48 protein-coding genes (2 of these 48 only partly in view) are annotated in these 57,385 nt (G+C 73.3%); 18 read left to right on the plus strand and 30 right to left on the minus strand.

Annotation, left to right across the window (positions count from 1 at the left end):
* From FYW99_RS14700 to FYW99_RS14730, 7 genes are all read right to left on the minus strand, one after another.
* On the minus strand, positions 1 to 405 hold the beginning of the coding sequence (locus FYW99_RS14700) for an FAD-dependent oxidoreductase (protein ID WP_150252591.1). It extends 996 nt beyond the left edge of the window; only the first 405 of its 1,401 coding nucleotides appear in the window; the start codon lies at positions 403 to 405; its stop codon lies off the left edge, out of view.
* 53 nt (positions 406 to 458) lie between these two features.
* A complete protein-coding gene (gene dxs, locus FYW99_RS14705) occupies positions 459 to 2,387 on the minus strand; it encodes a 1-deoxy-D-xylulose-5-phosphate synthase (RefSeq protein ID WP_150252592.1) in 1,929 nt (642 codons plus the stop codon).
* Between the two features lie 231 nt (positions 2,388 to 2,618).
* Positions 2,619 to 3,404 (minus strand): sulfite exporter TauE/SafE family protein, encoded by a 786-nt coding sequence (locus FYW99_RS14710; RefSeq protein ID WP_150252593.1) that lies wholly within the window; start codon positions 3,402 to 3,404, stop codon positions 2,619 to 2,621.
* Positions 3,405 to 3,603: 199 nt separating this feature from the next.
* Positions 3,604 to 4,884, minus strand: coding sequence for a sugar ABC transporter permease (locus FYW99_RS14715; protein WP_150252594.1), 1,281 nt, complete (start codon positions 4,882 to 4,884; stop codon positions 3,604 to 3,606).
* A complete protein-coding gene (locus tag FYW99_RS14720; protein WP_150252595.1) occupies positions 4,884 to 5,681 on the minus strand; it encodes an ATP-binding cassette domain-containing protein in 798 nt (265 codons plus the stop codon). The genes FYW99_RS14715 and FYW99_RS14720 overlap by 1 nt, the downstream gene beginning before the upstream one ends.
* Positions 5,682 to 5,768: 87 nt before the next feature.
* Positions 5,769 to 6,911, minus strand: a complete 1,143-nt coding sequence (locus FYW99_RS14725) for an ABC transporter substrate-binding protein (RefSeq protein WP_150252596.1) — start codon at positions 6,909 to 6,911, stop codon at positions 5,769 to 5,771.
* A gap of 414 nt (positions 6,912 to 7,325) precedes the next feature.
* Positions 7,326 to 8,501, minus strand: a complete 1,176-nt coding sequence (locus FYW99_RS14730; protein WP_150252597.1) for an ROK family transcriptional regulator — start codon at positions 8,499 to 8,501, stop codon at positions 7,326 to 7,328.
* Positions 8,502 to 8,610: 109 nt separating this feature from the next.
* Between FYW99_RS14730 and FYW99_RS14735 the strand changes: the two genes are divergently transcribed.
* Complete coding sequence (locus FYW99_RS14735) at positions 8,611 to 9,219, plus strand: uridine kinase family protein (protein ID WP_150252598.1); 609 nt, start codon at positions 8,611 to 8,613, stop codon at positions 9,217 to 9,219.
* Between the two features lie 16 nt (positions 9,220 to 9,235).
* On the opposite strand, the gene FYW99_RS14740 is transcribed toward FYW99_RS14735, so the two are convergent.
* The gene (locus tag FYW99_RS14740; protein ID WP_150252599.1) at positions 9,236 to 10,129 is read right to left on the minus strand and encodes an alpha/beta hydrolase; all 894 of its coding nucleotides are present in this window, start codon (positions 10,127 to 10,129) and stop codon (positions 9,236 to 9,238) included.
* Between the two features lie 164 nt (positions 10,130 to 10,293).
* Between FYW99_RS14740 and FYW99_RS14745 the strand changes: the two genes are divergently transcribed.
* Positions 10,294 to 10,950, plus strand: coding sequence for a TetR/AcrR family transcriptional regulator (locus FYW99_RS14745; RefSeq protein ID WP_150252600.1), 657 nt, complete (start codon positions 10,294 to 10,296; stop codon positions 10,948 to 10,950).
* Here FYW99_RS14745 and FYW99_RS14750 read toward each other — a convergent pair.
* The 4 genes from FYW99_RS14750 to FYW99_RS14765 form a co-directional block, all read right to left on the minus strand.
* Complete coding sequence (locus FYW99_RS14750; RefSeq protein ID WP_223839030.1) at positions 10,940 to 11,632, minus strand: potassium channel family protein; 693 nt, start codon at positions 11,630 to 11,632, stop codon at positions 10,940 to 10,942. The genes FYW99_RS14745 and FYW99_RS14750 overlap by 11 nt on opposite strands.
* 79 nt (positions 11,633 to 11,711) lie before the next feature.
* Positions 11,712 to 14,069 (minus strand): serine/threonine protein kinase, encoded by a 2,358-nt coding sequence (locus tag FYW99_RS14755; protein WP_150252601.1) that lies wholly within the window; start codon positions 14,067 to 14,069, stop codon positions 11,712 to 11,714.
* Positions 14,070 to 14,273: 204 nt separating this feature from the next.
* The gene (locus FYW99_RS14760) at positions 14,274 to 15,659 is read right to left on the minus strand and encodes a hypothetical protein (RefSeq protein WP_150252602.1); all 1,386 of its coding nucleotides are present in this window, start codon (positions 15,657 to 15,659) and stop codon (positions 14,274 to 14,276) included.
* Entirely contained in the window at positions 15,649 to 17,658 is a 2,010-nt protein-coding gene (locus tag FYW99_RS14765) for a hypothetical protein (protein ID WP_150252603.1), read from the minus strand. Before FYW99_RS14765 ends, FYW99_RS14760 begins: the two co-directional genes overlap by 11 nt.
* A 347-nt stretch (positions 17,659 to 18,005) precedes the next feature.
* Here FYW99_RS14765 and FYW99_RS14770 point away from each other — a divergent pair, with 347 nt between their 5' ends.
* Both FYW99_RS14770 and FYW99_RS14775 read left to right on the plus strand, forming a co-directional pair.
* Positions 18,006 to 18,257: a hypothetical protein gene (locus FYW99_RS14770; protein WP_150252604.1), complete on the plus strand. Its 252-nt coding sequence runs from the start codon at positions 18,006 to 18,008 to the stop codon at positions 18,255 to 18,257.
* Between the two features lie 501 nt (positions 18,258 to 18,758).
* Entirely contained in the window at positions 18,759 to 19,022 is a 264-nt protein-coding gene (locus FYW99_RS14775; protein WP_150252605.1) for a hypothetical protein, read from the plus strand.
* A 155-nt stretch (positions 19,023 to 19,177) separates the two neighbouring features.
* Here the strand turns inward: FYW99_RS14775 and FYW99_RS14780 are convergent, their stop codons facing one another.
* The 3 genes from FYW99_RS14780 to FYW99_RS14790 all read right to left on the minus strand — a co-directional run bounded on the left by FYW99_RS14780 (position 19,178) and on the right by FYW99_RS14790 (position 24,014).
* A complete protein-coding gene (locus FYW99_RS14780; RefSeq protein ID WP_061083624.1) occupies positions 19,178 to 19,609 on the minus strand; it encodes an SRPBCC family protein in 432 nt (143 codons plus the stop codon).
* A 212-nt stretch (positions 19,610 to 19,821) separates the two neighbouring features.
* Positions 19,822 to 22,545 carry an aconitate hydratase AcnA gene (gene acnA / locus FYW99_RS14785; protein WP_150252606.1) on the minus strand — a complete coding sequence of 908 codons (2,724 nt, stop codon included), beginning with the start codon at positions 22,543 to 22,545 and terminating at the stop codon, positions 19,822 to 19,824.
* 533 nt (positions 22,546 to 23,078) lie between these two features.
* On the minus strand, positions 23,079 to 24,014 hold the full coding sequence (locus FYW99_RS14790) for an LLM class F420-dependent oxidoreductase (protein ID WP_150252607.1): 936 nt from the start codon (positions 24,012 to 24,014) through the stop codon (positions 23,079 to 23,081).
* Between the two features lie 137 nt (positions 24,015 to 24,151).
* Here FYW99_RS14790 and FYW99_RS14795 point away from each other — a divergent pair, with 137 nt between their 5' ends.
* From FYW99_RS14795 to FYW99_RS14815, 5 genes are all read left to right on the plus strand, one after another.
* Entirely contained in the window at positions 24,152 to 24,739 is a 588-nt protein-coding gene (locus FYW99_RS14795; protein ID WP_150252608.1) for an RNA polymerase sigma factor, read from the plus strand.
* Positions 24,736 to 25,536: a zf-HC2 domain-containing protein gene (locus tag FYW99_RS14800; protein WP_150252609.1), complete on the plus strand. Its 801-nt coding sequence runs from the start codon at positions 24,736 to 24,738 to the stop codon at positions 25,534 to 25,536. Before FYW99_RS14795 ends, FYW99_RS14800 begins: the two co-directional genes overlap by 4 nt.
* Positions 25,533 to 26,423 carry an ABC transporter ATP-binding protein gene (locus tag FYW99_RS14805; protein ID WP_150252610.1) on the plus strand — a complete coding sequence of 297 codons (891 nt, stop codon included), beginning with the start codon at positions 25,533 to 25,535 and terminating at the stop codon, positions 26,421 to 26,423. Before FYW99_RS14800 ends, FYW99_RS14805 begins: the two co-directional genes overlap by 4 nt.
* Positions 26,420 to 28,036, plus strand: coding sequence for a hypothetical protein (locus tag FYW99_RS14810; RefSeq protein ID WP_150252611.1), 1,617 nt, complete (start codon positions 26,420 to 26,422; stop codon positions 28,034 to 28,036). The genes FYW99_RS14805 and FYW99_RS14810 overlap by 4 nt, the downstream gene beginning before the upstream one ends.
* A gap of 375 nt (positions 28,037 to 28,411) precedes the next feature.
* Positions 28,412 to 29,359, plus strand: a complete 948-nt coding sequence (locus FYW99_RS14815) for an EamA family transporter (protein WP_150252612.1) — start codon at positions 28,412 to 28,414, stop codon at positions 29,357 to 29,359.
* A gap of 109 nt (positions 29,360 to 29,468) precedes the next feature.
* Here FYW99_RS14815 and FYW99_RS14820 read toward each other — a convergent pair whose 3' ends face one another.
* Positions 29,469 to 30,755, minus strand: coding sequence for a class I SAM-dependent RNA methyltransferase (locus FYW99_RS14820; RefSeq protein ID WP_150252613.1), 1,287 nt, complete (start codon positions 30,753 to 30,755; stop codon positions 29,469 to 29,471).
* Between the two features lie 218 nt (positions 30,756 to 30,973).
* Between FYW99_RS14820 and FYW99_RS14825 the strand changes: the two genes are divergently transcribed.
* Together FYW99_RS14825 and FYW99_RS14830 are read left to right on the plus strand one after the other, a co-directional pair.
* Positions 30,974 to 31,642 (plus strand): potassium channel family protein, encoded by a 669-nt coding sequence (locus tag FYW99_RS14825; protein WP_150252700.1) that lies wholly within the window; start codon positions 30,974 to 30,976, stop codon positions 31,640 to 31,642.
* Positions 31,635 to 32,321 (plus strand): potassium channel family protein, encoded by a 687-nt coding sequence (locus FYW99_RS14830; protein WP_150252614.1) that lies wholly within the window; start codon positions 31,635 to 31,637, stop codon positions 32,319 to 32,321. Before FYW99_RS14825 ends, FYW99_RS14830 begins: the two co-directional genes overlap by 8 nt.
* Positions 32,322 to 32,440: 119 nt before the next feature.
* On the opposite strand, the gene FYW99_RS14835 is transcribed toward FYW99_RS14830, so the two are convergent.
* Positions 32,441 to 33,280, minus strand: a complete 840-nt coding sequence (locus FYW99_RS14835; RefSeq protein ID WP_150252615.1) for a DUF3159 domain-containing protein — start codon at positions 33,278 to 33,280, stop codon at positions 32,441 to 32,443.
* A 273-nt stretch (positions 33,281 to 33,553) separates the two neighbouring features.
* Here FYW99_RS14835 and FYW99_RS14840 point away from each other — a divergent pair, with 273 nt between their 5' ends.
* Complete coding sequence (locus FYW99_RS14840; RefSeq protein ID WP_150252616.1) at positions 33,554 to 34,657, plus strand: serpin family protein; 1,104 nt, start codon at positions 33,554 to 33,556, stop codon at positions 34,655 to 34,657.
* 43 nt (positions 34,658 to 34,700) lie between these two features.
* Here FYW99_RS14840 and FYW99_RS14845 read toward each other — a convergent pair whose 3' ends face one another.
* The 4 genes from FYW99_RS14845 to valS form a co-directional block, all read right to left on the minus strand.
* Entirely contained in the window at positions 34,701 to 35,441 is a 741-nt protein-coding gene (locus FYW99_RS14845; protein WP_150252617.1) for a PIG-L deacetylase family protein, read from the minus strand.
* A 78-nt stretch (positions 35,442 to 35,519) separates the two neighbouring features.
* Positions 35,520 to 36,392: a DUF3710 domain-containing protein gene (locus FYW99_RS14850; RefSeq protein ID WP_150252618.1), complete on the minus strand. Its 873-nt coding sequence runs from the start codon at positions 36,390 to 36,392 to the stop codon at positions 35,520 to 35,522.
* Positions 36,393 to 36,448: 56 nt separating this feature from the next.
* On the minus strand, positions 36,449 to 36,925 hold the full coding sequence (gene dut, locus FYW99_RS14855; RefSeq protein WP_061082615.1) for a dUTP diphosphatase: 477 nt from the start codon (positions 36,923 to 36,925) through the stop codon (positions 36,449 to 36,451).
* A gap of 283 nt (positions 36,926 to 37,208) precedes the next feature.
* Positions 37,209 to 39,785, minus strand: a complete 2,577-nt coding sequence (gene valS / locus FYW99_RS14860) for a valine--tRNA ligase (protein WP_150252619.1) — start codon at positions 39,783 to 39,785, stop codon at positions 37,209 to 37,211.
* A gap of 205 nt (positions 39,786 to 39,990) precedes the next feature.
* On the opposite strand from valS, the gene FYW99_RS14865 reads away from it, so the two are divergent.
* Positions 39,991 to 40,269, plus strand: coding sequence for a DUF4235 domain-containing protein (locus FYW99_RS14865; protein ID WP_061082613.1), 279 nt, complete (start codon positions 39,991 to 39,993; stop codon positions 40,267 to 40,269).
* A 189-nt stretch (positions 40,270 to 40,458) separates the two neighbouring features.
* Here FYW99_RS14865 and FYW99_RS14870 read toward each other — a convergent pair whose 3' ends face one another.
* The 3 genes from FYW99_RS14870 to FYW99_RS14880 all read right to left on the minus strand — a co-directional run bounded on the left by FYW99_RS14870 (position 40,459) and on the right by FYW99_RS14880 (position 43,116).
* Positions 40,459 to 40,755, minus strand: a complete 297-nt coding sequence (locus FYW99_RS14870) for a DUF4193 domain-containing protein (protein WP_013153901.1) — start codon at positions 40,753 to 40,755, stop codon at positions 40,459 to 40,461.
* Positions 40,756 to 41,215: 460 nt separating this feature from the next.
* Positions 41,216 to 42,466, minus strand: coding sequence for a sensor histidine kinase (locus FYW99_RS14875; RefSeq protein WP_150252620.1), 1,251 nt, complete (start codon positions 42,464 to 42,466; stop codon positions 41,216 to 41,218).
* Complete coding sequence (locus FYW99_RS14880; RefSeq protein WP_150252621.1) at positions 42,463 to 43,116, minus strand: response regulator transcription factor; 654 nt, start codon at positions 43,114 to 43,116, stop codon at positions 42,463 to 42,465. The genes FYW99_RS14875 and FYW99_RS14880 overlap by 4 nt, the downstream gene beginning before the upstream one ends.
* 716 nt (positions 43,117 to 43,832) lie before the next feature.
* Between FYW99_RS14880 and FYW99_RS31780 the strand changes: the two genes are divergently transcribed.
* Positions 43,833 to 43,997, plus strand: a complete 165-nt coding sequence (locus FYW99_RS31780; RefSeq protein ID WP_013153904.1) for a hypothetical protein — start codon at positions 43,833 to 43,835, stop codon at positions 43,995 to 43,997.
* Between the two features lie 71 nt (positions 43,998 to 44,068).
* On the opposite strand, the gene FYW99_RS14885 is transcribed toward FYW99_RS31780, so the two are convergent.
* From FYW99_RS14885 to FYW99_RS14895, 3 genes are all read right to left on the minus strand, one after another.
* Complete coding sequence (locus FYW99_RS14885) at positions 44,069 to 44,881, minus strand: inositol monophosphatase family protein (RefSeq protein WP_150252622.1); 813 nt, start codon at positions 44,879 to 44,881, stop codon at positions 44,069 to 44,071.
* A 97-nt stretch (positions 44,882 to 44,978) separates the two neighbouring features.
* Positions 44,979 to 47,015 carry a S9 family peptidase gene (locus FYW99_RS14890; protein ID WP_150252623.1) on the minus strand — a complete coding sequence of 679 codons (2,037 nt, stop codon included), beginning with the start codon at positions 47,013 to 47,015 and terminating at the stop codon, positions 44,979 to 44,981.
* A gap of 280 nt (positions 47,016 to 47,295) precedes the next feature.
* Positions 47,296 to 48,315, minus strand: coding sequence for a ferrochelatase (locus FYW99_RS14895; RefSeq protein ID WP_223839037.1), 1,020 nt, complete (start codon positions 48,313 to 48,315; stop codon positions 47,296 to 47,298).
* A 158-nt stretch (positions 48,316 to 48,473) separates the two neighbouring features.
* Between FYW99_RS14895 and FYW99_RS14900 the strand changes: the two genes are divergently transcribed.
* A complete protein-coding gene (locus FYW99_RS14900) occupies positions 48,474 to 49,760 on the plus strand; it encodes a D-arabinono-1,4-lactone oxidase (RefSeq protein WP_449289644.1) in 1,287 nt (428 codons plus the stop codon).
* Positions 49,761 to 49,910: 150 nt separating this feature from the next.
* Entirely contained in the window at positions 49,911 to 50,795 is an 885-nt protein-coding gene (sigJ, locus tag FYW99_RS14905; protein ID WP_150252625.1) for an RNA polymerase sigma factor SigJ, read from the plus strand.
* A gap of 24 nt (positions 50,796 to 50,819) precedes the next feature.
* On the opposite strand, the gene FYW99_RS14910 is transcribed toward sigJ, so the two are convergent.
* Entirely contained in the window at positions 50,820 to 51,818 is a 999-nt protein-coding gene (locus FYW99_RS14910) for a hypothetical protein (RefSeq protein WP_150252626.1), read from the minus strand.
* A 572-nt stretch (positions 51,819 to 52,390) separates the two neighbouring features.
* Between FYW99_RS14910 and sepH the strand changes: the two genes are divergently transcribed.
* A complete protein-coding gene (gene sepH / locus FYW99_RS14915; protein WP_150252627.1) occupies positions 52,391 to 53,878 on the plus strand; it encodes a septation protein SepH in 1,488 nt (495 codons plus the stop codon).
* Between the two features lie 49 nt (positions 53,879 to 53,927).
* Here sepH and FYW99_RS14920 read toward each other — a convergent pair whose 3' ends face one another.
* Both FYW99_RS14920 and FYW99_RS14925 read right to left on the minus strand, forming a co-directional pair.
* A complete protein-coding gene (locus FYW99_RS14920) occupies positions 53,928 to 55,829 on the minus strand; it encodes a PH domain-containing protein (RefSeq protein ID WP_150252628.1) in 1,902 nt (633 codons plus the stop codon).
* Positions 55,829 to 56,401, minus strand: coding sequence for a PH domain-containing protein (locus FYW99_RS14925; protein ID WP_394350361.1), 573 nt, complete (start codon positions 56,399 to 56,401; stop codon positions 55,829 to 55,831). The genes FYW99_RS14920 and FYW99_RS14925 overlap by 1 nt, the downstream gene beginning before the upstream one ends.
* Before the next feature lie 221 nt (positions 56,402 to 56,622).
* Between FYW99_RS14925 and FYW99_RS14930 the strand changes: the two genes are divergently transcribed.
* Positions 56,623 to 57,385: the 5' portion of an ATP-binding cassette domain-containing protein gene (locus tag FYW99_RS14930; RefSeq protein WP_150252630.1), read on the plus strand. It continues 212 nt past the right edge of the window; 763 of the gene's 975 nt are visible here — the first part of the coding sequence; the start codon lies at positions 56,623 to 56,625; its stop codon lies off the right edge, out of view.

Genomic DNA, 57,385 nt, shown 5'->3' on the forward strand with positions numbered 1-57,385 from the left:
GAAGTCGGTGGCGGCGACGCTGCCGGGCAGGTCCTCCCCCGGCACGTCCATGCGGCGGTCGACGCTGGCGCCGGTGGCGTAGACGACGGCGTGGTGGGTGCGGGCCAGGTCGGCGCGGGTGAGGTCGGCGCCGAACTCGACCCCGCCGACGAAGCGCACGTCGGGGTGCTCCAGAACCCTGCGCAGCGCCCGGGCCACACCCTTGATCTTGGTGTGGTCGGGGGCCACTCCGTAGCGCACCAGCCCGTAGGGCGTGGGCAGGCGGTCCATGACGTCGACCCGGACGGGCACGCGCCGCTGCCGGGTCAGGGCGTCGGCGGCGTAGACGCCCGCCGGGCCGGAGCCGATCACGGCCACCCGGAGCGGTGCGGCGGTGCTGTGCTGCTCAGGTTCGGAGGAGCTCATGTGCCCATTCTGGCAGCCCGGGGACGCCCCCGGGCTGCCTGGGACACATGTGCTCAGGCGGTCTCGTCGGCCAGTTCGTCGGCGGACTTGGCGCCGTCGGTGTGCCGGGAGACCGTCTCGGTGAGGCTGCGGGACAGCTCCTGGGGGGTCAGGCCCTGCTCGCGCAGGATGTCGTCGCGCTTGGCGTGGTCCAGGAACTCCTGCGCGATGCCGAACGTGCGCACCGGGACGTCGACGTCGTGGTCGCGCAGCAGACGGGCCACGGCGTCACCGACCGCGCCGGTGCGGCCGTTGTCCTCGATGACCGCGACGACGCTGTGCTCGGCGGCCTCGGCGACCAGGGCCTCGTCCAGCGGCTTGACCCACAGGGGGTCGACGACGGTGACGCCCAGACCCTGGGCGGCCATCCGGTCGGCGACCTCGCAGGCGACCTGGGCCATGGTGCCCACGCCCACGATGAGCAGGTCCTTGGAGTTGCCGCCGTCGGCGGCGCGGCGGAGCAGGTCCATGGAGCCGACCTTGCCCACGGCGTCCAGCTGCTCGGCGACCGCGCCCTTGGGGTAGCGCACGACGGTGGGCGCGTCCTCGACGGCGACGGCCTCGCGCACCAGGGTGCGCAGGCGCTCGGCGTCGCGGGGCGCGGCCAGGCGCAGGCCCGGGACCACCTGGAGGATGGACATGTCCCACATGCCGTTGTGGCTGGCGCCGTCGTTGCCGGTGATCCCGGCGCGGTCCAGGCAGAAGGTGACGCCCTGGCGGTGCAGGGCGGCGTCCATGAGCACCTGGTCGAAACAGCGGTTGAGGAAGGTGGCGTAGACGGCCACGACCGGGTGCAGGCCGTTCATGGCCATGCCGGTGGCCGAGGTGGCGGCGTGCTGCTCGGCGATGCCCACGTCGAAGGTGCGCTCGGGGTAGGCCTCGGCGAACCTGTTGAGGCCGGTGGGGTGGAGCATGGCGGCGGTGATGGCCACCACGTCGGGGCGCTCGGCGCCGATCTCCACCATGGTGTCGGCGAAGACCGAGGTCCACTTGACGACCTTGGGGCCGGGCTTGGCCTGGCCGGTGGCCACGTCGAAGGGACCGGGGGCGTGGAACTGGTCCTCGTCGTGGTTCTCGGCCGGGGCGTAGCCCTTGCCCTTCTGGGTGATGCAGTGGACGATCGCCGGTCCGCCGAAGTCGCGGGCGCGGCGCAGCGCCTTCTCCAGGGCCTGCTCGTCGTGGCCGTCGATGGGTCCGAGGTACTTCAGGCCCAGGTCCTCGAACATCATCTGCGGCTGGATGGCGTCCTTGAGGCCCTTCTTGATGCCGTGCAGCGCCTCGTAGAGGGGCTGGCCGACCACGGGCGTGCGGTTGAGGGTGGTCTTGGCCAGGTCCAGGGCCTGCTCGTAGCCGGGGGCCATGCGCAGGGAGGCGAGGTGGTCGGCCAGACCGCCCATGGTGGGCGAGTAGGAGCGGCCGTTGTCGTTGACCACGACGACCAGGCGCCGGTCCCGGCGCTCGGCGATGTTGTTGAGCGCCTCCCAGGCCATGCCGCCGGTGAGGGCGCCGTCGCCGATGACGGCGACCACGGTGCGGTCCGTGCGGCCCTGCACCTCGTTGGCCTTGGCCATGCCGTCGGCGTAGGACAGCGCGGTGGAGGCGTGGGAGTTCTCGACGAAGTCGTGCTCGGACTCGGCGCGGGAGGGGTACCCGGACAGGCCGCCCTCGGACTTGAGGTTGGTGAAGTCGTGGCGGCCGGTGAGGATCTTGTGCGCGTAGGCCTGGTGCCCGGTGTCGAAGATGAGGGGGTCCTTCGGGGAGTCGAAGACCCGGTGCAGCGCGATGGTCAGCTCGACGACGCCGAGGCTGGGGCCCAGGTGCCCGCCGGTCTGGGAGCAGGAGTCGACCAGGAAGTCCCGGATCTCCTGTGCCAGCGCAGGGAGCTGGTCGGCCGGAAGCCTCTTGAGCGCTTCCGGATTGTGTATCGACTCGAACAGTGCCACTGTCTCGTCAGTCCCCTCGTCCCGCGTGTCCGTTGAGTTTGCCGTTCCGGGCCCCTGACGTGGGCCGGGCTTGGCTACCGGCAGGTATGCATACCCGAGTTTATGGGCGTACGTCCACGGGTCCTACCCAACCCCGCGTGGGAACGGCCCCCGGCGCGCCCACGCCGTCCGGTTACCGGGTTTTCGCGTACATTACTCGGTCCCCGTAGCGGTATCGCCCCTGGCCGCACGTCATCCCAGCGCGGCCTGGGCGAGCAGGCCCAGCGCGGAGGCCGACACCACCGCCAACAGCGCCACGCGCAGCCATCCGGCGTCGACGCGGCGGCGCACCACGGTTCCGGCGAGGAAGCCCGCGACGACGAAGGGGATCGCGCAGGCCCCGACGGCGGCGGTCCGGGCGTCCATCTGGCCGCCCAGGACGAGAGCGGTCAGGGAGACCGCGCCGCCCAGGAGGAAGAACGCGGCCAGGGTGGCGCGGACCCGGGAGGGCTCCTCGTACTGGTAGAGCAGCGCCATGGGCGGGCCGCCGATCGAGGTGGCGGTGCCGGTGAGCCCGGAGAGGGTCCCCGCCGCAACGAGCGAGACCGGGGTGATGCGCACCCGCAGGGACCAGACCGAGAGGACGACGGCCACCAGCACCATCGCCCCGACCGCGCCGGCGAGGGCGCGGGGCTCCAGGGCGGCCACCACCCACACGCCCAGGACGGTCCCGGGCAGACGCGCGGGCAGCCCCCAGGCGATGCCGCGCCAGTCCACGTGCCGCCACTCCTGGAGGAGCGTGAGCCCGGGCAGGACGATCACGGCGACCAGGAGCGCCCCCGGCACGAGGGTGGGGTCCAGGAAGGACAGGACGGGCGCGGCGACCAGCCCGAGGCCGAGGCCGACGGTGCTCTGCACCGCGGCCCCGACGACGACGGCGACCACCGCGGCGACGACGAACGCCACCACGTCGGTGGGGGCCAGCAGGCCGTGGCCGCTGGGCGCGAGGAAGGAGGCGGTGGCGAGTTCTACGGGCACGACGTGCGACGCTACATCCCCACCGTCCCGACCGGGTTCAAGAGGTAGGAGGACGGGACGATCGCGCGGGAGGCGGGCGCGGCGGGCAGCGCGAGGGCCCGGCCCGGCGCCTGGGGCGCCGGACCGGGCGGGAGGGGGCGGGAACGGCGGGGAGTGGGCGCCGTCCGCCGCCCGGGGGTGGCTTGCGTCGCCGCGCCGGTCAGGCGCCTCCCCTGGCGTGGGTCTTGCGGCCCCGGCGGGAGACGGAGTCCAGGATGACCGCGACCAGCAGGACGGCGGCGGTGATCATGAACCGGACCGAGGTGTCCATCTGCAACAGCAGCAGGCCGGAGGTGATCGCGCCCAGGACCAGGCCGCCGAGCAGGGCGGAGTAGGCGTTGCCGCGCCCGCCGAAGAGGCTGGTGCCGCCGATGACCGCGGCGGCGATGGCCATCATCAGCTCCTCGCCACCACCGGTGGCCACGCTCGCCGCGAAGTTGCGCGAGGTCAGCATGATCCCGCCCAGGGCGGCCAGGACGGAGGCGATCCCGAACACCGAGATGCGGATCATGTCCACGTTGATGCCGGCGCGGCGCGCCGCCTCGGCGTTGCCGCCGACGGCGTAGACCATGCGGCCGTAGCGGGTCTTGCGCAGGACCAGGTCGAGCACGACCACGAAGCCCACGAAGATCAGGAAGGCCAGCGGCACGCCCTTGTACTGGTTGAGCACCCACACGGCGACGAGGATCGGCACGAACAGCAGGGCCGCCCGGAAGAGGATCTCGGTCCAGGGCTTGTAGGGCAGGTTCGCCTGGCGCCTGCGCCGCTCCGCAGCCGCCACGGAGACCACGTACAGGACGACGGCCAGGACGGCGAGCGCCCAGCCCACCACCGGGACGAAGAAGGTCTGCGTCAGCAGCGAGATCGGCCCGCTCGGGCTGGTGTTGATGGTGCCGTCGGCGCCCATCAGGTAGAGGTGCAGGCCCTGCCAGCCCAGCAGACCTGCGAGGGTGACCACGAAGGCCGGTACCCCGAGTTTGGCGAAGACGACACCGTGGATCAGGCCCACCACGAGGCCGACGACGAGGGCCGCACCGATCGCGATCCACTCCGAGACGCCCTGTTTGACGGCCAGCACGCCCAGGACCGCGGCTGCGAGTCCGGCGACCGAGCCGATGGACAGGTCGATCTCGCCCAGCAGCAGGACCATGATCACGCCGGTGGTCATCAGGCCGATGGCGGCGATCTGCACGGTGAGGTTGGACAGGTTCTGCGGCGACAGGAACCGGTCGTTGGCCGACTGGAAGACGACGGCGATGAGGATCAGGCCGATGACCACGGGGATCGGGCCCAGTTCGCCGCTGCGCAGGTTGCGGCGCAGGGCGTCGAGCCAGCCCTTGGGCGAGGCCGCCGTGGTCAGCAGGCGCGGGTCGCGCTTGGACTCGGCGGAGCCGCCCGCACCCGTGGCGGGTGCCTTGGAGACGGGGGTCTGCTGGGTCATCACTTGTCCTCCGTGGCCAGGGCCGAGGCGCCGGTGCGCTCGGAGCGGCGGCTGACCGGGTTGTCGGCGGCACCGGTGATGGCGGCCACGATCTCCTCGTAGCTGGTCTCCGCGACGGGGAAGTTCCCGGCGTTGCGGCCCAGGCGCAGGACCACGGCGCGGTCGGCCACCGCGCGCACGTCGGCCATGTTGTGGCTGATCAGCAGCACACCCAGGCCCTGGTCGCGCAGGCGCTCGATGAGGTCGAGGACCTGGGCGGTCTGGGCGACGCCCAAGGCGGCGGTGGGCTCGTCGAGCATCACCACGCGCGGCTTGCCCAGCAGGGAGCGGGCGATGGCGATGATCTGGCGCTGGCCTCCGGAGAGGGAGGCCACCGGAACGCGCAGGCTGGGGATCCGCACGGACAGCGAGTCCAGCAGCTCCATGGCCCGGCTCTCCATCTCGACCTCGTCGAGGGTGCCGGGGAAGTGCAGTTTCTCGTTGCCCAGGAAGAGGTTGCCGACGATGTCCAGGTTGTCGCACAGGGCGAGGTCCTGGTAGATGGTGGCGATCCCCAGGCGCTGGGCGTCGGAGGGGGCGTTGATGCTGACCGGCTTGCCGTCCCAGGTGATGACACCGCCGCTGTCGGCGGGGTGGGCTCCGGAGATGACCTTGACCAGCGTGGACTTGCCGGCGCCGTTGTCACCGAGCAGGGCGACGACCTCGCCCTCGCCGACGTGGAAGTCGACGTCGCTCAGGGCGCGGACCGCACCGAAGGTCTTGGAGATCCCGGACAGTTCCAGGACTGGTGTGCTCATGCGTTCGCTTCTCTTCTCTCGCCCTGGCCCGGGACGGCGGGCGGCGGGGCGCCCGCCCGTCCCGGGTCTGGGACGTCCGCACCGGCTCTACAGGGCTTCCTGGCAGAAGTCCGTGTCGGCGTAGTCGTCGGTGCAGATCTCCTCGATGCTGTAGATCCCGTCCGAGACGACCGTGTCGCCGACGTTCTCCGCGGTGACCGCGATCGGCTCCAGCAGGACGGCGGGGACGGTCTCGCCGCCTCCGTCCTCGACCTCGGTGAGCGTGTGCTCGCCCAGCTCGGGGTCCTCGCCGGTGGCCAGGCCGACGGCCATCGCGGCGGCGACCTGGGCCTCGGGTTGGATGGCCTTGTAGACGGTCATGTACTGCTCACCGGCGATGATGCGCTGGATACCCGCGAGCTCGGCGTCCTGGCCGGTCACCGGGGGCAGGTCCGCCACGTCCACGCCCGCGCTGCGCAGGGCGGAGATGACACCGGAGGCGATGCCGTCGTTGGCGGCGTAGACGCCGGTGATCTCGTCCAGGCCCAGGGAGGTGATGGCACCCTCCATCTGGGCGTTGGCCTCGTCCGGCGACCACTCCGGGGTGTCGAACTCCTGGCCGATCTCGATCTGCTCCTCGAAGACGCCCATGGCCCCGGCCTTGAAGCTGGCGGCGTTGGGGTCGGTGGGCGAGCCGTGCATGACGACGATCGAGCCGTCACCGGTGGTGCCCTCCTCCTCCAGGGCCTCCAGCAGCGACTCGGCCTGGACCTGGCCGACGCGGTTGTTGTCGAAGGACACGTACATGTCCGCGCCGCCCTCGGCGAGGCGGTCGTAGGCGATCACCGGTACGCCCTGAGACTTGGCCTCGTTGACCGTTCCGGCCGCGGCGGCGGCGTCCACCGGGTCCAGGACGAGCACGTCCACACCGTCGGTCAGCATGGCCTGGGCCTGGGTCTGCTGCTCGCTCACGGACTGGTCCGCGTTGGCGTAGGAGATCTCGCAGTTGGGGCACAGTTCGCCCATCGCCTCCTCGAAGAAGGGGCGGTCGAAGGCCTCGTAGCGGGCCGTGTGGAGGTCGGGCAGGAGCAGTCCGACGTGGAAGCCCTCCTCCACGGTGTGGGTCTCCTGCTCGGCCTCGCCGCCGGTGGTCGTGAGCGAGCCACAACCGGAGACGAGGAGGGCGAGAGCGGCTCCCGCGGCGGCGAAGCCGACGGCCGTGTGCCGCGGTGTGAAGCGTCGTGCGTTCAACGCTAGGTACCTCTCATGACGGGGGATGCGGACGGTGGAACTCGCGAGTGGTGGAGTGAAGTCAAACCCCGCCGCCACCTTGCCGTCAACTCCTGAACACATAACCGAAACATCACGGGCCTTGCGTTCAGGATGTGAATCTATGGAAAACCCAGGCCAGAGCGGCGTTCTGGACGTGTGAGCTCACGTGAAGGAGTTTCGGTTTTTACCGAACGACGGCCCGCTCCGGCACTGACCTCGGTGTTCGTCGCCCCGTCAGCCTACGTGCGAACCCCGTTCAGAGAAGGACCCGCCCCCCGTCCGACCTGCCGCGTTCCCGCAGCGGGGGCCTACGCGCCCCCGCTGCGGGAACGCGGTGCGACCGCGCGGCGCTTCCCCGTCACCGGTGGCACAAGAAATCAGGTTTCGGACTGTTCACTTCGCCTGCTGGGCGGCCATGCGCAGCGCCCCGTACAGCGAGGCGTCCCTGCCCAGCACGCTCGGCAGCAGTTCGAGCCGCTCCAGGGCGCTGCCCAGCGAACCCAGCTCCATCGACCGGCGCATCGGCTCCAACAGCAGGTCACCGGCCTCGGCCAGGTCACCGCCCACGACGACCCGGTCCGGGTTGAACAGGTTGGCCACGATCGCGGTGCCCTGGCCCAGCGCGGTGCCCGCCTCGGCGATGATGCGGCGGCTGCCGGGGTCGCCCTCCAGCGCCGCGGCCACCATGTCCGGGATCCGGGCGGGGCCGGGGCCGCGGGCCACGTCGGTGTTCTGCGGCAGCATGTCCAGCAGGTAGCTCGCGCCGACGAAGGTCTCCAGGCAGCCCCGGTTGCCGCACCGGCACACGTGTCCGCGCGGGTCCAGCGCGATGTGCCCGATCTCCCCGGCCGTGCCGCCCGCGCCGCGGAAGAGCTGGCCCGACATCATGATGCCCGCGCCCACGCCGTCGCTGATGACCAGGTGGACCACGTGCTCGGCACCCACGCCCGCGCCCCGGTGCTGTTCGGCCAGGACCGCGAGGTTGGCGTCGTTCTCGGCCAGCACCTCCAGGCCCAGCCGCTCGGTCAGCGCCTTGGCGGGACGGAAACCCGCCCAGCGGGTCAGGCAGGAGATGCCGCCGACCTCGCCGGTGCCGGGGTCGATCGGCCCCGGGATGGAGGCCACCACGGAGGAGACGGTGCCCCGGTCGACCCGGCTGCGCAGCAGGATGGTCTCGGCCAGCCAGGCGGCGCGGCGCACCCCGCGCTCGGCGTCGGAGGCCACGTCGTAGCCGATCTCCTCGCGGGCCAGCATGTTGCCGTCGCTGTCGCCCACCGCGACGCGGACGCTGTCGGCGGTGAAGTCCACGGCCACGACCGCGCCGGGCTGGCGCACGAGGGTGATCGCCTTGGCCCGGCGGCCGTTGGAGGAGGTGTCGCGCACCAGGACCGTCCCGGCGGCGCGCAGGCCGCGGACGATGTTGGAGACGCTGGCCGCGGACAGGCCGGTGGCCCGGGCCAGCTCGGCCTGGGTGCGGGTGCCCTCGCTGCGCAGCACGTCCACGACCCGCCGCTCGTTGGCCCGGCGCAGGGCTGACTGTGATCCCGGTGTCGCGGCGGCCTCGGTCACCAGGCGCCCTCCCCCTGCTTTCGCGGCCGAGTTTCGGCACTGTTGCGAGGAATGCTACAAGCAATGAACGCAAGCCGGAACTTCGCATCCGCCGCGTTAGGGTCCGAAGGTGAGCAGAGCACGCATCAGTACCGCCGAGCCCGGGTGGGCCGACCTCCTGGCCCGGGCGGTCCCCCCGCCCGCCCGGGCCTCGGGCCGAACACGCGCCGTGGCGGTCGAGGGCCGCTCGGGCGCGGGCAAGAGCACGGTGGCCGACGCGCTGCGCGCGGCCCTGGTCCGGCGGGGCGAGGCCGCCGCCGTGCTGACCATGGAGGACCTCTATCCGGGCTGGCGCGGCCTGGTCGAGGGCTCCGAGCTGCTGCGCGAACGGGTCCTGGCCCCGCTCGCGCGCGGGGAGCGGGCGGCCTGGCGGCGCTACGACTGGGAGCGGGGGGAGTTCGCGCGGGAGTGGACGGCGCTGCCCGGTGACGTGGCGGCGGGCGGGGTCCTCGTGGTGGAGGGCGGCGGCTCCGGCGCCGCCGCCGTGCGCGGCCTGCTGGACCTGCTGGTGTGGGTGGACGCGTCCGACGCTGAGCGCACGCGGCGGTTGGACGGCCGGTGGGACGCGTCCGTCTACGCGCCGCACCGGCAGGCGTGGGCGGAGCAGGAGGAGGCCTTCCACCGGCGCGACCGCCCCCGGGAGCACGCTGACGTGGTGGTCGCCAACCCCGCCCGGTGACCGGCCGCCGGACCGCTCAGGCCCCGACCGCTCCCGGCGGTCGACCGCCGTCGCGGACCGGTTCGCGGGCCTCGCGGACGAACCCGGTGATGGTGTCGAGCACGGCCTCGTCGGAGAGCAGCGCGCTGTGCCCCAGGCCTGAGGTGGTGACCAGACGCGCGCGCCCGTGGTGGGCGGCCAGCGTCAGGTGCGACTGCGCCGTGGGGACGACGGCGTCGTGCTCGTCGTGCAGCAGCAGGAGCGGCTGGGTGAGGCCAGAGGCCCCCTCGGCCACGGAGAAGCGGGTCCACACGGTCGGATCGCCCCCGAAGTGGTACTCCTCGACCCCCCGGCGCAGGGCCGAGACGGCCCGGGGGCCCAGGCCGAGTGCCGCGGCGAAGCCGTCGATGGTGAAGGCGAAGTCCGACACCCCGGCCACCAGGACCGCACGGTCGGCCTCGACCCCCTCGCGCAGGGCGTGCATGGCGAAGGGCGCGCCCAGGGAGTGCGCGACGACGGCCGCGAAGCGCCCGTGGCGGGACTGGAGCAGTCCCATGATCTCGCGCGCGTCCAGGATGGTGCCCACGGGGCCGGGCGTGGCCCCGTGGCCGGGCGCGTCCCAGGAGACGGGACTGTAGCCGAAGTCGAGCAGCCGCCGGACGAGCGGCGTGAAACGGGAGGCGCGCGACCTCCAGCCGTGGACGAGCAGGACGGGGAGCGCGCCGTCGCCCCAGGAGTAGGCCGCCACCTCCCACCCGCGTACCCGCAGGGTCTCGACGTGGGCCCGCTCGTGCAGGTCCAGGTCGGCGGCGTCGACGGTGCGCGGTCGGCCCGCGTGGGACCACAGCCTGCACAGCAGGTTCCCGGCCAGGCGCGGGACGGGCACGGCGACCGCGTTGAGGGTCGTGCCGACGAGACGGGTGGTGTTCACGGGGGCTCTCTTTCGGTGGGGGCGACTGACACCATCAAACTATACGAACGATCGTATTATTTGTTTGGCATGCCGCTTCCGTCAAGTGGCTTGTATCCTTACGCCGTAACCGACCAACCGTCCACTCTTCGCCCCTGCGGGCGAAACCCGGGGGGAGGGCGCGTATGACCGCGCGGACCGACGGACGTCTACAACGGGGCGACCAGACCCGTCGGACCGTGCTGGAGCACGCGGTGCACACGGCGTCGGTGGAGGGCCTGGAGGGCCTGTCCCTGGGACGGCTCGCCAAGGAACTCGGGATCAGCAAGAGTGGAGTGTTCGCCCACTTCGGCTCCAAGGAGGAGCTGCAGCTGGCCACCCTGGAGGCCGGACGCGCCGTCTTCGTCCGGCACGTGGTGCGCGACGCCCTGGAGGTGCGTCCCGGGGCCGGTCGGCTGTGGCGGCTGTGCCTGGACTGGATCGGCTACTCGCGCGGACGCGTGTTCCGGGGCGGCTGCCTGTTCTACACCGCCATCGCCGAGTTCGAGTCCCGGCCCGGACGGGTCCGCGACGCGCTGCGGGAGGCCAGCCACCAGTGGCGGGACCTGCTCGTACGCACCGCCGAGGACGCCCGCCAACTGGGCGAGCTCTCCGAGGGGACCGACCCCGCGCTGCTGGTCTTCGAGCTGCGCGCCTTCATGGAGACAGCCAACTCGCTCTCCCTGCTGGAGGACGACCTGGAGACCCCCTACGCCGCCGCGCGCGCCGCCATCGCCGCCCGCCTGGACTCCCTGGCCGTCCCCGGCACCCCGCGCCCCTGGGCCGGACCGCTCAGCCGGTGACCGCGCGGCCCCCCTCCCGTCGGATGCCCGTGAAGGCGCCGACGAGGCGGGCCACGACCGTGGTCAGGAACAGCGTGCCCACGACGCCCTCGGCCGCGGACAGCGAGCGCGCCCACGCCGAGACCGGCACAACATCGCCGTAGCCCGTGGTGGCCAGTGTGACGTAGGAGAAGTAGACGAACTGCTGCCAGGCGACCCGGCCGTCCGGGTGCGCGGAGTCGGCGAAGCTCCCGGGCCACAGGCTCTCCAGAGCGCCGAACACGGTGGTGAACAGACCGCCGAGCAGGAGGTAGACGCACACCGCCGCCAGGACGATCTCCAGCTCGTGGGTCCGGCTCCGGCGGTAGACGAAACGCAGCAGGGAGTACATGAGCGCCAACTGGAAGGCCGCCCCCGCCGCGAACATCGACACCAGCGACGCACCTCCGCCGTCTGTCGTGCCGACCCAGGCCGCGCAGCAGAGCAGGACCACGCCCGTGGCGGCGGTGGGGGCGATCCGGTCGTGCGCCCCGCGCACCAGCACGACGCCGGAGAGCACCACTCCCACGTAGGCGACCAGGTAGAGCGCCGTCCATACGGGGCCGTGGAGGGTGACCGGGTACCCGAACTGGAGGAGGACCACGAAGCCCAGGAACGCCCCCAGGCGCACGGAACGCCCCGGACCGCCCCCTGCTCTGCGCACGGCCCCACTCTGGCACGGTCGCCGCGCGGGGCGGTGGAAGCCGCGCCGGCCCCGGAGCGCGGTCGGCACGGCGCGCGGGTCAGCGCCGCCCGCAGATCTCCCTGGCCCTGCACAGGTCGCCCTGGATGCGGGCGACGCCCGACGTCAGCTGCGGCAGCTGCGCCGCCGCGCCGTTGAGCTCGTGGGAGCGCTGGTTGCGCCGGGCCACGCCGCCGGAGACGATCCGCACGGTCACCTCCAGGGCGATCGCCCCGACCAGGCCGAACACGCCCACGGACATGAGCAGGCCCGCGATCCCCTCCATGCCGTTGCCCGCCGCCATCCCGGCGAGCAGACCGGCGGGGATGCCGAAGATGGCGAACCGGCAGATCCGCAGGCCCAGGAGCAGCCGCTCCTGGAGCCTCACCCCGCGGCGCAGGTCGGCGTGGTCGGCACTGACCTTGTTGTGCCGGGTCTCCCAGCTCCGCCGCTGCTCGGCCAGCGACCGCATGGTCGACAGGGCGCCGTAGACCACGGCCGCGTAACCGGCGCTGACGGGCACCGGCGCACCCTCGACTCGGCTCCAGAGGATCGACACCCACTCCCCCAGGCCCGTGTCGCCGCCGTCGCCGGGCGGCACCAGGCGCTCGGGGCGCAGCAGGAAGGCCAGGATGAGGGCCGCGCTCACGCTGACGCGCGCCGCGCGCCAACCCTCCAGTTCGCCGGTGAGCTGCTCCTGGAAGGCGTTGGCGGCCCGCTCGGCCTCGTCGAGCTGCTCGGCGAGGCGCATCAGGTCTGCGGAGTCGGCGCCGTGGTGGGCGCCCATGGTCCTGAGCACGCCCGGGCGGGCCATCAGGACCATCTCGTTGGCCTTGGGCGCGCCGGTCAGCAGGGGGCGCGGGTCGTCGAACATCTCGCCCAGCTCGGCCACGGTGGCACCCCGGCCGCGGAAGATCGGCGGCAGGTCGGGGCGCAGCTGCGAGACGAACGAGGCCAGCGCCAGGTTGGCGTCGTTGTTGACGTGCCCCCGGAACAGGGACCGGTCCACCGTGGTGTCGCCCAGGTCGTTGACGAGCCAGGCGCCCAGGGCCGCACGTTCGGCCGGGTCGCTGAAGACCTGGACGGCCGCGCTCCAGTTCTGCTGCATGGCCTCGGCCAGGTCGCCCGGGTCGGTGAACCGGATGCCGTGGAAGTGGTACGGGGGCACGCCCGACCGGTACGGCGGCGAGGTGTGGAGGCCGCTGGCCGGACCCGCCCCGGACAGCGAGGGGTGGGACGGCGGCGTGTGGGCACCGTTCACCGCGCCCGCGGCGGAGGGCGGGGAGTAGGGCGGCGGAGTCGTGGAGTACGACGGTGCGGTCGGCGGCGCCAGACCGGCCGCGGCGGCGCCCGGGGCCATCTGCGTGTAGGCGCGGGTCGCGTCCACCCCCGCAGAGTCCGCGGGAGCGACCCGGGTCGGGTCCACCGGAACCGGAGGAGCCACTCGGGTGGGGCGGGTCCGCGGGTGCTCGTCGGGGGCGACCCGGGTGGGGTCCGTCTCCACCCGGGTGCGTACGTCGGACGGGGGCAGGACCCGGGTGCCGCCGTCGCCCGACCGCGCCGGGACCGCCGAGCGCGCGGCCGTGCCCTCGGCGGGTGCGGAGACCAGCTGGTTGAGCAGGGTGGTGGCGTCGGGGCGCCGGTCGGGGTCCTTGTCCAGGCAGGCGCGGACGATCCCGGCGAGCGGTTCGGTGAGGGGGCCCAGGTCGGGCTCGCCGCCCAGGATCCGGGCGATGCGGGAGGCCTGGGTGGGGCCGGGGAAGGCCTCGTGCCCGGTGGCGGCGTAGACCATCACCGAACCCCAGGAGAAGATGTCCACCGCCGAGGTCAGCCGCATGCCCTCCAGCTGCTCGGGCGCCATGTACCCGATCGTGCCCACCACACCACTGGCGGTGACCGAGGTGGTCTCGACCGCGCGGGCGATGCCGAAGTCGATCACCCGCGGGCCGTCCGGGGCCAGCATGATGTTGTCGGGTTTGAGGTCGCGGTGCACGACCCCGGCCGCGTGGATCGCGGCCAGCGCGGTGGCCGTGGAGATGGCCAGGCGGTGCAGTTCGACGCCGCCGCGCGGGCCTTGGGTGGCCACGGCGCGCTGGAGCGTGGGGCCGTCGATGAACTCGGTGGCGATCCACGGCTCGGCGGCCCCGGGGTCGGCGTCCAGGATCGCGGCGATGCAGAAGCCGCTCACCCGCCGGGCCTGCTCGACCTCGGTGCTGAAGCGGCGGCGCATCTCCGGATCCCCCGCCCAGCTGGCGTGCAGGATCTTGACCGCGGCGCGGCCGCCGTCGGGGTCCTCTCCGAGGAACACCTCGCCGAAACCGCCGCGCCCCAGCGACCGCACCAGCCGGTAGTTCCCCGCCGTGCGGCCGGGGGGCTGGCCCGCCCCGCCGTTACCCTTCTGGACGTGCTGGTCCTCCACCAGGCCACCCCGTATCCGTCGTCATCGCTTCCCCCGGTGGGCCCATGACGGGCCCGTGGGAACTATAGTCACGTTTCGGTCGGCCCGGACCCGGGGACATGGGCGGGCACCGAAGTCCCGTTCCCTGTGGTCCGATGCCGTGCGGGGGCGAAACGTTCTCTCCCCGTGCCCGTCCGAATACCCGCCCGCGTCACGTCCGGGCCGTCAGCGGTCGCGCTCCCGGGGCCGGTGGTCGCCGCGCTGGACGCGCTGGACGAGGTCGTCGGTGAGCGTGCCGTAGCCGGTGGCGGCCCACACGCTCTCCTCGGCGGGCACCTCGTAGTAGGGCACCGTGTCGCCGCCGTGCTCGGCGGGCAGGACGACGGGGCGCACCCGGTCGCGGACGGCCCTGGCGCAGTCGGGGCACAGCGGGACGCGGATGGTGCGCGTGCCGCCGAACTCCCGCCAGGGCGTCACCTTGGTGTTCGTGCCGTGCAGCGGGTTGGCGTAGCAGTGGCGGCGCCGGACGGCGGAGCGCGAGCCCCTGGCCGCGCTCTCCAGCGCGTCCTCGGCGATGTCGAGCAGCACGAGCACGCCCACCGCGTCGGGCAGGGTGGCTCCCCCGGCGGCCATCCGGTCGTGGACCGCGGCGGCGGCGGAGCGGGCGTCCAGGGCGCGCTGGAGGCTCTGCCCCGACCTGGCGTCCGTCCCCGAGCCCGCGTCCATGCGGCTCAGGCGCTCGCCCACCTCGATGAGGTCGCGCTCGCCCTGTTCGACCAGGGAGTCCAGCTGGGCGCGGTCGGCGTTGTCGAAGGCCGCGTGCTGGGTGATCGAGGCCGCCCTGCGCCTGCCCCGGCGCGCGGTGAGGCGGTTGCGCACGAGCAGCGCCAGCACGAGCGCGAGCAGGACCGCGACCACGGCCCCGACCGCGATCAGCGGGCCGGACCCCGTGCCCGAAGCCGCCCCCGGCCCTGTGCCGGCCTCCTGCCCGGCATTCGCACCCGGGTCCGTGATCTGGGGGTTGGCCTCCTCGTAGGCCTGGAGGGCCGCCTCGTAGGCCGCGCGGGGGTCGTCGGACAGCGCGGCCTCCACGGCCGCGTCGGCCTGCTGGAGCATGGAGCCGTCGAAGTCCGTCCCGTAGGAGGCGGCCAGGGCCCCGTGGTGCGCGGGGGCCGCGTCCTGGGCGCCGGGGCCGAAGTCCGCCCCGTGGTACCCCGACACCTCCTCGTAGGCCAGGTAGTGCCCCTCGCCGCCGCCCCTGCGGTCGTGCACGACCGACACGAGCGTGGCCGCGTCCCCGCCCCAGGCGTCGCCGTCCGTCAAAGGCACCGCGATCACGTACAGCTCCAGGCCGGAGGACTCGATGACCCCGGCGACGCGCTCCTGGTCCTCGGCCGGGAAGGCGGACTCGTAGGCGGGGTCGACGTAGACCGGCGACTCCTCCAGCGCGTCGGCGATGGTCTGGGTGCGGTCACCCTGGCCCTGCGCGTCCGGGTCCTGCGCGTCCAGGTCCTGGGCCAGGGCCCCGGTCGCGGGGCACAGGAGCAGCACCGCGCAGGACGCGACCAGCGCCCGCGCCGCGTACCGGGCCAGCGGGGAATCAGCGGGCATCGATCTCCTCCAGGACCCTCTCGGCCATGCGTGCGGGGTTCTTGGCCCCGAAGCGGTACTGGACCCACGCGCGTTCGTTCATCGACAGGTGGTCCCGCCGCGTCCCCCCACCGTCGCGCACGCGCAGCACGGCGACCGTGCGCTGCTGCTCGGTCAGGGCGGCGCACGCCCGGCACACGGGGAACAGGCCCCGCCGCTCCCGCGGACCGGCGCGCCTGAACGCCGTGGCGGGTCCGTGCAGGGGGTTGACCATGCACGGGGAGAGGTCCACGGACCCGGGGTCCTCCAGCGCGGCGTGCGCCCTGCGGGAGACGACCGCCACGCCGACCAGGTCGAGGTCGTCGGGGTCGGCGTCCATGACCATCAGCGCCGCCTCGACCGGGGGCATCATCGAGCCCGGGAGGCGCTCGGCCCGGTCGGAGGAGACCAGGGCGGCCAGCCGCGCGCGCTCGCGCTCGGCGGTGCGGCGCAGGGCGCGCGGGGAGGGCTGGCGTTCGCGCATCCCGCGCGAACCCCGCACCAGGGCCGCCGTTCCCAGCACCGCGCCCAGCAGGATCGCGCCGAGCATGGGGCCCAGGAACAGCGCCCCGGCCCAGAAGTCCTCCCAGAAGCGCGCCGTACGCGGTTCGGGAACGGTCACCGAGGTGTCCGGCGGCAGCGGGTCCCCCGCCTCCGGGTCGCGCGGGAGCTGTTCGACCGCATCCAGCAGCAGGCCGAGTTCCTGCGCCGGGGTCGTGGCACCGCCCTCGTCCAGTGCCCGGTCCAGGTAGTAGGACTCCAGGCCGGTGCCGAAGGCGAGCACGGTCGTCTCGGGCGTCTCCTCGTAGGACTCCTGGGTGATGACCGCGTAGACGCCGTCCTCGCCCAGGACGTGGCGCATCGCGTGCGCGAACCGCGCCGGGTCGCCCTCGCTCTCGTCGGTGTCGGCCATCGGCAGGAGGACCGCGTACACCGGGACGGAGGAGCGCTCCGCCCGCTCGGCGACGTCCGCGAGCCCCTCGCGGGACAGTGGGCTCAGGGGGTCCACGTAGAGGGGGCCGCCGCCGAGCCCGTCCACCACCCGTTCCACGCGCACGGTGGAGGTCACGTAGGGCGGCTGCGACCGGGCCTGCTCCAGGGGGTCGGGGCGTTCGTTGGCGTCCAGGGGCACGCTGTCCATGTAGTACAGGGCTCCGGCCACACCGGCGGCGGGCAGGGCCAGCCCGAACACCGAGGCGACCGCGACCGCGGCGACCGTGCTGCCGCCCCTGCGGCGTGTCCACCACACGTGGAAGAGGGACAGGGTGAGCAGCGCGCCGGTCGCGGTGCTGACCAGGAAGCCGAGGTTGTTGGGCCCGACCGACGTGGTCGGGTCCAGGTCCCCCAGGAACTCCTCCCAGGCCGTGGGGCCCCGGTAGGCCTCCTGCTCGGCGGAGTACTCCTGCCGGAGGCGGTTGGCCGTGGCCTGCGCGTCCGGGTCGGCCAGGGCCGCCGTGAAGGCGTCGGCGGCCTCGTCGAGCGGGGCGCCGTAGTAGTCCAGCTCGGGTGAGTAGCGGACCGTGTCGGAGGCGGCCTCCACCGGGAGGTCGACGCCCGCGGCCCGGGCCAGGGGAACGCTGTCGGGCTGGAGGAGGACGTAGAGGCCGTCCGCACCGACGCGGTCGGCCAGGGAGGGCAGCATGTCCCCTCCCCACTGTGGCTCCGCGCCGGGGAAGGGGCTGGCGACGACGTGGTAGGGCACGTCCAGTGCGCCGAAGGAGTCGTGGAGGTCGGCCTCCAGCTCCTCCAGGTCGTACCGGCCGGCCAGGGCGTCGTCCACGACCACGGCGGCGCCCTCGGGCTGCTCGGTGAGCAGCGCGGCGTAGTGCTCCGCGGGGGTCGCGTGCTCCTCGCGGGTCCCGGCTTCGGGCTCGGGCTGCGCCGAGGCGGGGGTGGCACCGAGGACCGGGAGGAGGATCAGCAGCACCGGGAGGACGACGGCCGGGATGAGCCGGAAACGGGGGCTGGTGGGGCCGGGCATGCGGTGAGCATAGCGGAGGTTTACGGACATCAGCCGGGGTGGGACCCGTCCGCGGCCCCGGACGCGGACGGGACGGAAGACCCGGGAAAGCCCGTCCCGCCCGGGATACGGACGCCGCGCCCGTCGGCTTCGGTACGCTCCGCACACGCTTTTTTGCTGAATGTCCCGATTTTGGAGTTTAGTCAGCTTTCTGGTGTTCCCCTTTGGCCTGCTCGGCCGCAGGCTGGGAAGCGGGGAGAACGCCCGGTGGTTCCACGCGCTTTCGCACCTCGCGGACGGCGTCGACCTGAGACCGCCCGCACGGCGTCGGAGTCCCCGCACCAAGCCACGAAGGGAAACCCACTGTCATGCAGAAGAAGACCCTGCGCCGCATCGCGATCACGGCCGTCGCCGCACCCGCCCTGGCGTTCGGGGCCCCGGCCCTGGCCTCGGCGGACGCGTACTACGAGGCGGAGTCCAGCGGAGCCAACTCCAGCGGTGCGTTCCACTACGAGCTCGAGGCCTTCGCCGGTGACGGCAAGTCCTGGTTCGAGGAGTCCTTCAGCGTCGCCGGTGAGGGCGGCGCCTACTCCTCCGAGACCGAGAGCGGCGCCGGCTAGGGTCGCCGACTCCCGAGGACGACTCCCGGTGCCGCACGGCGGCGCCGGGAGTTCGCGTGTCCGGGGCGGAGCGGAACCACGTGCGTCCGGGACGGTCCGCCCCGGACACGGGGGGGCCACGTGGGGTCGCGGTGGGAGTGAGATGTCCGGGATTTACCCTCCACCGCCGCCGCGGGCCCTCCTCCCGCCGCCCTCACGGGCGCTCCCGGAGGTCCTGCCGTGCGGAATCCGGGCCACCACGCGGATGCCGCCACCTCCCCGGCTCCCCGGCGACGCTTCGCGCGCACCCGGGGCGCGACATCTCGATTTTGGTGTTTACGCAGGTCCCTGGTGTTCCCTCTTGGGCTGCTCCGGCGTCAGGATGAATAAAGAAGACAAAAGGCACAAAGAGGACAAAGTCGGGCGGAACCACGCGTCCAGCGATGCGCCGACAGCGCGGCTGGAGGCAACCGCATCCGCACGGCCGCTCCCCGAACCGAGCTTCGAAGGGAACCCACCACCATGCAGAGGAAGACCCTGCGCCGCTTCGCGTTCACCGTCGTCGCCGCACCCGTCCTGGCGCTCGGGGCCCCGGCCCTGGCCTCGGCGGACAGCTACTACTCGTCCAGCTGGTCGGGGGCGGGTTCCGACGGGGCGTACAGCTACGTGGTCAAGTCCGGCAGCGGGCACGGCCACCACCACGGCCACAGCTGGTACTACCACTCCTGGTCGCACGCCGGCCCCCACGGGGCGTACCACTCCAGCGTCAGCAGCGGCAGCCACTGACACACCGGACGCGAGGGACGGCTCCCGGCGCCGCACGGCGGCGCCGGGAGTCCGCGTGTCCGGGACGGTCCGCCCCGGACACGGGCCGGTCCCCCCGCCGCCTCCGCGGCGGTGGGGGGACCGGGGCAGGTGCCGGGCCCGAGCCCGGCGCCGTGTCAGCCGGTCGGGTTCTCCCTGCCGGGCTCGACGAAGGCCTTGAAGCGCTTCATGTCGCCCTTGGCGCGGGTCTTGACCAGGCCGAGCTTGTCTCCGAGCTGCTCGACCACGCCCTCCGGGACGGTCTTGAGCTGGAGGGTGATCCTGCTGCTGGTGTCGGACAGGCGGTGGAAGGTCACCACCCCGGCGTGGGTCGTACCGTCCGTGGTCTTCCAGGCGATCCGCTCCCCGGGGACCTGTTCGGTGACCACGGCCTCGAAGTCCCTCTTCTGGCCGCCGATCTCGATGGTCCAGAGCATGTGCCCGTCACCGGTGCGGACGACCTTGTCGACCCCCTCCATGAAGGCGGGGAACTCCTCGAACCTCGTCCACTGGGCGTAGGCGGCGGTGACCGGGACGTCGACCTCCACCGTCTCGATGATCTCTGACATTGATCCGGTTCCTTCGCCGTAGCTTGCGTTCGTTCCTTACCGGTGCCGCTACCCGACCCGACGCGGGCAAACCACGCTGGCTATACCTTTTCGTTACCTTCCGCGGAGGGAGGGGCGAACGCAAGCGGGGCCGCCACCGTCGCTCGGACGGTGGCGGCCCCGCGGAACCGCGTGGGGTGCCCGCGCACGGGCTCACCCGTGCGCGGACCCGCCTACTTGGCGATCAGCTGGCGCAGCACGTACTGCAGGATGCCGCCGTTGCGGTAGTAGTCGGCCTCGCCGGGGGTGTCGATGCGCACCACGGCGTCGAACTCCACGCCGGTGTCGGTGCTGACCTTCACCGTCTCCGGGATACCGCCCTCGTTCAGCTCGGTCACACCGGTGATGGAGAAGGTCTCCTCGCCGGTCAGGCCGAGGGAGTCGGCGGACTGGCCCTCGGGGAACTGGAGCGGCAGGACGCCCATGCCGATCAGGTTCGAGCGGTGGATGCGCTCGTAGGACTCGGTGATGACCGCGCGCACGCCCAGCAGGCTGGTGCCCTTGGCCGCCCAGTCGCGCGAGGAGCCGGAACCGTACTCCTTGCCGCCCAGGACGACCAGCGGGATCTCCTGGTCGGCGTAGTTGCGGGCGGCGTCGTAGATGAACGACACCGGGCCCTCGGGCTGGGTGAAGTCACGGGTGTAGCCGCCCTCGGTGCCCGGCGCGATCTGGTTGCGCAGGCGGATGTTGGCGAACGTGCCCCGGATCATCACCTCGTGGTTGCCGCGGCGCGAACCGTAGGAGTTGAAGTCGCGGCGCTCCACACCGTTGGCCTTGAGGTACTCGGCCGCGGGGGTGCCCGGCTTGATGGCGCCGGCCGGGGAGATGTGGTCGGTGGTGACCGAGTCTCCCAGCTTGGCCAGGACCCGGGCGCCGGTGATGTCGGTGACCGGGGCCGGGGTGGTCTCCATGCCCTCGAAGTAGGGGGGCTTGCGGACGTAGGTCGACTCGCCCTCCCACTCGAAGGTGTTGCCCGTCGGGGTGGGCAGCGAACGCCAGCGCTCGTCACCGGCGAACACGTCCGAGTACGCGGACTCGTACATGTCCGAGGCGATCGCGGAGTCCATGACCTGCTGGATCTCCTCGGCGCTCGGCCAGATGTCGGCCAGGAAGACGGGCTCGCCGTCCTTGTCGATGCCCAGCGGCTCCGTGGTGATGTCCACGTCCAGCGACCCGGCCAGCGCGTAGGCGACCACCAGCGGCGGCGAGGCCAGGTAGTTCATCTTCACGTCCGGGTTGATCCGGCCCTCGAAGTTGCGGTTGCCGGACAGGACCGCGGAGACGGCCAGGTCGTTGTCCTGGACGGCCTGGGAGATCTCCTCCGGCAGCGGGCCGGAGTTGCCGATGCAGGTGGTGCAGCCGTATCCGACCAGGTTGAAGCCCAGCTTGTCCAGGTACGGGGTCAGGCCGGAGCGCTCGTAGTAGTCGGTGACGACCTTGGAGCCCGGGGCCATGGAGGTCTTGACCCACGGCTTGCGGGTCAGGCCCTTCTCCACCGCCTTCTTGGCCAGCAGGGCGGCGCCCAGCATGACCGAGGGGTTGGAGGTGTTGGTGCAGGAGGTGATCGCGGCGATCACCACGGCGCCGTGGTCGATCTCGGTCTCGGTCCCGTCGGCCATGGTGACCTTGACGGCCTTGTGCGGACGGGCGCCGTTGGCGGCCGGGGACGGGGCGTCGGAGGCCGGGAAGGACTCCTCGCCCGCCTCGTCGACCTCGTCCTCGACGTAGTTGCGCACGTCGTGGCGCCAGGTGCTCTTGGCCTCCGACAGCGCGATGCGGTCCTGCGGGCGCTTGGGACCGGCGATGGAGGGGACCACCTCGGCCAGGTCGAGTTCCAGGTACTCGGAGAACTCGGGCTCGTTGGCCGGGTCGTGCCAGAAGCCGTTGGCCTTGGCGTAGGCCTCGGTCAGGGCCACCTGCTGCTCGGAGCGGCCGGTCAGCTTCATGTACCGGATGGTCTCGTCGTCGATCGGGAAGATCGCGGCGGTGGAGCCGAACTCCGGGCTCATGTTGCCGATGGTGGCGCGGTTGGCCAGCGGCACGGAGGCCACGCCCTCGCCGTAGAACTCGACGAACTTGCCGACCACGCCGTGCTGGCGCAGCTTCTCGGTGATGGTGAGCACCAGGTCGGTGGCGGTGGTGCCGGGCTGGAGCTCACCGGTCAGCTTGAAGCCGACCACGCGCGGGATGAGCATGGAGATCGGCTGGCCGAGCATGGCGGCCTCGGCCTCGATGCCGCCCACGCCCCAGCCCAGGATGCCCAGGCCGTTCTGCATGGTGGTGTGCGAGTCGGTGCCGACGCAGGTGTCGGGGTAGGCCTGGCCGCCGCGGCTCATGGTGACGCGCGCCAGGTGCTCGATGTTGGCCTGGTGCACGATGCCGGTGCCGGGCGGGACGACCTTGAACTCGTCGAAGGCGGTCTGGCCCCAGCGCAGGAACTTGTAGCGCTCGTAGTTGCGCTCGTACTCGATCTCGACGTTGCGCTCGAAGGCGTCGGGACGGCCGAAGAGGTCGACGACGACGGAGTGGTCGATCACCAGCTCGGCGGGGGCGAGCGGGTTGATCTTGTCCGGGTCGCCGCCCAGCTCGCGCACGGCCTCGCGCATGGTGGCGAGGTCGACGACGCAGGGAACGCCGGTGAAGTCCTGCATGATCACCCGCGCGGGGGTGAACTGGATCTCCTGGTTGGGCTGGGCCTTGGGGTCCCAGCCGCCCAGGGCCCGGATGTGGTCGGCGGTGACGTTCGCACCGTCCTCGGTGCGCAGGAGGTTCTCCAGCAGCACCTTCAGGCTGTAGGGAAGCCGCCTGGAACCCTCAACGGTCTCCAGACGGAAGATCTCGTACGACTCGTCGCCAACGCGCAACGTGTCACGGGCGCCGAAGCTGTTCGCGGACACGGTGTCTGCCTCCTGATCTCGCCACTTACGTTCCCAGCATCCTGCCTCATGGGGCGGATGCGGGACCTACTGAGGCCGCCCTGACCGAACACCGGGGGCGAAGGGCCGCGGAAGTGACCTCCGCCTGCCTCCCGGCCTCCGTCAGGCCCGCCGTGGCCTGCGACGACACCACTCGCCACCGGCCGGGCAGCCCACTGGTAGCGGGCGCCCACGTTGTCCGGCCCGGGTGCGGTCAAGCGGTCAACTTCACACACCCGAACCGGGAGCGGGCCGAGGGGAACCCCGCTGTTATCTTGATGTCAAGGTATCTAACTTGTATCTCGATATCAAGTTATCGGGCGGCCGCCAGCGGTGTGCGACCGCCCCCTCGATGTGCCTCTTCGGGGCTCCACTCCGTGTTCGGACGCCCAAGGAGCGGGAACCGGGTCGAAGCGGGCGCAGTGGCGCCCACACCGGGTTGGCTCGTGCCCACCCGTCGCCCGCCACCGCCCCCGGACGCTACGCGCAGCCCTTCCTTCGTTCGGGGCTGCGGATCAGTCCAGCTGCGGCGCGACCTGCGACGCCACCAGCTCCAGGTGGTCCAGGTCGGACATGTCCAGCATCTGGAGGTACATGCGTTCGGCGCCCGCCTCGGCGAAGCGGCCGATCCTGTCCACCAGCTCGTTCGGAGTACCCGCCAGGCCGTTCTCCCGCAGCTCGGGCACCTCGCGGCCGATCCGCTCGGCCCGCCGGGCCACCTCCGCCTCGTCCCTGCCCACGCACAGGACCTGCGCGGCGGAGTAGACCATCGGAGCGCCGCGCCCCGAGGCCCGCACGGCGGCCCGGGTCCGCTCGAAGGCGGCCGAGGTGTCCTCGACCGAGCTGAAGGGCACGTTGTACTCGTCGGCGTACTTGGCGGCCAGGCGCGGCGTGCGCTTGGGTCCGGTGCCGCCGATCAGCACCGGCGGACGCGGACCCTGCTGCGGCTTGGGCAGCGCGGGCCCCTCCGCCAGGCGGTAGTGCTTGCCCTCGTAGCGGAAGGTCTCCCCCACCGGGGTCGACCACAGGCCGGTGATGATGTCCAGCTGCTCCTCGTAGCGGTCGAAGCGCTCACGGGCGGTGGCGGGGAAGGGGATCCCGTAGACCGCGTGCTCCTCCTCGAACCAGCCCGAGCCGAAGCCGAACTCCACCCGGCCGCCGCTCATGCGGTCGACCTGGGCGACGGAGATCGCCAGGGGCGCGGGGTAGCGGAACGTCGCCGCGGTCATCAGCGTGCCCAGGCGGATACGGGAGGTGTCCCGGGCGAGCCCGGCGAGAGTGATCCAGGCGTCGGTGGGCCCGGGGAGGCCGCTGACGTGATCCCCCATGTGCAGATAGTGGTCAGACCGGAACAGAGCGTCAAAACCCAGGTCCTCGACGGCCCTGGCGACGGTGAGCTGGTCCTCGTAGGTGGCCCCCTGTTGGGGCTCAAGGAAGATCCTCAGACGCATAAGCCCCATTTTCTCCCACACCGGGGACCAGACCGAAACCGCCGCGCGGTTACCGTGGAAAAGGCGCCTCCGCGCCCGCAGTCCACCGTCCGCCGTCCGCCGAACCGAAACGCGCCCCTCCCGCGATAGACCTCCACGTGAAGCTGCTCCGCCGCGCGCGCCGCCGCGCGCCCTCCTACAACCCGGACAGCACCGACCCGGTGCTGCTGGCCGCCGTCGCCGCGGGCGAGACCCGTGCTCTGGAGTTCCTGCACCGCAGGCACGCCACCTGGCTGCGGGCCCGGCTGCGCTACCGGTGCTCGGACCCCGACCAGCTCGACGCCGCCCTCCAGGAGACCTTCCTGGCCGTGTGGAGGAACGCGGGCTCCTTCACCCCCCGCCCCGGCGACACCGACGCCGGGGCCTGGCTGTGGACCATCGCGATCCGCCAGCTCATCTCCCAGCTGCGCAAACGCGCCAACCGCTGGATAGCCGACAGCGACACCGAACCCTACGAGGCCATCGGCGACGCCTCCGCCGAGGACACCGTGCTGCTCAACATCGAACACGGTCCGTTGGGCGCCGCCCTGCACTCCCTCTCGCCGGAACTGCGCTCGGCCATCCAGGCCACCGTGCTCGACGGACTCACCGTCCGGGAGGCCGCGCAGATCCTCCAGATCCCCGAGGGAACCGTCAAGACACGGGTCATGCGCGCCAAGGCGCGACTACGGGAGGCACTGACATGAGCTGGCACCTGACCCCTGCCCAAGCACACGAGTACGCCCACCACCGCTCCGACGACGTCACCGCCATGTCCGTGGAGGCCCACATCACCCACTGCGCGCCCTGCCGCGACCTGCTGCCCGCCGACGAGCCCTGGCTGGCCCGGAGCTGGGAGGACCTGCGCGACGTCGTGGACCGCCCCAGGCGCGGCCCGGTCGAGTCCCTGCTGTCCTCGCTGGGGCTGGGCGAGGGCACCGCCAAGCTGCTGGCCGCCACCCCCTCCCTGTACCGGGCCTGGCTGCTGGCCACGGTCGTGGTGCTGACGGCCGCCCTGCTGGCCGCGCACCACCTGCCGCGCGGATCGCTGATGTTCACCTTCACCGCTCCGGTGGTGCCCCTGGCCGGGGTGGCCCTGGCCTACGGGCGCGGGGTGGACCCGGCCCACTCCCTGACCTCGGTCACGCCGCTGGCGGGCCAGCGGCTGCTGTTCCTGCGGACCTGCGCGGTGCTGGTGCCCGCGCTGACCCTGTGCATGTCGGCGGCGCTGCTGCTGCCCCACGCGCACACCCCGTGGAAGGCGGTGTTCTGGCTGCTGCCCGCCCTCACCCTGGTCGCCGGATCCCTCGTGCTCAGCCGCTGGATACACCTGGGCGCGGCCAGCACCGCGGTGGGACTGCTGTGGCTGACCGCCCTGGGCGTCCTGACCACCTCCGAGGACGCCACTCCGCTGCACCTGCTCGCACCCCAGGCCCAGATGTGGTGGGCGGCCGCGCTCGCCGCCCTGCTCGGCGCGCTCCTGCTGCGGGTGAGGACGGCGTGAGCGCGACGAGCACACGGACCGCCGCCAGCGTCCGCGGGCTGGTGCACCGCTACGGCACCCGCACCGCCCTGGCCGGGGTCGACCTGGACCTGGGCCCGGGCGTGACCGGGCTGCTGGGGCGCAACGGCGCGGGCAAGACCACCCTGCTGCGCTGCCTGGCCACCGACCTGGAGGCCGACGACGGCGAACTGCGCGTGTTCGGGTACGACCCCGCGCGGGCCGCCGAGCGCACCGAGATCCGCCGCGACCTGGGCTACCTGCCGCAGAACCCCGAGTTCTACCCGTACTTCACCGCGTTCGGCCTGCTGGACTACATGGCGGTGCTCAAGGAACTGGGCGGACGCCGCGCCCGCCACGACGAGGTGCGCCGGGTCCTGGAGCGGGTCGGGCTCCACGACCGCCGCCACAGCCGGGTCCGGCGCCTGTCCGGCGGTATGCGCCAGCGGCTGGGCCTGGCCTCGGCCCTGCTCGGCGACCCCGGGGTGCTGTTGCTGGACGAGCCGACCATCGGTCTGGACCCCGAGCAGCGCATCCGGTTCCGCGGCCTGGTCTCGGAGCTGGCCGTGCGCAGCACCGTGGTGCTGTCCACCCACCAGATCGAGGACGTGGCCGCCCTGTGCCAGCGCGTGGTGTGCCTGGACAGGGGCCGGGTGGTCTTCGACGGGACCCCCCGCACGCTGGTGGACCGGGCGCGCGGGCACGTGTGGGAGCGCGACGGCCACCCCGGCCGGGAGTACACCGCCTGGCGCCTGGCCGACGGGCGCTACCGGGTGCTCACCCCCGCAGGTGGCGCCGTGCCCGGCCCCGCGGACGGCCTGGAGCCGGTCGAGCCCAGCCTGGAGGACGCCTACCTGCTGCTCACCGGTGTGCAACAGGGGGAGCGGTGAGCCTCATCCGGCACACGGTCGGCGCCGACCCGGAGGAGGGGGCACCCGCCGGGGAGGAGGCCGCGGCCCCGGGCCGGCGCACCGCCCGGACACACGTAGCCCGGCACACGGCCACGTTCGTCCGTCTGACCTGGTTCAACACGCTCCGCCTGGCCCGCAACCCGGTTCTGGTCCCGGGTGTCCTCGTGGGCCTGTACCTGCTCGTGGCCCCGGACTGGGCGGGCCGGACCTCCACCCTGGAGGGCTGGTACGACAACGCCAACTCCGCCGCGTCGGCCGTGGGCGCGATGCTGTTCGCCGTGGTCGCCTTCCCCGCCATGCGCGAGGCCCGCTACTCCCCGCGCCTGGTCTCCCCACTGGGCCGGACGGGGCGGATGCTGGCCCTGATGGCGGCGTCCTCACTGGTCAGCACGGCGCTCGTCGTTCTGTGGGCCGGGGTGGACCGCTGGCTGTCCCCTCCCCTTCTGGGCACGCTGAGCCCGTACGCCTACCCGGCGCCCCTCCTGCTGGCGGCCGCGGGCCCGCTGCTGTCCATCGCCCTGGTGGCGTGGACGCACTCCTACCTTCCGCTGGTCGTGACCCTGCTGGCCCTGCCCGCCTACTGGCTGTACGGCGTCTCCGCGGTGGACGCCGACCTGTCGGGCGCCGTGCTGCGGGTGGAGTGGGCGGCCCGCGTCGCCCTCGACCCCTTCAACACGCGCGCCCCCTCCGTCACCGACGTGGCCGCCGTCTACCTGGTCTACTCGGTGCTGGTCGTGGCCCTCCTGGCCGTCCTGGCCGCGGCCGCGCGGGGCCGCCGGGCCCACCGGGCGGCATGCCTGGGCGCGGCCGCCGTGCTGCTGGCCGCCACCGTGGGCACCGTCGTCCACGGCCGCCTGGCCCAACCGCTGTACTCCCCCATCCCCGACAGCCGGGTCCACGGCGCGCAGGGGCCCTCCTGCCAGACCAGGGAGGGCGTCACCTACTGTCCCCTGCCCGGCTTCGAACCGTGGGTGGAGCGCTGGCACGGCGCCCTGGGGCCGGCCATGGACCTGCTGCCCGAGGTCCCGCGCGAGCGCATGCCCGTGGTGTGGCAGGAGAGCTTCTCCTACCATCGGGAACTGGACGTGCCCCGGGACCGGGACGTGGTGGTCCACGCGTACGCGGGGAGCGGGGAGCACTACTGGCGGACCGAACTGGTGGGCAGCGCGGCCCGGGTGGCCCTGGGCCTGCCCGACCCCTACGAGACCGACTGCCTGGGCACCGGCCAGGCGCGCGTGCTGCTGGCGGCGTGGCTGGCCGCCAGCGTGGAGGGCCTGTCCCGCTACGACACGCTGGACACGCTGGCCGCGCACCTGTACGCCTACCAGCCCTCCCCGGTGGACCTGGAGCTCTCCCTGGCCATGGCCGACCTGCCCGAGGAGCGGGTGAGCCGGATCCTGGAACGGAACTGGGAGAGGCTGACCGACCCGCGCACGACCAGCCGGGAGCTGGCGCGGCTGCTGGGCACGCCCCTGCGGGAGACCTCCACCGCGTCCGCCGGGCCCGGGGACTGGGAGCGGTTGTACCCCGAGTACGAGTACCACACCTACGAGGAGGCCCCGGGGTGGCGGGCCCGGCCCGTGTGCGACTGAGCCGCGGCCGGGTCGGCGAATCGGCCATGGTCCGCGCTCTGGATCGGCACCGCCCATCTCCCCAGGCCTCCGGGTACGCCGTACCAGAAACGAGGCCGCTTCCCGTGGGCAGACCCCTGGCGGCGCTTCCCCGTCCGTCCGCCGTATCGGGGCCCGCGCGCGACCAGCACACACATCCGGTCGTAGGATGGAAGGCATGAAGAACCCGTACTGGCACGTCGTGCTCCCCCCTCTGTGCGCCTGACCGGGCGCACCACCACCTCTTCCTGAAGAGCCCGGCCGACACGTCCCGGTGGCCGCCACCGGGTCGGCCCTCCTCGTGCGCCCGCGCTTCGCGACCACTCGCAAGACGCGACGACGAAGGACTCCACGACCGTGTCAGAACGTTCCCACCCCGTGTCCGACTCCCGGGCACCCGCCCCCTCCGCCACCGCCCTGACCCGGGGCCCGCTGCCGATCCTGGCCGCGGCCGTGCTGTGGGGCACCACCGGCACCGCCAGCTCCTTCGCCCCGGCGAGCGCCCCGGCGGCGGCCATCGGCTCCGCCGGACTGGTCCTGGGCGGCCTGCTGCTGTTCCTCACCGGGCGCGGTTCCCTGGCCCTGGTGCGCCGGGGCGACCGGGCCACCCGCTGGTCGCTCGCCCTGGGCGCCCTGGCCGTGGCCGGGTACCCGCTGGCCTTCTATCCCGCGGTGGCCCAGGCGGGCGTCGCCGTCGCCACGGTGATCACCCTGGGCAGCGCCCCGGTCTTCGCCGGGCTCCTGGCCTGGATGACCGGGCAGGCCAGGCCCACGGCGCGCTGGACCGCGGCGACCCTGGCCGCGGTGCTGGGCTGCGCCGTGCTCGTGCTGGGCTCGGAGCTGACCGGAGCGCAGGCCGCGGCCGACCCCGCGGGGGTGCTGCTGGCCCTGCTCGCCGGACTGTCCTACTCCGCCTACGCGCTCATCGCCGAGCGGCTGATCCAGCGCGGCCACTCCTCGAACGCCGTGATGGGCACGATGTTCGCCGGCGGCGGGATCGCCGTGCTGCCCGTGGTCCTGGCCACCGGGACGGCCTGGCTGGCCACGGTCGAGGGCGCCCTGGTGACCCTGCACCTGGCGGTGTTCACCGTGTTCCTGGCCTACCGGCTGTTCGGACAGGGGCTGCGCAACACCCCCGCCTCGGTGGCCACCACCCTGACCCTGGCCGAACCCGCCGTGGCCGCGCTGCTGGGCGTGGTGGTGGTCGGTGAGCGCCTGCCCGCCGTGTCGTGGGCGGGGCTGGCCGTGCTCGCCCTGGGCCTGGCGGTCCTGCGGGCACCCGCCGGGCGTCCCGGGCGCGGATAGCGCCATCGGTGCGGAGCCGGTCCGCCCGGCCCCGCACCGGGCGATCGGCGCCCCACGCGGGGCGGCCCGGCGGGGTCGTACAGCCCCCGCCGGGCCGCGGAGGCCGCGGTCAGCGCTCCTGGTGGCGGCGGGCCGGGCGGACCGGCTCCAGCACCGCCAGGCACTCCACGTGGTGGGTCATCGGGAAGGCGTCGAACGCGCGAAGGTCCACCAGGCGGTACTCGGCCCGCTCGAACGCGGCCAGATCGCGGGCGAGCGTGGCGGGGTCGCACGAGACGTAGGCCACCCTGCGGGGGCGCGTCCCGGTCAGGGAGCGCACCACCTCGGCGCCCGCACCGGCCCGGGGCGGGTCCAGCACGACCACGTCGGCGCGCACGTCCGCCCACTCGCGCAGCTGGGCGGCGACGTCGCCCTGCTCGACGCGGACCTGTTCCATGTCCTTGAGGTTGTACCGGGCGTCGCGCACGGCCTCGGCGCCGCTCTCCACGCCCATGGCTCGGCCCTCGGGGCCCACCGCGGCGGCCAGCGCGCCGGTGAACAGCCCCGCCCCGCAGTACAGGTCCAGGGCGGTCTCACCGGGCTTGGGCTCCAGGGCGTCCAGCACGGCGGCGGTGAGCACCTCGGCGGCCGCCGGGTGCACCTGCCAGAAGCCGCCCGCGCTGACGCGGTACTCGCGGCCGTTCGCGTTCTCGCGCACGCCCCTGCGCCCGCGCACCTGCTGGACGCGGCCGCCCTTGAACCGGCGCAGCACCGCGCTGGAGGCGCCCAGTTCGGGCAGGGCGTCCAGCTTGGCCCCGGTCGGTGTGACGACGACGGCGCGGTCGGCGCAGGCGGCCGAGGCGACCGCCTCCACCTCGCGGACGCCCTCCCACTTGACGTCGGTCACACCGAGCTCGGTCACACCGGGGTGGGCGATGAGGCAGCGCTCGACGGGCTCGATGTCGTGGGAGCGGTGGCGGCGCAGTCCGGCGCGGCCGCCGGAGTCCACGGCGAAGCGCACGCGGGTGCGCCAGCCCAGGCCGTCGGGGGTGCCGGGCAGCTCCTCCACCGCGACCTCGCGGTCGATCCCGGCGATGCGCCGCAGCTGGTCGGCGACGACCTTGCCCTTGAGGGCCCGCTGCGCCTCCGGGGCGGCGTGCTGCCAGTCGCAGCCTCCGCACTTGCCCGGCCCGGCGGCCGGACAGGGGGCCTGGACGCGGTCCGGGGAGGCCTGGAGGACCTCGACGGCGTCGCCGCGCAGGAAGCGGGAGGTCTGCTCGGTGACGCGGACGCGGACCCGCTCGCCGGGCAGAGCGTGGCGGACGAAGACCACCTGGTCGTCGTGGCGCCCCACGCACCAGCCCCCGTGCGCGACGTCGTCCACGGTCAGCTCGAAATCCTGTCCCACACGGTTCATGGCGGTCGTCCTCAAGAGATGGTCGGGTCACGTGACGGGTGACCCTGCGCGCACAGCCACCAACCGTTCCCAATCTACCTGCCGGAACCCACCCCCCGGGCTGGCCTGTGGACGGCCGGGGCGGCCGAGCGTGTCGGCCGCATCTGTGCCAAGGTGTCACTGTGCGCACGCGGAACCACGGCGTGCGCGGCGGCTATCTCGACGGGAGTGCGGGCGAGGTGCACATCGTGATCATGGGGTGCGGTCGGGTGGGGTCCACCCTCGCGCACACCCTGGTGGACCTGGGGCACACGGTGGCGGTGATCGACCAGGACCCCGAGGCGTTCCGGCGTCTGCGCGGCTCCGTGGCCAAGCACGCGGTCCGGGGCCCGGGCCACGACCGGGAGGTCCTGCTCGCCGCCGGGATCGACCGCGCGGGGGCCTTCGCCGCGGTCAGCAACGGGGACAACTCCAACATCATCTCCGCGCGGGTGGCCCGCGAGGCGTTCGGCGTCGACAACGTGGTCGCGCGGATCTACGACCCCCGCCGGGCCGAGGTCTACCAGCGGCTGGGCATCCCCACGGTGGCGACGGTGCGCTGGACAGCCGACGCGGTCCTGCGCCGGATGGTGCCGGGCGACGGGCGGCTCACCTCCGGACCGGAGTGGCAGGACGCGTCCGGGACCCTGGCCATGAACGAGCTGAACCTGCCGCGGGGGTGGGCCGGGCGCCGCGTCGCCGACCTGGAGGAGCGGGCGCCGGTGCGGGTGGTCTACCTGACGCGTGAGGGCCGGATCCTCCTGGCCGGGTCCGATGACCTCCTGGAGGAGGAGGACGTCCTGCACGTGGTCGCCCGCGGCCGCGACCTGGACGGGCTGCGGCTGGACGACGAGACGGGGCGTGGGTGAGATGCGGATCGCCATCGCGGGAGCCGGGAGCGTGGGACGCTCCATCGCCACGGAGCTGGCGGGCAGCGGCCACGACGTGCTGCTGATCGACCGGGACACCCGCGCCATCGGCGTGGACGACCTGCCCCAGGTGGAGTGGCTGCTGGCCGACGCCTGCGAGCTGGCCACGCTGGAGGACGCCCGCTTGGAGGGCTTCGACGTGGTCGTCGCGGCCAGCAGCGACGACAAGGTGAACCTGGTGGTGTCCCTGCTGGCCAAGACCGAGTTCGGGGTGGGCCGGGTGATCGCCCGCATCAACGACCCCGACAACGAGTGGCTGTTCACCGAGTCCTGGGGCGTGGACCTGGCGGTCTCCCCGCCGCGGCTGATCGCCGACCTGGTCGAGGGGGTCCCCGAGGAGGCCCCGGACGGGGAGGACTCCCTGCCGCCGCTGCCGGGCGCCGAGATCGCCGAGTCGGTGCTGCACGCCAGGAGCCCGTTCGCGGGCGGACCGGAGGGGGCGCTGGCGGAGTCGCTGCCCGAGGGCGTGGCGCTGGTGGCGGTGGTGGGCCCCGGCGGGGTGCGCCCGCCGGACCCCGGCCGGACCCTGGCGGTGGGCGACACCGTGGTGTTCCTGGCCGAACCCGAGGTCCTGGGCACCCTGGAGTCCCTGCTGGGCTCGGCGGACGACGCCGACTAGCCCCGTTCGCCGTGATCCTGTACTTGTGGCGAGGCTCGAGCGCCGACCTCGGCTATAAGTACAAGATCATCGCAGGTCAAAACCTCACGCACCACACCAGCAACACTTCGGCCAGGCCGTCAGTCGCCCGTCTCGCCCCGGGCCGAGCGTTCCCGCTCCTCCAGCGGGGTGCGGCCCCGGGCCAGCACCCAGACCATGGCCGCGAACGCCGCGACCTGGAGCGGCCAGCCCATGGCGACCTTGGAGAAGCCCAGGAGGGCGAAGGTGTCGGCCCAGCCGTAGGTGTCGGCCATCCACAGCGGGTACTGCACGAGCACGCGGATCACGCAGGGCAGGACCAGCAGCCAGGTCAGGCGTGAGGCCAGGGTGACCACGGCCGGGTTGGCGCGCCAGGAGGTGAAGTCCTCCTTGTCGCCGATGAACGGGCCGATCATCAGCCCGATCGCGGGCCAGCGCACCAGCACCGACAGACTCAGCACCACGGCGTAGACGGCGTTGTAGATGATGCCCGGCAGGAAGGCGTCGGCGGCGTTGCCGCTGCGCATGGCGAAGACCGCGGCGATGCCGATGCCGAACAGGCTGGTGAGCACGTACTGCACCGAGGAGCGCTGCACGAGCCGGACCGCGCCCAGGAGCAGGGCCGCGACCACGCCCAGGACGATCGACAGCCGCAGTTCCGAGCTCACGATGTAGGAGACGGTGAAGGTCAGGGTGGGCACCGCCGCCTCGACCATGCCGCGCTTGCCGCCCAGCGCCTTGGACAGCTGTGAGCGCACGAGCGCCTCGACCGTGTCCTCGGTGACCGCCGGGCGGTCCACCGCCGTGGCGCCCTCACCGTTGTCTCGCTCCGGGGCGGGGGCGCCTCCGGGAGCCGGGGTGTCCGCCGCGGGCGCCTCGGCCCTGTCGTCCGCCCCGGTGGCCGGGGCGGCCCCCTCGGCGGCCCGCTGGTGCTCAGTCATCCTGCTCCCGGTCGGATCGGTGGTCGGTGTTCGGTCGTCGCCGCGCGGGGCGTCCAACGCGGTTCCGCACGCCATGATGGCCCAAGCCTATGCGACGTGCGACCGGCCGCGGGGTACGCGCGGTGGTCGCGCGAACGCGCTCCGCCCGCCTTTGTCCCCTTGGGTCCGGGCTTGTCGCGTGCGGCTTCTCACCCGGCGGCGCACCCTGGCGGCCGGGGAACGCCTTCCGTACGCTGGCGACCAGACGCCGGAGCCGAGAGCGAGCAGGAGCCCATGCAGACGAGCACGTCCCCGCGCCGGGACCACCTGGAGTTCGCCGCCGCCCTGGACCGGGTGCTGACCCGGCCCGGAGAGTCGCACGTGTGGTCCCCCCACTCGGTGGGCACGGTGCTGGCGCTGCTGGCCACCGGCGCCCGGGAGCGCACCCTGACCGAGCTGGAGGCGCTGCTGGGCGCGGACGTGCGGGGCCAACTGGAGGAGCTGGACGCGGCCGTGGCCGCCGAGCCAGGACTCGACCTGGCCAGCCTCAACGGCCTGTACGTGCCCGCCGACCTGGAGGTCCTGCCGGGTTTCACGGCCCGGGTGCGCGAGCGCGCCGGAGCCGAGGTGGAGCACGCCGACTTCGAGCACGACTCCGAGGGGGTGCGCTCACGGGTCAACGCCAGGGTGGCGGAGGTGACCCGCGGCCTGATCGAGGAACTGCTCCCGGCGGGCAGCATCCACCCGGGCGTGCGGCTGCTGCTGGTCAACGCGCTGTGGGTGAAGCTGGCCTGGCCCGACCCCTTCGACCCGGCCCGAACCCTGGACAGGACCTTCCACACCCCGTCGGGGAGGCGGAAGGCGCCCACCATGCACCGCTCGGCCCGTCTGCCCCACGCACGGACCCAGGGATGGAGCATGGTGAGCCTGGAGGGCGACCACGGCCTGACCCTGGACGTGCTGCTGCCCGACGAGCGCTCCGCCACCCCCGCCCCGGTGACGGCCGACGCGCTCGCGGACCTGTACGGCGGCCGCTCCTCCCAGCAGGTGGACCTGGCCCTGCCGCGCTTCCGGGTGGAGACCGACACCTCCCTCCTCGAACCGCTGGCGGCGCTGGGCGTGCGCGACCTGTCCACGGACGCGGCCCGCTTCGACGGGATCAGCCCGGAGCCGCTGCGGGCCGACGAGATCCTGCACCAGTCGGTGCTGCGGGTGGACGAGAAGGGCGCCGAGGGCGCCGCCGCGACCGCCGTGATGATGCTCCGGGCGGCCGCGGTGGCGCCGAAACCGGTGAGGTTCACCGTGGACCGGCCGTTCGTGTTCGTGCTGCGCCGCGGCGGGGCGGTCCTGTTCCTGGGCCGCGTCACCGACCCCGTGGACCCGGGTCCCGCCTCCTGACCCCGCCGGGACCGCACCTCCGCCCGCGCTCGCGGGCGGCGCCTCAGACCTCGAACACCTCGAAGGCGGTGGCGAGGGGGACCCCCGCCCACTCCCCCGCCCGGGCGGCGGCCTGGGGCAGGAAGGACTTCTGGTCGAACCCCTCCAGGTTGGACAGGTAGAGGGCGTGGGCGTCCAGCGACGCCACGCCCGCAGCCAGGTCGGCCTCGCTCAGCTCGACGTAGTGGGCGGCCAGGGGCGAGGCGCCGAAGGCCACCAAGCGCACGCCCGACCACGGTGGGAGGCCCTCCTCCAGCTGCTCGCGGAACACCCACCGGTTGGCGGCGTCGCGGACCGCGTCCAGCAGGGCCGGGCCGAGCACCCGGTGGTCGGCGTGGTTGAAGGCGCCCGAGCCCGGGAAGTGGTCGCGGAAGTTGATGGAGACGATCACGTCGGGGCGGTGGCGGCGGATCGCTCCGGCCAGCGCGGCGCGCAGCGGGATCCCGTACTCCAGGGTGCCGTCGGGGAAGTCGAGGAACTCCACGGCGGCCACGCCGACGGCCGCCGCCGAGGCGCGCTGCTCAGCCATGCGCAGCGGGGCGCACTCCTCGGGGGCGATGGTGTCGATGCCCGCCTCGCCCCGGGTGACCAGCAGTTCCACCACGTCCTTGCCCTGGCCGGTCCAGCGGGCGATCGCGGAGGAGCTGCCGAACTCCAGGTCGTCGGGGTGGGCCACCACCGCCAGGGCTCGGTCCCAGTCCTCGGGGAGCGGCCGGGGCGCGCTGTTCTCCGTCGTCTGCGTCATGTGCCACAGACTACGGAAGACGGCGCGCCCTGCCCGGCACCTCCCCGGCGATGCGGGGCCCTGCTCCCGCCGGGGGGCCTACTCCCCCGGAGCGCCCCCCGCGCCGCCGGACTGATCCGGCTGGCCGCCGGCCCCTCCGGGCCGCGCACCGGGCGCGGCGCCGTTGGGAGAGCGGCCCGCGTTGCCGCGCTGGGCCGCCTGCTGGGCGGCGCGCGTCTTGGCGGCCTCGGCCATCTTCTCCTGGATCTGCTTGGGCACGGTGATGGGCAGCAGCTCGCTGGGCGGCACCGGGTGGTCTCCGCGCACCACCACGATGCTGGAGAAGAGGTGCTCGACCTCGGCCATCACCTCGGGCTTGGAGGCGCCCTCGCCGCGGATCACGCCGCGCAGCACCCAGCGCGGCCCGTCCACGCCGATGAAGCGCACCCGCTGGGCGAGCTGCTTGCCGTCCTCGGTCGTGCGGCCCTTGACCGGGACGAGGGCCTTGAGCTCGGGGCCGAAGGTGCCGTCGTGCTCCTCGGCCTTGCCGCCCTGCTTGACGACCTGCTCGCGCAGCTCCTCGCGCATCTCGTCCCACAGTCCCGAGGACTTGGGCGCGGCGAAGGGCTGCACCTGCAGGGCGCTCTTGCCGCGTACCAGGGTGACGCCGATGATCTTCTGCTTGCCCTGGGTGTCCTGGGCGACGTTCACCTGGATCTCGGTGCCCTGCTCCATGGGCAGCCGCATGCTGCCCAGGTCCATCCGGTTGGCCTCGGGGGCGTCCTCGGTGGAGTCCCACGGCCCGGAGGAGCGGTGGCGGTCCGCGTCCTTGGGCTGCTGCTCCCGGGAGCGCTCCGGCTCGATCTCGTTGCCGAAGGAGACCGCTCCGGCGGCGCCCTCACGCCTGGGCGCGGCCTCCGTCCCCGTTCTCTCGGTCTCTTCGTCCCGCTTCTTGCGGCGGCGTCCGAACACGCCTTCACCTCTTCGCTTCCGTCGGTCCCGGATGACTCCGGGGATTCGGGGCGCCGTCACCGCTGTGCGGCGTGCCCCCCGGTCGAACCGAAACCACCCGTCCCCCGCACCGACTCCGGGAGGGAGTCGGCCTCGACGAACACCGCCCGTTCCACGCGCTGGACCACCAGCTGCGCGATCCGGTCGCCCCGGGTCAGCTTCACCGGGGTGTCCCTGTCGGTGTTGATCAGGGTCACCCTGATCTCGCCGCGGTACCCGGCGTCGACCGTGCCCGGCGCGTTGACGAGCGTGACCCCGCAGCGCGCCGCGAGACCCGAGCGCGGGTGCACGAAGGCCGCGTACCCGTCGGGCAGGGCGATCGCCAGGCCGGTGGGGACCGTGGCCCGCTGCCCGGGGTCCAGGGTGACGTCGACGGCGGTGTACAGGTCCGCGCCCGCGTCACCGGGATGGGCGTACTCGGGCAGGGGGAGGCCGGGGTCCAGGCGGTGGACCGTGACAGGGATCCGTCCGCCTTCCAGGGATGTGGTACTCACATCGGCCGAGCCTATCGCTCCCCGGGCGATGAACCGGTGTCCAGCACCACCGGTAGGCGAACGGGGGCGGCCCTGCCGGATTCCCTCCGGCGGCCGCCCCCGCTCCGTGCTTGTTCGGGGCTCCGCTCCGCTTTGCCCCGTGTTCGGGCGCCCAAGGAGCGGGAACCTTCGGCGCCTACGGCGTGTTCACCCGTCCCCCGCGAACCCGCCTCCGGCACCTCCAGAACCCCGCGGGCGCCCGAACCAACCCCCTGAGGGTGAGCAGAGACCGATCGGACAGGCGCTACTCCGCGGGGGTCTCGGGCAGGGTCACCTCGACGGTGAGCTCGGCGTCGTCGGTGGTGCGGAAGTCGATCCCGGCGGCACGGCCCGCGGCGGCGATGTCGCCGCTGGCGGCGCGTGCGGCGTCGACCCGCTTGCCCGAGACGCTGACGTGCTCGACCTCGGCCCGCATGGACAGCTTGGCCTCGGACTTGGCCTTGCGCACGGCGCGCAGCACCTCGGCGGTGGCGGCCAGGACGGCGGGGTCGCCGTCGACCGCGGCGGCGCGGTACTCCGCGGTGTCGGGCCAGCGCTGGGCGTGGACCGAGCCCTCCTGCCACCAGCTCCAGACCTCCTCGGCCACGAAGGGCACGAAGGGGGCGAAGAGCCTGTGCAGGGCGCCCAGGGCGACCAGCAGCGCGGCGCGGGCGGAGGCGCCCTCGGCGGACTCGGTGTCGTAGGCGCGGGCCTTGACCAGCTCCAGGTAGTCGTCGCAGAAGTCCCAGAAGAAGCGCTCGGTGCGCTCCAGGGCCCTGGTGTGGTCGTAGGCGCGGAAGGCGGCGGTGGCGTCCTCCACGACGTCGGCCAGCGCGGCCAGCATCGCCCGGTCCAGCGGCTGGGTAACCTGCGCGGGGTCGGCGGCGGCGCCCTCACCGGCCACGGACATGACGAACTTGCTGGCGTTGAGGATCTTGATGGACAGCCTGCGGCCGACCTTCATCTGGCCCTCGTCCATGGCGGTGTCGGTGCCCAGGCGGCCGCTGGCGGCCCAGTACCGGACCGCGTCGGAGCTGTACTTCTCCAGCAGCGCCAGCGGGGTGACGACGTTGCCCTTGGACTTGGACATCTTCTTGCGGTCGGGGTCCAGGATCCAGCCGGAGATGCCGGTGGTGCTCCAGGGCAGGGTGCCGTTCTCGAAGTGGGCCCGGACCACGGTGGAGAACAGCCAGGTGCGGATGATGTCCTGGCCCTGGGGCCGGTAGTCCATGGGGAACACGCGCCGGTACAGGTCCGGGTCGCGCTCCCAGCCGGAGGCGATCTGCGGGGACAGCGAGGAGGTCGCCCAGGTGTCCATGACGTCGGGGTCGCCCATGAACCCGTCCGCCCGCCCGCGCTGGTCCTCGGTGTAGCCCTCGGGCGCCTGCGAGCTGGGGTCGACGGGCAGCTGGTCCTCGGCGGGGACGATGGGCTCGTCGTAGCGCGGGTTGCCGTCGGCGTCCAGCGGATACCAGACCGGGAAGGGCACGCCGAAGAAGCGCTGGCGGCTGATCAGCCAGTCGCCGTTGAGGCCCTCGACCCAGTTCTCGTAGCGGGCGCGCATGTGCTCGGGGTGCCAGGTGAGCTCGCGTCCGCGCCGCAGGAGCTGCTGGCGCAGGTCCTCGTCCCGCCCGCCGTTGCGGATGTACCACTGGCGGGTGGTGACGATCTCCAGGGGCTTGTCGCCCTTCTCGTAGAACTTCACCGGGTGGGTGATGGGCGCGGGCTCGCCGACCAGGTCGCCGCTCTCGCGCAGCAGGGCGACGGTGCGCTCGCGCGCGGTGTGGACGGTGGCGCCCACGAGCGTGTCGTAGGCCTCGCGGGCCGCTCCGCTCTCCAGCCCCTTGGGCGGGTCGGCCATGACGCGGCCGTCCCAGCCGATGATGGGCCGGGTCTCCAGCTGGAGCTCGCGCCACCAGGTGACGTCGGTGGTGTCGCCGAAGGTGCAGATCATGGCGATGCCGGACCCCTTCTCGGGGTCGGCGAGGCGGTGGGCCCGCACGGGGACCTCGACGCCGAAGACCGGGGTGCGCACGGTGGTGCCGAACAGGTCCTGGTAGCGCTCGTCGTCGGGGTGGGCGACCAGGGCGACGCAGGCGGCCAGCAGCTCGGGGCGGGTGGTCTCGATGTGGACCGGGGCGCCGTCGGGCTTGTGGAAGGCGACCTTGTGGTAGGCGCTGGGGCGCTCGCGGTCCTCCAGCTCGGCCTGGGCGACCGCGGTGCGGAACGTGACGTCCCACAGGGTGGGGGCCTCGGACATGTAGGCCTCGCCGCGGGCCAGGTTGCGCAGGAAGGCGCGCTGGGCGGCGGCGCGGGAGTTGTCGTCGATGGTGGCGTAGGTGTGGCGCCAGTCGACGCTCAGCCCGAGGCGGCGCCAGATGGACTCGAAGACCTTCTCGTCCTCGGCGGTGAGCCGGTCGCACAGCTCGATGAAGTTGCGCCGCGAGACGGGGACCTGCCGCTTGGGGTCGGGCTTGGCGGGCGGCTGGAAGTCCGGGTCGTAGGGGATCGAGGGGTCGCAGCGCACGCCGTAGTAGTTCTGGACGCGCCGCTCGGTGGGCAGGCCGTTGTCGTCCCAGCCCATGGGGTAGAAGACGGCCTTGCCGTTCATGCGCTGGAAACGCGCGACGGTGTCGGTGTGCGTGTAGGAGAACACGTGGCCGATGTGCAGCGAACCCGACACCGTGGGCGGAGGGGTGTCGATGGAGTAGACGTCCGCGCGGTCGGCCGTGCGGTCGAAGTGGTAGACGCCGGACTCATCCCATACGTCGACCCACTTCGCCTCGATACCGTCCAGCGAGGGCTTGTCGGGCATGCGGAAGGAATGAGAGCCGTTGGTCATGGGGCAATGGTAGTGCTCTCCGGGCCGTGGTCGCTCCGGGTTTCGGGCCGTCACAGCGGGGGGTCGGCGGTCCTCCGGCACGCTGGCGCGGGGTTCGCCCCCGACTCCCGCGGAGGGACGTGAAAGGATCTCCACGTACGCACGGGAGGGTGTGCGCCGGCCGCGCATCCTCCGTACACCCCAACGGAAAACGGTGAAGGATTCGATGGCTAAGAAGGACGGCGGTGACTTCGGCCCCGCCCTCGTGGGCTTCGCGGCCGGGTTCGCCGCGCAGTACGTCATGCGCCAGGCCCTGAACTTTGCCTGGACCCGCGTGACCGGCGAGGAGCCGCCCACGGACGTGGACTCCCCCGACATCAGCCTCGGCACGGCGCTGAGCTGGGCCGTGGTGGCCGGTGTCGGCACCGAGGTGGCCCGGGTGCTGGCCGTGCGCGCCGCCCGCGCCAGGATGTTCGGTGCGGGCCCCGGCGAGCTGGACGTCTGACGCCGCAGAGGCGACGACGGCGGGCGGCCGACCGCACCGGGGTGTGGTCGGCCGTCCGCCGTCGTGTTCCACCGCGCTCCCCCGAGGGAGCCCGCAAGGCCTCACGCGCTCCCGTCGGACGGCGGTGGGGTCCGACCGTGCGGACGGGAGCCGCCCGGGACGGGACGGTTCAGGGGCCGTCCCGTCCGATCAGGCGCACTCCTTGCAGACCAGCTGACCGGCGCGCTGCTCGGCGAGCTGGCTGCGGTGGTGCACCAGGAAGCAGCGCGAGCAGGTGAACTCGTCGGCCTGGCGCGGGAGCACGCGCACCGCGAGTTCCTCGCCCGACAGGTCGGCACCGGGCAGTTCCATGCCCTCGGCGACCTCGTCGGGGTCGACGTCGATCGTGCCGGTGCCCTTGTCCACACGCCGCGCCTGCAACTCCTGGAGGCTGTCCTCGTTGATGTCCTCGTCAGTCTTGCGCGGGCTGTCGTAGTCGGTGGCCATCTCTGCTAACTCCATCCCCCTCGTTCAGTGCCTCGTCGCGCGGGTGTAACGCTTGAGAGACCTTGGTTGTGCCCGGTTCGGCCGATGAGTTTTCCCGATGTCGGCGGACCGTGTCCCCTCCCGGGCCACTGTCCACAGGTCAGCAGTACTTTCACTGCCTCGTGACCGAAGGCGGCCACGTGTGGCTGCGCCGGGGTCGCCCCCCTGTGTACTACCCAACGTCGGGTGCCTCGTAGACCTGGGAAATCCGTTTTCGCCCACTCCGGACAAAGCGCGGAACACTCCCCCAAGGGCGGACGAAAAGCAGGACATGCCCACGTCAGGAGGGATTCCCTCCGTGTCCACGCCCGGGGAAGCATACCCACCCGGGGTCGGCACCCGTGACACGGGTCAGCGTGTCATCGGACACGTATAGATACCACGAAGACCGGCCAAACGCAGCTTGGCCCGGTGGGCGGGTTCAGCGCCGCTCCGCGCCCTCTCCCGGAGCCGGGGGGAAGCGGACGGTGACGACCAGCCCTCCCCCGGCGCGCGGCCACGCGGTCACCGCGCCCTCGTGCGCGCGCACCACGGACCGGACGATGGACAGGCCCAGCCCCGCGCTGCGGCCCGAGCCCACCCGGTCGCCGGAGCCGCGGCGGAACGGCTCGAACAGGCCCTCGATCTCGTAGGCGGGGATGACCTTGCCGGAGTTCTCCACCTGGACGGCGGGCATGCCCTCGTACATCCCGCTGCGCACGGTGATCTCGCCCTCCTCGACGTTGTACTTGAGGGCGTTCTCCACCAGGTTGCCCACGAGCCGTTCCAGCAGGACGGGATCGCCGACCACCGTGGCGGGGCGCAGGTCCTGGCGCAGGCTCAGGCCGGAGTCGGCCACCGGCCCGCTGCTCTGGCTGAGCACCGTCCCGGCCACCTCGCCCAGGTCGACCTTGGCGCGGACCTCCAGCTCGCGGTCGCTCTTGGCGAGCAGGAGCAGGCCCTCGATGAGGCGTTCGTGGCGGGCGTTGGTCTCCAGCAGGGTCTGTCCGACGCTCTTGAGGTCGGCCGAGACGTCGGGGGCGCTGAGCGCCACCTCCAGCAGGGTGCGGTTGATCGCCAGCGGCGTGCGCAGCTCGTGCGAGGCGTTGGCGACGAAGCGGCGCTGGCCGTCGAAGGCGCGGTCCAGGCGCTCCAGCATGCCGTCGAAGGTGTCGGCGAGCTCGCGGATCTCGTCGTCGGGCCCGGACAGGGCGATGCGCTCGTGCAGGGAGCGCTCCGACAGACGGCGGGCGATACGGGTGATCTTCTGGAGCGGGGACAGCGCCCTTCCGGCCACGGCGTAGCCCAGGGCCACCGCGAGCAGGCCCACCAGGAACAGCGCGAGCAGCGAGAACCGGGTGACGTGGGTGAGCACCTGCTCGATGAGGTCCCTGTGCGCCCGCAGCTCCGCGAAGGTCTGCTCGACCAGGAGCGCGTTGAGCAGGACCGCGACGATCAGGTAGTTGACCAGGACCAGCACGGAGCCCGCGGCGAAGAACAGCATCCCGTAGATGAGGGTGAGCCGCGCGCGCAGGCTGAGGTTGTCGGTGAAGTGGTGGACCCGGGCGGCGGCCGCGGAGCGCTCGGTCCCCGCGCCCTCGGGCGTCAGGGTGTTCAGGCGCCGCCACGTACCGGTGTCGCCGGGGCGGGTGGGCTCGACCTGTCCCGGTTCGGTCCGCTCCGCCGGTCTCACAGCCGGTACCCGGCGCCGGGGACGGTCTGGATGACGGGCGGGTCGCCGAGCTTCTTGCGCAGGGTCATGACGGTGACGCGGACGACGTTGGTGAAGGGGTCGGCGTTCTCGTCCCAGGCCTTCTCCAGCAGCCCCTCGGCGCTGACCACGGTCCCCTGGGCGCGCATGAGCACCTGGAGGACGGCGAACTCCTTGGGCGTGAGGGTGACCTCGCGGCCGTCGCGGTGGACGCGGTGGTTGGCCGGGTCGAGCGTGATGCCGTGGCGCTCCAGGACCGGGGGCAGCGGGGGCGCCGAGCGGCGGCCGAGGGCGTGGACCCGGGCGATGAGCTCGGCGAAGGCGAAGGGCTTGGCCAGGTAGTCGTCGGCGCCGATGGTGAGGCCCTCGACCTTGTCCTGGACGCCGTCGGAGGCGGTGAGCATCAGGATGCGGCCGTTGTAGCTCTCCTGGACCAGGGTGCGGGCCACGTCGTCGCCGTGGGTTCCCGGCAGGTCCCGGTCCAGTACGACGACGTCGTAGTCGTTGACCGCGGTGTACTCCAGGGCGGTGTCGCCGTCGTAGACCACGTCCACGGCCATCGCCTCGCGCCGCAGTCCCACCGCCACTGTGTCGGCCAGGACCCGTTCGTCTTCGACCACGAGTACGCGCACGTTGTCCTTCTCGAGCGTTGGTCCGCAAAGAAAGGGGGCCGCTGCCGGCGCATCCCCCAACACACCGGCAGCGGCGTTCTTGGTCCCGGCCGCGTCATCCGTTCTTTCACAGTCGGGGTAAGGAGACGGTAAACCCGTCGGGGCGGTTTCGCGAACCGCCCGCTCTCCTCGCCCCGCGTGAACGCGGGCGCTGGGCCGGGAGCTTCACGCTCCCCTGAGCACGGGGAGCCGCTGCCGGCGAATCCCCCAACCGCCGGCAGCGACTTAACCCCGCACATCTCAAATCTGACACATCAAGAATAAGAAACAAGTAAGCACCAGCCCTCCCGGGAAAATGTGTCATGGGACACCCTTGTCCGACACGTGGCGTAATCCGCACCGGATGCCCCGGCGCCGGCACGGCGGCTCCCGGAACGCTCCCCGTGGTGTGCCGGGGCGCTCCCCCGCCCGGGACCGCGGGACCGGTCACCTCGAGGCGGGGTCGGCCGAGGGGCGGATCACGGAAGGATCACACCGGGGTTCGGTGGTTTGGGCCGAGGTGCCGCGGGGGTACAGAAGGAAGATGCACGCGTGGACACCGGCCCCGGGCCGGACCGCGACGTGCACGCATGTCACAGGGACGTGACACTTCGACCGTGCGGACGCCATGGCGTGCGCGAACGGATTCCGCGCCGGAGCACCGCCGTGCCCCGGCGCTTACCCCTGGAAGAGGTGCAATGGGCGAGTTCCTCGCGGAGATCAAGGTCCGCATCAACGAGACCTACCGGTCGTTCCAGGCTGCTCAGGCCGCCGGAGACGACTTCCTCGCCGACACGCATGCGTCGGAGCTTGAGGACCTGTACCGCATCGCGGCTCGCAACGGCGTCGACACCTGCGCCTGAGAAGCGCTGAGGGGCGCGGTGGGCACACGGCCCGCCGCGCCCCTCGTGTGTTCCGGGGGCACCGGTCCCCGTCAGCCGTCGGTGTCGGCGCCCAGCGGGGCCAGGAGGGCCTCCAGGTCGCCGTAGAGCTCCGGGCGGGCCGCGATGACCAGGTCGTTGCTGGGCGGCCCCGAGCGCGGCCCTCCCAGCCGCAGGCCCGCCTCGCTCGCCACCAGACCGGGTGCGCACCAGTCCCAGGGGTGGAGGCCGCGCTCGTAGTAGGCGTTGCAGCGGCCGACGGCGAGCCCGGTCAGGTCCACCGCGGCCGACCCGCCGCGGCGGATGTCGCGGATGTGCGGGACCACCTCCAGCAGGACCCTGGCCTGCTGGACGCGGCGCTCGGGGAAGTAGCCGAAGCCGGTGGCCACCAGGGCCTGCTCCAGCGGCACGGCGGGCGGGGCCTCCAGGACGCGGCCGTTCAGGCGTGCGCCGCCGCCGAGCACCGCCTCGTAGGCCTCCCCGAGCCGGGGGACGTTCACCGCGGCGGCCACCACCACGCCGTCGACCTCCGCGGCGACGGACACGGCCCAGTCGGACCGGCCGTACAGGTAGTTGACGGTGCCGTCGATGGGGTCGACGACCCAGCGCACCCCGCTGGTGCCGCCCTCGCCGCCGCCCTCCTCGCCCAGGAACGCGTCCTCGGGGCGCGCGGCGAGCAGGCGGGCCCGGATGAGCTCCTCGGTGGCCCGGTCCATCTCGGTGACGACGTCGGTGGGGCTGGACTTGGTGTCGAGCACGGTGATGCCCGCCTGCCCCTTGGCGGCGAGCTCCCCCGCCTCCGCTGCCACACTCACGGCGAGGTCGCGCAGGCTCTCGCGGTCGGGTGCGGCGTGGGTGGTACTCACTGGCTGTCCTCCGTGGCGTGGTGTCGCGCGCCGGGGTGCGTCCCGGACGCGGGTCCGGCCGGGGCCGCGGGCGCGGCCCCGGCCGGTCGTGGGCGGCTCAGAGCAGTTCGGGCCTGCTCCACTCCTTGCCGTGCACGTGGTGGTCGAGGAAGGCGAAGACCGTCTCGTACCAGATCCGGGCGTTCCCGGGGGTGAGGATCCAGTGGTTCTCGTCCGGGAAGTACAGGAACTTGGCGTCCACCTCGTGCAGCAGCAGGTCGCGCCACAGGCGCAGGCCCTCGGAGATGGGCACCCGGTAGTCCTTGTCGCCGTGGATGACGAGCACCGGGGTGCGGATGCGGTCCGCGTGCAGGTGGGGGGAGTTGAGGGTGTAGCGCTCGGGGCGCTCCAGCGGGGTGCCGAACTCGCGCTCCCACACCGGCGGGTAGTCGGTGGTGCCGTTGAAGCCGTCCAGGCCCCACAGGGAGGCGTGGGAGACGATGGCCCTGAACCGGTCGGTGTGCCCGGCGATCCAGTTGGCCATGTAGCCGCCGAAGGAGCCGCCCATCATGGCGGTGCGCTCGGCGTCGATGTCCTCGCGCGCCTCGGCGGCGTCGGTGACGGCCATGACGTCGGCGAAGGTGCGCGGCCCCCACTTGCCCCAGGCGCGGCGGAGCATGTCCTGGCCGTAGCCGGTGGACAGGGCGGGGTCGGGCAGCAGGACGGCGTAGCCGCGCGCGGCGAGCAGCCACGGGTTCCAGCGCCAGGACCAGCCGTTGAAGCTCATGTAGGGGCCGCCGTGGACCCAGAGCATGAGCGGGGCGGGCGAGTCGGCCGAGGCCTCCTCGGGCAGCACCAGCCAGGAGCGGATCGGGGTGCCGTCGTCGGCGGTGGCCTCGATCTCGGTGAGGGTTCCGGGCATGGTCAGCTCGGAGCCTGGGGTGCGCAGGCGCACGGGCTGGCCGTCGGCGGCGTCGGCGTCCAGGCGCACGGGCGCGGGCGGGGCGTCCCAGGCGTCGCGCAGGGCGTAGACGTGGCGGCCGTCGGGGGACGGGTTGAGGTTGCCGTAGGCGCCGTGGTCGCCGGTGAGGCGGGTGAGCGCGCCGCTGGCCAGGTCGATCCGGAAGACGGGGCGGCGGCCGCCCTGGTCGGCGACGAGGAACACCGCGCCGGAGTCGGCGGCCCAGGCGAGTTCGCGGGGCCACAGCTCGTGCTCGGGAAGCAGGTCGCGGCCCTGTCCGGTGGCCAGGTCGACCAGCCAGGCGGTCTCGTCCCGGGGTTCGCCGTCGTAGTCGCCCTGGGAACTGCGCACGAGCAGGACGTGGCGGCCGTCGGGGGAGACGAGCGGGTCGCCGAAGTCGTGGTCGGGGTCGGTGGCCAGGGTGCGGCGCTGGCCCGTGGCGGTGTCGACGGTGACGACGTCGCGGCGCCGGGCGCCCCGGCCGACGGGGACCTGCCACTCGGTGACCAGGGTGGCGCCGTCGGGGGTGAGCTCACCGCTCGCTCCCAGGAGCGCCATCCCGGCGTCGGGGGTCAGGTCCCGCGGGTCCCCGAGCCGGGAGTCCTCGTCGGCGGGCGGTTCGGCGACCAGGTAGCGGGGGTGGCCGGGGCCGATGTCGCTGTCCCAGGAGCGCACGGGCAGCGCCTCGTGCAGGATGGCGGTGACCCCGGCCTCCTCGCGGGCCCTGCGCGCCTCCCTGTCGGTCTCCTCGTCCTCGCTGCGGGGGAGGGTGTCGGCGGTGAGGGCGACCAGCCCGGAGTCGCGGGCGACCGTGAAGGAGCCGATGCCGCCGGGGCGGGAGGCGACCTGGCGGGCCTCGCCGCCGTCGGCGGGCAGGAGCCACAGGGCGGTCCGGGTCTTGGCGTCGGCCTCGGCCTCGGGGTCGGGGCGGCCGGTGGTGAACAGGACCGAGCCGTCGGGGAGGAAGCCGACGCCGCCCTCGCCCTTGGCCGAACGGGTGAGGCGCCGGGGGGCGCGCCCGCCCTCGGACTCGGGGGCGGTGTCGATCTCCCACAGGGCGCTGCGGAAGGACTTGGCGTCGGGGGCGATACCGCTGACGGGCGCGACCAGACGGGTTCCGTCCGGCGACAGGCGCAGTCCGTTGACGCGGCGAAGTCGGACGTACTCCGGCAGTTCATACCAGGAACGGACCAAGACACATACTCCCTGAACGTCGACGTGTGGTCGGGGCGGACACTGTCGAGCGGGCCGTGGGGCAACTGTGGTTCCCCGCCCTCCCGCGGGCGGTGTCAGCAGCGTTTACTCACCTTCCCACACGTCCGGGGCGGCGGGTCCGGTCGGGGCGCGGGTCCCGCGGGGAACCGCGGGGGCCGCGGGGACCTTCCACCCCAGGATGGCCCGCCGCGGACCGCCGCACAAAGCCTTTCCACGGGCCTGTGGACAACCCCGCGCCAACCGCGCGTGGTTCAGCGTCTCAGGCCGGGCACGAGCAGTCGGTGCAGCGCGGGAGCGAGCTCAGGCGCCGGGGCTCGGCCCGTTCCGCGTACTCGCGGACCAGGTCGGTCACCATGGACACGAACGCGGGGTGCGTGCCGGGGCTGAGCGCGCGTTCGTAGCCGATGCCGAGCTTCTTGGCGGTGTCGCGGGCCTCCACGTCGAGGTCGAACTTGACCTCCATGTGGTCGGAGACGAAGCCGTGCGGGACCACGACCACGGCGGGCACGCCCTCGGCGGCCAGCTCCTCCATGCGGTCGTTGACGTCGGGCTCCAGCCAGGGCTGGCTGGGCGGGCCGCTGCGGCTCTGGTAGACGACCTCGTGGGGGTGGTCGCGGTCGAGCCGTCCGGCCACCAGGCGCGCCACCTCGGCCAGCTGGGCGCCGTAGGCGCCCTCGGGACCGAAGGTCTGGCCGGGGCCGCCGCTGGCCTCGGCCATCGTCGTGGGGATGGAGTGCGCGGAGAAGAGCAGGTGCGCGCCCTCGCGCTGCCCGTCGGGCAGGGCGTCCAGGGCGGCGCGGGTGTGCTCGACCAGCGGCTCGACGAACCCGGGGTGGTCGTAGAAGGGCCGGATGAGGTCCACCTCGGGGGCGTCCTCGCCCAGCGCTGCACGGGCGCGGGCGATGTCCTCCTCGTAGGCGGTGCGGCTGGACCAGTTGCAGTACGCGGAGGTGGGCAGCGCCAGGATGCGGCGCACGCCGTCCTCCTTCATCCGGGCGAGGGTGTCGGTGAGCATCGGGGCCCAGAACCGGTTGCCCCAGTAGACGGGCAGGTCGATCCCGTTGGCGGCGAAGTCGGCGGTGACCGCGGCGAGCAGGTCGCGGCACTGCTGGTTGATCGGGCTGACACCGCCGAAGAGGAAGTAGTGCTCGCCGACCTCGGCGAGCCGCTCACGGGGGATGTTGCGGCCCCGGGTGACGTTCTCCAGGAACGGGATGACCTCGTCCTCCCCCTCCGGGCCGCCGAAGGAGATCAGCAAAAACGCGTCGTAGTAGCTCACAGCTCTTATGAAACCAGCTCCGCCGGACCGGCTCGCGCGACCCCCCGGATGCGTGTCCTGTGGTCTTGGCCTCCTCCCCGCCCGGGGGCCGTGTCCGGGGGAACCCGGCTCTGGCCGCGCGGGTGACCGGTCGGTAATGTCGCCGCATGACAGATGTGATGTGGCACACATGGGCGGGCACCCACCAGGCCCGGCCCAGGCGCACGGCGGCTCCGGGGAGCACCGCGGAGGTCGCCGCGGCGGTCTCCTCGGCCGCCGCCGAGGACCTGCGCGTCCGCATGGTCGGCACGGGTCACTCCTTCACCGACGTGGCCGTCACCGACGGCCTCCTCCTCTCCCCCACCTCCCTGACCCGGGTGCGCTCGGTCGATCCCGCCGCGGGCACGGCCACCGTCGAGGCGGGCCTGCCCCTGTGCGACTTCAACGACGTGCTGGCCGGGCACGGCACGGCCCTGGCCAACATGGGCGACATCGCCGTGCAGACCATGGCGGGCGCGGTGCAGACCGGCACCCACGGCACCGGCCGGGACGCGGGCGGGCTGGCCGCGCAGGTGGTCGGCATGGAGATGGTGCTCGCCGACGGTTCGGTGGTGGAGTGCTCGGCCGAGCGGGAGCCGGAGCTGTTCCAGGCGGCGCGGGTGGGCCTGGGCGCCTTCGGCGTGGTCACCGCGCTGACCATGGCGGTGCGCCCGGCCTTCCTGCTGCACGCGCGCGAGGAGCCCATGCGGTTGGAGGAGGTGCTGGAGCGCCTGCCGGAGCTGCGCGCCGACAACGACCACTTCGAGTTCTACTGGTTCCCGCACACCGGCAACACCAACACCAAGCGCAACAACATCAGCGCGGGTCCGGCCCGGCCGCTCTCGCCCTTCCGCGCCTGGCTGGACGACGAGTTCCTGTCCAACACGCTCTTCGAGGGCGTCAACCGGGTGTGCCGCCGCTTCCCCCGCGCGGTGCCCGCGGTGAACCGGGTCAGCTCGCGCGCGCTGACGGCGCGCAGCTACACCGACGCCTCGTACCGGGTGTTCGCCTCGGTGCGCGACGTGCGGTTCGTGGAGATGGAGTACGCGATCCCCGCCGAGCACCTGGTGGACGTGCTGCGCGAGGCCGGGTCGATCGTGGACCGGGGCGGCCACCGGGTGAGCTTCCCGGTGGAGGTGCGCTTCGCCCCGGCCGACGACGTGTGGCTGTCCACCGCCTACGGGCGCGACACCGCCTACGTGGCGGTGCACATGTACGGGGGGACCCCCTACGAGGCCTACTTCGCCGACCTGGAGTCGCTGTTCACCTCCGTGGGCGGGCGCCCGCACTGGGGCAAGATGCACACCCGCGACCGCTCGTACCTGGAGGGGGTCTACCCGATGCTGGACCGGGCCCTGGCGGTGCGGGACCGCGTGGACCCCGGGCGCCGGTTCGGCAACGCCTACCTGGAGCGGGTGCTGGAATAGCCGGGTCGGACGGCGGTCCGGGGACGCCGTCCGGGCGGGCCGGTGGCGGTACCGGCGACTGGGCGGGGCGCGCCCCGCCCGGGAGCCGGTCACATCGGCCGCGTCCGCGGGGTCGTCCCCGTGACGCCACGTCGGAGGGGAACGTGAGAGATGGACGAGGACGCACGGCTGGCCGGACGCTTCGAGGAGCACCGGCCCCGCCTGCGCGCGGTGGCCTACCGGATCCTGGGCTCGGCGGGAGAGGCCGACGACGCCGTGCAGGAGGCATGGCTGCGCCTGGACCGCGGCGGCGCCGAGGGGATCGACAACCTCGCCGGGTGGCTGACCACCGTGGTGGCGCGGGTGTGCCTGAACACGCTGCGCTCGCGGGAGCGGCGGCGCGAGGAACCCCTCGACGTGCGCGTGCCCGATCCCGTCGTCAGCCGCGAGGAGGACGGCGACCCCGAGCGGGAGGCGGTGCTGGCCGACTCCGTGGGGCTGGCGCTGCTGGTGGTGCTGGAGACGCTGAGGCCCGCCGAGCGGCTCGCGTTCGTGCTGCACGACATGTTCGCCGTGCCCTTCGAGGAGATCGCCCCGATGATCGACCGCTCCCCGGCCGCGGCGAGGCAGCTCGCGAGCCGGGCGCGCAGGCGGGTGCGCGGTCGGGCACCGGTCCCCGACCCCGACCCGGCCCTCCAGCGCCAGGTCGTCGACGCGTTCTTCGCCGCGGCCCGCGACGGCGACATCGACGGCCTGGTGAGCGTGCTGGACACCGACGTCGTGCTGCGCTCGGACGGCGGAGCCGCGCGCGCCCGGCACACGCGGGTGGTCACCGGCGCGCGGGCCGTGGCCGGTCAGGCCGTCACCTTCGGGGGCCTGTCGCCGTTCGCCCGACCCGTGCTGGTCAACGGGGCGGCCGGGGTGGTCGTGGTCGTGCGTGGGCGGGCGGTGTCCGTCATGGGCTTCACCGTCACGGGCGGCAGGATCGCCTCCATCGACGTGCTGGCCGACCCCGAGCGCCTGCGGCGGCTGGACCCGGCGGTCCTCGACCGCTGAGGGCCCGGCCGCCGCGAGGCGTGCTCAGCCCGTCTGGGGCACGGCGGGCGGGGGCGCGGGGACGGCCTCCTCGCCGCCCTGTTCGCCGGTCCCGGGGCCGGGCGTCTGCCCGCCCGGGTCCTGGGTCCCGCCGTCGCCCTCCGGCGGCGCGGTGGGCTCGGTGGTCCCACCGGTGCCGCCGGGGGCGTCCTCCTCCGCGCCGCCGCCGTCTCCGGTCCCGTCGTCCTCTGGCGCGCCGGTCTCGGGCGCGGGCTCGGTCGGCTGGTCGGTGCCGGGGACCTCCTCCTGCTCCCCCACCGAGGGGTCGGGGGTGTCGTCACCGGTCGCGGGTGCCTCGGGCTCGCCCTCCTCGGCCGGGGGCGCGGAGGTGCTGCCGCCGAACAGGGTGGGCGCGCTGGGCTCCTCCGAGCCCTGCGTCCAGGAGGTCAGCGAGCGTCCGGTGAACAGCTCGAACAACAGGATGACCAGCATGACCAGGACGAAGACCGCGGTGGCCGGGATGACCAGGGAGCGCCAGCCGCGCCGCCGGCCGTCCTCGCGGACGCCGGTCGCGCCGGGATCGGCCGGTGTCCGGGTGCGGCCGTCCAGCACGGGCAGGGCCATGGTGCGGGTGGCGTCGGCGTCCTCCTCGCCCCGGGAGGGGGGCGGGGTCCCGGTTCCGGAGACCTGTCTGAGCAGGGCGGTCTCGGAGATGCCCTCGGGCGGCGGCGCCACCGGCGCCCCCGGGGCGTCCGGTACCACCGTGGCGCCCTGGTGACCGGAGGCCCGTCCGGCCAGCTGTCTGGCCTGCTCGCCTCCGCGCGAGAACCAGTGCTGCAACAGGGGGCTGACGAGTGTGCTGAGCGCGGCCATCCCGGCGGCGCCGATGACCGTGCCGTACACGTTCAGGTAGGAGGCCGCGGTGGCCGCGGCCAGCGTCGCGGCGCCGGCGCCGGCGACCTGGGAGACGCTCAGGTCGAACTTCTTCCTCTTGGCGCCCTCCTCCCCTTCTTCCTGGTCGTCGTGGTGTGCGGTCCGACCCATCCGGTCGTCCCCCCTTCGTCGGCCGCGCGCGGGCGCGACGGGAACTGTCAGCGCGGGATGGGCGTGTGGTGGGGCATACAGCCCCACAGACCCCGAACTTCACATTTCGCCCATAGCTTGATAACTCAGGCTAAGGGCGACAGGTTTCCGATAACGCCATGAAATAAGAAGCATCACTCTCTGGTACACATCGGCGTGTCGAGTTGCGTCCCGGAGGGTCCGTGTACCCGTGGAACGGTCCGGGATCGGAGTTTTTCCCAGACCTGGGGTGATTCGGGAGACGCGGGATACCATCACGGCTGAGCCCTCGTGCGGGATCGGCGACATTCCCCCGCGATCGCTCCCGGTCGCGGAAGGGTCAGCGTGCCAAGATTGGCAACGAAGCGACCGTGAGGGCCCCGGGTACCCCCGGGGCGGCTCCCACCGCGGCGACAGCCGCGGACCGGGAGGCGGGCACACAGTTCGGACATGCCGGGCGCGGTACTGGCCGAACAGTTGTCGGCCGACCAGACTTGGAGAACGCGGGGGTGGGTCGCGGGACCTGCCCTCGACGGGACGCGAAAGGGAGGGCGATGCACGAGCTTCGCCTCGTGGCCGTGAGCGAGGACGGCACCTACCTGGTGCTCGCCAGCGCCGGCCGTGGAACCCGTTTCACGCTGCCCGTCGACGACCGCCTCCGCGCCGCAGTACGCGGCCAGTTCTCCCGGCTCGGCCAGTACGAGATCGAAGTGGAGAATCCGTTGCGCCCCAAGGAAATCCAGGCCCGCATCCGGTCCGGCGAGACCGCGGAGGCCATCTCCGAGATCTCCGGTATCCCGATCGAACGGGTCCGCTGGTTCGAGGGCCCCGTCCTCCAGGAACGCGAGTACATCGCCCAGCAGGCCCAGCGCGCGAGCGTGCGCGCGCACGGCGACGCCGCCCCGGGCCCCTCCCTGGAGGAGTTGGTCACCAAGCGGATCGGCGCGCACCAGTTGGAGACCGGTGACGCGGCGTGGGACTCGTGGAAGCGCGAGGACCGGTCCTGGCAGCTCAAGCTCGTCTTCCTGCACGGCGGCGAGGAGCGCGTCGCCCACTGGCTGTACGAGCCCAGACACAACAGCGTGGCCCCCGCCGACGAGGAGGCCGCCCGGTTCTCCTCCCCCGACCCCGAACCCGTGTCCTCCCCCGGTGCGACCGTGACGCCCTTCGCCCCGCGCCGCACCGAGACCAGCGCGGACCTGCCCCGGCCCGGGTCCCAGCCGTTCTCCGAGCGCGAACGCCCCGCGCCCCTGCGTCCGTCCTCCGCCGCGCACCGGAACGAGCCGCTGCGCTCGGCACCGCCCGCGCGTCCGGCCGCCGCCGAGCACCACCCCGCCGAACGCCGTCCCGTCGAGCGGGAGCGGCCCATCGAGCGGGAGCGGCCCGCCGGACACCGGTCACCGGAGTGGGACCGGTACCCGGAGCCGCAGACGGAGCGGTACGAGCGACCGCGTCAGGAGCGGCCCGCCCCTCGGGCCGAGCCCGAGCGGTGGCCCGGATCCGAGCGCGTGGCCGAGCCCGAGCGGCGGACGGAGGCCGAACGGTGGCCTGAGAACGAGCGGTGGCACGAGTCCGAGCGTCGACACGAGTCCGAGCGTCGACACGAGTCCGAACGGTGGGCCGAGTCCGGGCGGTGGCCGGAGACCGCCGCCCGCGACGAGTCCCCGCCGCGGGAGCGCCGCCGTCCCGAGCGGAGGGCGGAGCCGGCCGCCTACGACGAGCCCGCGGCCGAGGAGCGTCGCCGTCCCGAACGGCAGGCGGACTGGCTGGAGGCCCGTCCCGCCAGGCCGGCCGAACCCGAGGCCGCCCCGCCCGCCGCGGAGAACCCCGCCCAGCAGCGTCCGGCCCCGCGCCGCCGCCGCGCCACCATCGACCTCAACGACAACGGCACCCCGCGCCGAGCCGCCGAGCAGCCGCCCGCGGCCGCGGTCCCGGCAGCCGCCAACAGCGGGCCCTCCGCGGCCAAGCGCAAGGGCCGCGGCCGACGCGCCTCGGTCCCGTCGTGGGACGAGATCATGTTCGGCTCCAAGAAGGACGAGTAGGGAGCGCCCACGGGGAGGGGTCGGCCGCGCGGTGCGGCCGACCCCTCCCTCATGTGTGCTCCGGGCCGCGCGGACCCCGCCGCGCGGCCCCGTCCCCGCCGTCCGGCTCCGCGCCCTCCGGGCCGACCAGGAACGGGCGCACCATCTCGGGGGTGACCCGGGCGGCGAAGGCCAGCGAGTCCTCGAACGACGCGTCCTGTGCGGTGTAGCCGCCCGCGCCCGCGCCGACGGTGACCTGGAGGTCGGCCAGCGAGGACGGACGCTGGAAGAGGGTCTGCGTCCAGGTCCAGCCGATCACCGCCGAGTACTCCACCGTCGCCTGGGAGCGGCGCAGCGAACCCGAGCGCACGCTCACCCGCTCGCCGTCGTGGCCGTGGCCCAGGGAGCGGTACCGGTCCACGCCCAGGGGCACGCCCAGCACCGCCAGGGCTCCGGCCGCCCAGGCCAGCCACACCGCGTCCACGGCCAGGGCGACCGCCAGGAGCAGTACGAACGGCCCCGAGGAGCGGGTCAGGCGGCGGTACAGGGCGGCGCGCGGATGCCGGTTCAGGCCGCCCCGGTACCGGGCCAGCGCGCGGTCGAGGACGTTCTCGACCACCGCGCGGGGCCCGATGGGCAGCAGCACCGCGCGGTTGGCGGCGTCGCCCAATCCGGTGACGATGGCGCGCAGGCGCACCGCTCCGCGCAGGCGTTCGAGGGGGTTGTCCAGGAGTTCGTACCCGCGGATGCGGCGCTTCTCCAGCGTCACGCTGCGGCGGGTGAGCAGCCCCCGCTCGGCGACCAGGGAGCCGTCCCGTTCCCCGAGGGTGAAGCCCCAGTGGGTGAGCGCGTAGGAGACCACGGCGAACACCGGCATCAGCAGCACCAGCGCACCGGCGAAGAGGGCCACGAACAGCAGGATCAGGCTGTGGTCGGAGGTGGTCACCCAGTCCACGAGGTAGTCGGTGGCCAGTTCTCCGGCGGTCTGCTGGACCATCCCGAACAGCGTGGCCAGGACCGCGAACGGGGTGAGCAGGTACCCCAGGCTCAGCGCCCCGTACAGGTACCACGAGCGGGGCATGGCGAAGTGGGTGACGGTGTCGGCGTCCCCGGGGACGCCGGGCGCCTCCCCGGGCTCCGGGGCGCCTTCCGCCGTGCCGGGTTCGCCTGGCGCGGCGGGCGACGCGACAGCCCCGCGGCCGGTGAGCACCGCCCTGCGGTGCAGCAGCACCCGGCGCAGGCGGTCGGCCTCGCCCGCCGACACGGCGTCGAGCTTGCCGTCCTCGGTGGCGCCCGCGGAGCCCGCGGCGGCCTCGACGCGGACCACGGCCACGCCCAGCAGCCGGTGCAGCAGGGTGCTGGTGACGTCCACGCCGCGCACCCGCTCCAGCGGGATGGTGCGCTGGGAGCGGCGGAGCAGGCCCCGGCGGATCTCCAGCCGGTCCCCGGCGACCTCGTAGCGGGTGGTGCGCCAGGTGACGATCCCGCCCACGAGCAGGGCCACCACGGTCGCTCCCGTGGCGGCGAGCACCCAGGCGTTGAACCCGCCGAGCACCAGCCCGGCGGCGATCGGCACCAGGAGGCCCCTGAGCTGGTTGATGGGGCCCACGACCACGCTGCGGGGGCTGAGGCGGCGGGCGCGCTCGGCACCGAAGGGCTCCGTGCCGTCACCGCCCTGCCCGCCCCACCAGTCGCGGGGGCCGTCCGGGCGGTCCTCCCCGGCGTCCCCGGGCGCGTGGGCGCCGGAGCTCCGGGGCGTGTGGGCGCCGGAGTCCGGGGGCGTCTCGGAGTCGGGGCCCCAGGACTCGTGGGCGCCGGGGCTCCGGGGCGTGTGGGAGTCGGAGCTCCGGTCTGCGGTCTCCCCGGTTCCCCGGCCCGACGGCGCGGGGCTGCTTCCGGGAGCGACCCAACCGCCGTGGTCGTCGGGAGCGGCCGGGTCCGGCGGGCCGTGGTGTTCGCCGTGCCCGTCCATCAGGTCGCGTCGTCCCGCAGCGCGCCGGCGCGCACCGCCAGTTCCTCGCTCAGGAGGCGCGCCTCCTCGGCGTCCAGCCCCTCGATCGTGGACGACCCGGCGTAGGAGGCGGTCTGCACCTCCAGCGTCGCCACGCCGAACACGCGCTCCAGCCACCCCTGTGTGTGGTCGACCGTCTGTAGGCGGTTGACCGGGACCAGCTGCCAGGAGCGGCTGACCCAGCCCGCCCGGGTGTAGATGACGTCCCCCGCCACCTCCCAGCGGTGCACCCGGTACCTCCAGGAGGGGACGACGGCGATCCTGACCAGGGCGTAGACCGCGTAGACGACCGGCAGCAGCCAGGCGTTGTCCCGCGCCCACGGGGGGATCCACGTCCAGCCCAGCGACGAGACCGCCCAGGCGGCCGCCGACAGCAGGAGCAGGAGGACCACGCTGGCGAACAGCAGGCGCAGGGTCCACACGCCGATCGCCCGACCGCTCACGCGGCGCAGCGGCGGGCGCAGCCGCACGACCGCTTCGGGCCCGGGCGGTCGCGGCGGCTCCTGGGGGCCGGGGGTTGCGGGGGTGTCCATCACGCGCACGAGTCTAGGGCCTCGCCCTCCGTCCGCCCCTCCGCCGCGGGGCCGCAGGCGACGGCGGCGCCACCCTCCCGGCGGGGCGCCGCCGGGGCGCCCGTCCTGACACGCGCTGACACCGGCGCCCGTTTCCTCGGGGTTTCTCCGTTGGGCGCTGTCAGCGTTCTGTCAGACCGGTTGGTCAGACTTGACAGCAGACGTTGACACATGGAGGAGCGATGACTGACGCCATCCGCGCGGAGGGCCTGGTCAAGCAGTTCAAGGGCAAACGGGCCCTGGACGGCGTGGACCTGAGGGCCAGGACGGGGGCCGTGCTGGGCGTCCTGGGACCCAACGGCTCCGGGAAGACCACGACGGTGCGTATCCTGGCGACCCTGCTGCGCCCCGACGAGGGACGCGCCGAGGTGGGCGGTTTCGACGTGGCGCGCCAACCCCACGAGGTGCGCCGCCTGATCGGGCTGACCGGCCAGTACGCGGCGGTCGACGCCGACCTGACCGGAACCCAGAACCTCGTGCTCATCGCCCGGTTGCTGGGCTTCGACCGGGCCGGGGCGCGGGCGCGCTCGGCCGAGCTGATGGAGCGCTTCGAGCTCGCCGACGCCGCCGACCGCCCCGCCAAGACCTACTCGGGCGGCATGCGCCGACGGCTGGACCTGGCCGCGAGCCTGGTCGGCCGCCCGTCTCTGCTGTACCTGGACGAGCCGACCACCGGCCTGGACCCGCACAGCCGCAACGGGCTCTGGGACGTGGTGCGCGGTCTGGTCGACGACGGTGTGACCGTCCTGCTCACCACCCAGTACCTGGAGGAGGCCGACCAGTTGGCCGACGACCTCATGGTGCTCGACCACGGCCGGGTGATCAGCGAGGGCACACCCGAGGAGCTCAAGAGCCGGGCGGGCAACCAGGTGCTGGAGGTGCGCACCGTCGAGAACGGGCAGCTGTCCCTGGCCACCAGGATCATCGAGGCGGTCACCAGCACGC

Source organism: Nocardiopsis deserti (assembly GCF_008638355.1).
Lineage (GTDB): Bacteria > Actinomycetota > Actinomycetes > Streptosporangiales > Streptosporangiaceae > Nocardiopsis > Nocardiopsis alborubida.

Excerpts from the sequence above, each read along its gene's own strand:
- FYW99_RS31780 (WP_013153904.1), top strand. The coding sequence starts at position 43,833 with ATGGGCGAGTTCCTCGCGGAGATCAAGGTCCGCATCAACGAGACCTAC.
- FYW99_RS14790 (WP_150252607.1), bottom strand. The coding sequence starts at position 24,014 with ATGCGTCTGAGGATCTTCCTTGAGCCCCAACAGGGGGCCACCTACGAG.
- FYW99_RS14820 (WP_150252613.1), bottom strand. The coding sequence starts at position 30,755 with ATGAACCGTGTGGGACAGGATTTCGAGCTGACCGTGGACGACGTCGCG.
- FYW99_RS14900 (WP_449289644.1), top strand. The coding sequence starts at position 48,474 with ATGTGGCACACATGGGCGGGCACCCACCAGGCCCGGCCCAGGCGCACG.
- FYW99_RS14840 (WP_150252616.1), top strand. The coding sequence starts at position 33,554 with ATGCAGACGAGCACGTCCCCGCGCCGGGACCACCTGGAGTTCGCCGCC.
- FYW99_RS14745 (WP_150252600.1), top strand. The coding sequence starts at position 10,294 with ATGACCGCGCGGACCGACGGACGTCTACAACGGGGCGACCAGACCCGT.
- FYW99_RS14720 (WP_150252595.1), bottom strand. The coding sequence starts at position 5,681 with ATGAGCACACCAGTCCTGGAACTGTCCGGGATCTCCAAGACCTTCGGT.
- FYW99_RS14845 (WP_150252617.1), bottom strand. The coding sequence starts at position 35,441 with ATGACGCAGACGACGGAGAACAGCGCGCCCCGGCCGCTCCCCGAGGAC.
- FYW99_RS14910 (WP_150252626.1), bottom strand. The coding sequence starts at position 51,818 with ATGGGTCGGACCGCACACCACGACGACCAGGAAGAAGGGGAGGAGGGC.
- FYW99_RS14835 (WP_150252615.1), bottom strand. The coding sequence starts at position 33,280 with ATGACTGAGCACCAGCGGGCCGCCGAGGGGGCCGCCCCGGCCACCGGG.
- FYW99_RS14780 (WP_061083624.1), bottom strand. The coding sequence starts at position 19,609 with ATGTCAGAGATCATCGAGACGGTGGAGGTCGACGTCCCGGTCACCGCC.
- FYW99_RS14760 (WP_150252602.1), bottom strand. The coding sequence starts at position 15,659 with ATGCCCGCTGATTCCCCGCTGGCCCGGTACGCGGCGCGGGCGCTGGTC.
- sepH (WP_150252627.1), top strand. The coding sequence starts at position 52,391 with ATGCACGAGCTTCGCCTCGTGGCCGTGAGCGAGGACGGCACCTACCTG.
- FYW99_RS14715 (WP_150252594.1), bottom strand. The coding sequence starts at position 4,884 with ATGACCCAGCAGACCCCCGTCTCCAAGGCACCCGCCACGGGTGCGGGC.
- valS (WP_150252619.1), bottom strand. The coding sequence starts at position 39,785 with ATGACCAACGGCTCTCATTCCTTCCGCATGCCCGACAAGCCCTCGCTG.
- FYW99_RS14770 (WP_150252604.1), top strand. The coding sequence starts at position 18,006 with ATGCAGAAGAAGACCCTGCGCCGCATCGCGATCACGGCCGTCGCCGCA.
- FYW99_RS14765 (WP_150252603.1), bottom strand. The coding sequence starts at position 17,658 with ATGCCCGGCCCCACCAGCCCCCGTTTCCGGCTCATCCCGGCCGTCGTC.
- sigJ (WP_150252625.1), top strand. The coding sequence starts at position 49,911 with ATGGACGAGGACGCACGGCTGGCCGGACGCTTCGAGGAGCACCGGCCC.
- FYW99_RS14800 (WP_150252609.1), top strand. The coding sequence starts at position 24,736 with ATGAGCTGGCACCTGACCCCTGCCCAAGCACACGAGTACGCCCACCAC.
- FYW99_RS14870 (WP_013153901.1), bottom strand. The coding sequence starts at position 40,755 with ATGGCCACCGACTACGACAGCCCGCGCAAGACTGACGAGGACATCAAC.
- FYW99_RS14925 (WP_394350361.1), bottom strand. The coding sequence starts at position 56,401 with ATGGACACCCCCGCAACCCCCGGCCCCCAGGAGCCGCCGCGACCGCCC.
- FYW99_RS14920 (WP_150252628.1), bottom strand. The coding sequence starts at position 55,829 with ATGGACGGGCACGGCGAACACCACGGCCCGCCGGACCCGGCCGCTCCC.
- FYW99_RS14865 (WP_061082613.1), top strand. The coding sequence starts at position 39,991 with ATGGCTAAGAAGGACGGCGGTGACTTCGGCCCCGCCCTCGTGGGCTTC.
- FYW99_RS14775 (WP_150252605.1), top strand. The coding sequence starts at position 18,759 with ATGCAGAGGAAGACCCTGCGCCGCTTCGCGTTCACCGTCGTCGCCGCA.